Origin of the sequence: Nonomuraea recticatena (assembly GCF_039533245.1) — a bacterium.
GTDB classification, from domain to species: domain Bacteria; phylum Actinomycetota; class Actinomycetes; order Streptosporangiales; family Streptosporangiaceae; genus Nonomuraea; species Nonomuraea roseola.
In genome coordinates, this window is record NZ_BAAATE010000053.1 from 1 (window position 1) to 40,451 (window position 40,451).

A 40,451-nucleotide genomic window follows, 5' to 3' on the forward strand; every position below is an offset into this window, starting at 1 on the left:
GCGCGGGCAGGAGCTGCACATCCGCGCAGTCCTCGCCGCCAACGACGAGCACAACCGCTCAGAGCCAGGTGTCGACAGCAGTGCCCCATGGGGCTCATCAGCGATGCTGACGAGCATGTAGCGCGATGAGGGCGCTGCGCTGGGCCGGGCTCAACGGGGGTGGCCGTTCAGGAGGTGCCGGACCCGAAGATCCGCAACCGCCAGGACGCGGATGACTCCTTAGCGGCCCCCAAGACTTTGCCTGACAGGGGAGAAGGGGGCTGGTGCCGTACACCTGTGCGGGTAGGCGGCAGGCATGGACAGCGAGAAGCCGGAAGGACCTCAGCTATGCGGCTGGTGTGGCATGGCGATCCATGACGGGATGGAGGTCCACGGCATGGCACGGGACTCTTCGGTGACGCACGCCAGCGACCCCGCACGCGACGGCCAGCGCTTCCTGACCAGCTGCAGCCGTGAGCATCTCGCCGCGCTGCAGGAGCACTACCGCCACCGTCCCTTCGTCGACGAGGAACTGTGGGCGGGAAAGATGGCCAGAGCCCTGGACAGGTCTGAAGCGCTCACCGTTGAGCAGTTGGAGGAGGTCACCGGGCTGAGCCGGGAACAGATCGAACGATGCGTGGCCTGGCTCGAAGCGCAGGTCTATCGACTGCACTGAGGGCGGGCGTTGTACCAGGCTCCTCGGCAAGTCGCGGCTGTGTATCCGGCGGGGCCGGAATCCATGACGATCTTGCGCGAAGGGTGACGTCCGGCTTCGGCCTGGAATCGGCGCCGATCACCCAGGCCTCCTTGAGGCCGGGGATTTCGTGTATCGCGGGCGTATCGAAAAACGCATACGTCACGGCAACAGTCTTCCGTCTTCAGTGGAGGCATGGACCACAGCGCATCACTGCCGGAGCCAGCCCGTCGTACGCGCAGGATGTGCTCGTCAGGCTGGCGACCCTACGTCGTGAAGCAGCCTGAGGAGGCAGTCATGCGCACAGCCGTGGTCGCGGCCGTGGCGGCGGGCCGGGTCCGCCGGCGCCAGCACCGCGGGCACCGCGAGCGCGCGTCGTCCACCGTGGACTCTAAGCCGTCTCCGGACAAGCCCGAGATGGACTGCGGCGGCACGGTGACCGTACCGGTCGACTGGTCGAAGCCGAACGGGCCGACCATCCAGGTGGCTGCTGTGACCGTCCGTGGACAGAACGTTCCGGCGAAGGTGATCACGAGAGGAGAAGGTGTTGGTGAATGACGGGGGGTGGGACCGGCGTTCGGTGTTGCGCGGCGCCGCGGTGCTGGCCGGTGCGGCTGCGACGGCGCCGCTGCTGGGCGAGGCGGCCACGGCGCTGGCCGACAGCGCTGACGCGGACGCGCTGTTCAAGGCCGGGAAGTTCGAGCAGGCCGGCCGCGCGTACGAGGAGATCCTCAGAAAGGACCCCAAGAACCTGCACGCGGCTCGCCAGCGCGGCTATGTAGCGCTGCTGGCCAATCGGTTCGCGGTCGCCGAAAAATACCTCAAGCTGGCCCTCCAGCTGGCGCCCGACGACAAGGACGCCAACCACTTCCTGGCCGACTGCTACATCCGGCAGGACAAATTCGGCCTGTCCGCACCCCACTGGAAAGCGGCCGGCGAGGACAGCTACGCCAAGTGGTTCGGGGCAGTCCGCGGCGAGGCGTATCAGGTCCACGGCCAGACCGCGCGGGTGCCATGGAAGCAGACAGACCCGATGCCGCTGGTGGAGGCTTCGGTCAACGGCGGGCCGACGAAGCGCTTCTCGTTCTACACCGGCGCCCCGAATCTGGGCATGCGCGCGTCGGTGGCCAAGGAGGCCGGGCTGAGTCCCGTCGCCAGTCAGAAGATCGATTTCGAGGGCGGTTCCATATGGGCGCACTACGGGATACTGGACTCCTTCAAGCTGGGCGGCATCGAACTGCGCAACGTCCCGGTGGGCTGGTCGGCGACGGAGTCGGGCGGAGATGTCGACACCGACAGCGACGGCCTGATCGGCACGTGGGTCTTCTACCACCTGCTGACCACCTTCGACTACGCGGGCCGGCAACTGATCCTGCGCCGCCGTACCCCCGAAACGGCCGGGAAGGCACGCGCCGCCGCCACACGGGCGGGCGCCGAACCCCTGCCGCTGTGGCTGGCCCGTGAGCAGTACCTGCACAGCACGGGCAGCTTCTCCGGCGTCGCCGGCTCCCGCACAGGGGTGGTGGGTGTGAACTTCGGCGGCGGCAGCGAGATCGCCGCGGGCATGCGCGGGGAGACGGCCGAGCAGTTGGGGATCCGCACCGACTACGACCGCCAGGTCGGAACTTTCGCCCAAAGCCACCCGGCCGTCGTCTACCCCTGCTATCCGAAGGAGATCCGCCTCGGCAACGCCGTCGCCAAGGAGGTCTACTCCTATACGAACCCGAACCAGCCGGTCAACGTGCCCTGGCCCTATGGGACAGGGTTCGACACCATGGGCTGGTTCTCCCACTGCTTCTGGAAGCCCTACAACATCACCGTCGACTTCACCGACATGAACCTCTACATCGCCCGCGGCGTGGCCGCCTGATCACCGCGACTGCACGGGCGTGGTGGGAGCTACCTGGAGCTGCCGGCTGCCACGGTCGAGAAGGTGAGGGCGGACCGGGCGCCCTCACCCGGTCCCATCCTCCTCACGGGCCGGTCAGGTCCGCCGGCCTCGAGCGGTTGCCCGAAAGGCGGGACCTGTACCGCGACGCTTCCTGAGGCTGCGGGGGTGGGCGGGGGTCTGCGGGTCGCGTGCCTTCTTGATGTCGCCGAAGCCGGGTGGGCGTCTCGGCGGAAGGCCGCTGTGGGCGCGCTCGCGTGTACGGGGGCTACCCGCTCGCGGCGAAGGGTGCCGCCGGTCGTTCGCGCTGCCCGACGCGGCCTGGTGGGTGTCCGGGGTTGTGCGACCCGGAGGATGGTCCAGGGCGAGCCCCGATGCTCTACCGATCACACAGGCCGGATTCGCGGATGTCGACGGAGACCGGCTGGTTGCGACAGGGGCGGAGGGGCTCGGGGTGAGGAGCCTCACCCCGAGCGCGGCCCTTGGTGGATGGGCGTTACTTCCTCCACTGCTCCGCCGGCGACAGGCCGGGCAGCGGCTTGCCGATGAGGGCCAGGGGGAGGAAGAAGCAGACCTGGCCGATGGCCATGATGAGCGTGGCGAGCGCCTGGTCGTCGTACTGCTCGGACGCCCGGGCGTACAGCTCGTCGGGGACGCGCTCGCCGGACGGGTTCGGGGTCAGGACCGATTCGACCAGCTCCAGCGCGACCCTTTCGGCGGCGGTGAAGTAGGGCGCGTCCCGCCAGGAGGCCACGGCGGTGATGCTCTCCTCGCTGGCGCCGGCCTTGCGGAGGTTGCCGGTGTGCAGGACGGTCAGGTACGTGCTGCCGGCGATCTGGCCGGCGCGCAGCTGCACCAGGCTGATGGTGGTCTGCGGGATCGTGCCGTTCCCTGTCGCCCTGTACAGGGCGCCGCCGATGTCCTTGAGCTCGGGGACGAGCACGGCGGGGTTGGGGAGACGCGACTGGCGGTTGTGCTGCTCGATGGTGGTCATGGGGGTTCCTTTCTGAACGGTGTTTCGCTGCTCTGACGGGTCGCAGGGCGTGAAGGTGACCGGTGATCTCACCGGGAGGCGCTGCCGAGGGGTTCGGCGTTCCGGCTCGCAGGGCGCGGCCGCAGGAGCAGCACGGCGGTGAGGATGGCGGCCAGGTAGAACGCCCCCGCGCCGAGCATGCCCGCGGTGTAGCCGCTGGTGAGCGCGTCGGGCAGGGGTGTGCCCTGCGGTTGGCCGGTGGTGGCGGCGACGGCGATGCCGGCCAGGACGGCCAGGCCGAGGGCGCCGCCGATCTGCTGGCTGGTGTTGACCAGGCCTGAGGCGATACCGGAATCGCGCGATGCGACGCCGTGGACGCCGCCGATGGTGGCCGCGACGAAGCCGATACCCAGGCCGATACCGCCGGCGAGCTGCGCGGGCAGGAGCACGAACAGGGGGTTCTGGCCCGGGGCGAGGAGACTGAACCAGCCCATCGCCGCGGCCGCCACCGCCATGCCGATCGCCAGGACGGTCCGGGTGGCGGTGCGGGCCTGCAGCCTGGGTCCGACCACGCCGGAGCCGATGCCGATGCCGATGGCGAACGGCAGGTAGGCCAGACCGGTGATCATGGGCGTGTACTGCTCGATCGTCTGCATGTAGAGGGTGAGGAAGTAGAAGGTGGCCAGCTGCCCGGCGCCCATGAGCAGCATCACCAGGTTGGCGCCGAGCCTGCCGCGGTCGGCGAGCACGCCTGAGGGCAGCATCGGGTCGCGTGCGCTGCGCTGGATGAGGACGAAGGCGACCAGGAGTGCGACGGCGGCCGAGCCGAAGGCCAGGGTGAGCCCGTCGCCGACACCGTGCGAGCCGGCCCGGTTGATCGCGTAGACCAGTGAGCCGAGGGCCAGGGTCACGGTGACCGCGCCGGGCAGGTCGAGACCGCCGCGCCCGCGGCTGCCGGGCACCACAGCGAAGGTGCCGGCCAGGACCAGCAGTGCGATGGGGATGTTGACGAACATGATCCATCGCCAGCCCAGGTACTCGGTGAGCGCGCCGCCCAGCAGCAGCCCGACGACCGAGCCCAGGCCGCCCATCGCGCCGTAGACGCCGAGTGCCTTGTTGCGCCGCGGTCCGGCGGGGAAGGTGTCGGCGAGCAGGGACAGCGCGGCCGGCGCGACGATCGCGGCGCCGACGCCCTGCAGGACGCGGGCGGCGATCAGCACGGTCCCGTTGCCTGCCACGCCGCCCAGCAGGGAGGCGGCCAGGAAGACGACCAGCCCGGCGCGGAACATCCTGCGGCGGCCGAACAGGTCGCCCGCGCGGCCTCCGGCCAGCAGCAGGCCGCCGAAGGCCAGGGCATAGGAGGTGAGGACCCAGTCCAGGTCGGCCTCGGCGATGCCGAGCCCGGTTCCGATGACGGGCAGGCCCACGGTCACGATGGTGCCGTCCATCACCATCAGCAGCTGCGCGGCGGCGATCACCAGCAGGGCGAGGCCGCTTCTTTCCGTACGGGGAGAGGTGTGTGTGCTCATGTGAGGCCCTTCAGGAGGTGATGGCTCCGTGCACCGCGGTGGCCAGCAGATCGTGCTCGGGGTAGGACCAGCCGAAGCCGAAGCGGCGCCGGGTGTAGCCGAAGGCGATGCCGCTGACCGGGTCGGCGAAGGCTTCCGAGCCGGCCGAGCCGTCATGGCCGAAGGCGTTCGCGCTGAGGAACGGGTAGCGCAGGCCCTTGGCCTGGAAACCGAGCGCGTAGTTGCCCTGGTCGCCGCGGACCAGGTCGGCACCGACGGAGTGCAGCTGGGCGAACTCGCCGACGGTGTCCGGCTTGAGCAGCGGCGGCTGCCCGTTCACTCCCCAGACGGCCGCCGCGTACAGGCCGGCCAGGCCGCGCGCGCTGCCCACGCCGCCGGCCGAGGCCTGACCGTTCGCGCGTACGGCGCGGGTGTTGGCGAAAGCCACCTGGTCCAGCGGCGGCGTGCTGTTGAGCCCGTACCCGATGCCGAGGATGCTGTGCGGTCCGGGCACTTTCGCCCAGAACGCGGCCTCCTGCTCCGGGGTGGCCGTCCACCCCTCGATCGGCCGGAACCGGCCCTCCTCGGCCTCGGGCAGCCCCAGGTAGAGGTCCAGCCCGTACGGGGTCCGGATGCGCTCGTCGTAGACCTGCTGCAGCGACTGGCCGGTGGCGCGCCGGATCACCTCGTTCACCATGGCGAAGGTGACGAACCCGCCGTAGCCGTAGGAGGAGCCCGGCCGCCAGTACGGCCGCTGCGCGGCCAGGCGGCGCGCGATCACCACGTCGTCGGACAGTTCGGCCGCCGACAGCCCGCCGTCGACCCCGATGACGCCGGAACGGTGAGTCAGCACGTCCCGCAGCGTGATCCCGTCCTTGCCGGCGGCGGCGAACTCCGGCCAGTGCCGGGCCACCGGCTCGTCGAGATCGAGGACACCCTCCTGCACCAGCACCGCCGCCACCAGCGTCGCGGCACCCTTGGTGGAGGAGTACACCCCGGTCAGCGTGTCACCGCTCACCTCGTCCCCGGCCCACAGATCGACCACCCGCCGGCCGTGCGCGTAGGCGGTCAGCTGCGTGCCCACCTGGCCGTCCTGCTCGGCCACCACCGCGGCGAACGCCTCGCGCACCTGCTCGAACCCGTCCGCGACCGTCCCGTGGACGTCCATCCTGCTCATCGTCGGCAACCCTTCCTGAGTGAGTGTTGGTCCCCGGCATGACGGATGGCGCGGGGAAAGGGTGACCGGTGCGTTCGCGGTCACCTTTGTCTGCTGTGCTGCGTCAGCGGTGTGACGTAGTCGAAGGAGAGGAACTGCGACCGTGACGCTGCGGCCGGCACGCCCGGACTCCGGCGACATTGGACCTGGTCAACGCCCTCGCCGGCATCGACGATCTCGAAGGCGCACACCGAGTCGGCGACCCGGCCGGAGCCGTGGCTGAACCACGAGATCCCGCCGCCGCCGATGAAGCCGGCCACAGTCACAGCCGGCCAACCCGCCGGGGACTACCAGGGAAGAGGGCCCTCGTGCTGGACGAAAGCGGCGGTGGGGCCATCAGGGCCGAGCAGTGCCATGGCCACGATCGGCGCGCCACCCTCCGCGGGGCTCTTGGCCCAAGTCCCGTGATTGATGCCGGTTCTGACCCACCCCGGGTCAACGGCGTTGACTGCACGACCTGCGTGCCTACTGGGAGGCCTTCCGCGCCCGTCATCCCAGCTGGAGGCTGCGCATTCAGCATCCGGCCTTCAACGATCCTTTCGGAGCGCTGCGCCGAGGTGACGTCGACGTCCTGGTCGTCTGGCTGCCCGTCGAGGAGTCCGACCTCACCGTCGGCCCGGTCCTCTACGCCGAGCCGCGCGTACTGGCCGTCGGCGCCAACGTCAGCAAGATCCCTCACTCTTCGTAATCGTCGGTGGTGCCGGGTGGAGCTGTACGGCCGGTTGATGGCTTCGAGTTCGCGTAAAGGTGTCCGGGTTCCCGAGCGAACGAGGCTGCGGTCAGTCGGTTCGCAGGTCCAGACATCGGGCTGTTCGCCATCGATCTGTGGTCGGCCGGCTAGTCGCGGGGTTCTTCCAGCAGACGTGCTGCCTGTGCGGTCCGCTGGTACAACACGTAGCGCCCCTCTCTGACCTTGGTGACGAGGCGTGCGCGGTGCAGTGCGTTGAGGTGGTAGGAGACGGTGCCCGGGCTGTAGCCGATCCGGGTGGCGAGTTCTGCGGTCGACCGGGCGGTTTCGAGGTCCGCCAGCAGGGCTGCTCGGGCGTTGCCGACCACTCGCGCGATCCCTCTGGAGCTGCGGTCCCGGCTGGCTCCGACTCGCTGGGCGGGGTAGTAGAGGACGAACTGCCCGGGGACATCGACCTGGATGATGACGTGGGGCCAGTTGAGCACGCTGGGGGCGAGGACCAGGTCCCGGCCGGTGACATCGATTTCGCCATCCCACCACTTGGCGAGGGTAACCGCGTCGCCAGCCCAATCGATGTCGGGGTGGAGTGCTCCGATCGCTCGGCCGACGCCATGGGCGGCGATGGCCGTCGCGCGGTGGGCGATGTCCTGATCCAGGATGGAGCGCAGTTCGGGCCAGCCGTCGGAGAGGGTATCCCGCCAGAACCGGGCGAGCCCGTTGGCGAGACGTCGCTGCATCCGCCCCGACTCCGCGATCCGGCGGGTCGTGGCCCGTAGTGGCCTGCTCCAGTGGGTCCGGGTGTGGGTGAAGATCTGGGTTTCGAGATCGTCCTGCGCTGTGGCCTCGATCTGCGCGATCTGCTCGTCGAGCAGGTCACGACGCTGCGCGTCCGTCCCTGGCTGCGGGGTGAGCAGGTCGGGCGTGTAGGTGTCGCCGTTCTGCGGCAATAGGTCGGCGAGCAGGGCGACGTCCGGGTGGGCGAGAGACGCGCGGGCGAGCGGTCCGGGATCTCCGAACACCGGGTGCCGTCTCGACGCGGCGGTGAGCTTCAGCCACGCCATGGACTCCGACGCCGGAGAGGGCGACAACCGTGTCCTGGACACCGTGTCGGCGTCTACACGCAGCGCGAGCACCGTCCCGACGCTAGCAGTCGTCGCGGTGGATTTGAACTGGATCGAATGCTTTGCGGCACAAGGTCCACGCGGGATTGAGTGGTGTCGCCGAACAACGGCGGCAACGTTCACCGCCCGATCTGAGGCGGTCGCCTCCGCACGCCGGTGATACGTGGCTTGCGCACCCGTTACTCGAAGAAGCTGGGAGTGGTTGTCATGGTGAGGTTGCAGGACACAACGCAGGCGAAGAGCCGCACGAGGAAGGTCGGCGCAGTCGTGGCCGCGGTGGCGTCAGTTACCGGGATGGTCTTCGCGGCGGCGCCCGCCACCGCCGCCGCCTACCCCACCAGCACCTTTTCGATCCAGGTCGGGGCGAGCTACTACAAAGGCACGGTCACCTGGTACAACCGATCGGTCGGCGTCACCGGAGCATTCAAGGCAGTCGGGTGCCGGCGGGTGTACGCGGACACCCGGATAGCCAACTCCGGGCGGCGGCTGGACTGGCAGAGTTCCAGCACCTGGTGCGACGAATCTGGGCCCGCGACCCTAGCCGTCAACGCGGACGTCCCCGGCGGGGCCACCAAGGTCAATGTCTGGATGACCACCGGAAACCCTAACGAAGGCCTCGAACACTTCTCCTGCTATCGCGACTTCAGCACGTGCTTCGGTCCCTATGTGGGACTGCCGCAATAACCGCGACGACCAGGCGGACATGGCTGACCTGGGGTGATGGTCAGTTGCGGCACCGTCCGGCCTGAGCCGGTGACCCGCGCAGGGGCGCCGAACCCGCTTGCCCGCCGCATCGCGTGATCCTTTGGGTGAAGCCGGGCAGCGGTGAAGCCGCGCAGACGCATCGGACGCAGCAGCCCGGTCAGGTCGAGCCGGCCGCTAGGCGGTGGCGCACAGCGCCTGCTGCTGGAAGGCCGACAGCGCCTCGTCGATGGGGTGCGGCTGCGGCTTGCCCGACGCGTCCAGCGCGTTCCACCTTATGAGGTTGATCGCGTAAGACATCTGGCGGGCGCCGTCGGCCCGGGTCAGGGACACCGCCCCGGCCCCCCACATGGTGCCGTTGTGGCCCCAGAAGGTGCCGCAGCCCGGGATCGTGACCTTGTGTAGCCCCAGCCCGTAGTCGATCTTGTCTTCGTAGACCTGGGTGGAGACCGGGACCGTGCGCTGCATCTGCGCCAGCGACGCCCGGGTGACGATCCGGCCGTCGAGCAGCGCGCCGTAGAAGCGGTTGAGGTCCTCCACGGTCGACACCAGCGCCGCCCCCACACCCACCCACGACGGGTCGTAGACGCTGTAGTCGCGTGGCGGGTCGATCTGGCCGTGCATCGCCTCGTACATCCGCGGGTGCGGGCCCTTGATGCGGGGCCCGGTCGGCAGCGTGGTGTGCCGCAGCCCGGCGCGCCGGATGACGTGGTCGGTGATGTAGGCCCTGGCCGTGGTGCCGGTCACCTTCTCCAGGAGCAGGCCGAGGATGAGGTAGTTGGTGTTGGAGTACACCCCGGGAAGGCTGCCCGGCTTCCGGGCGGGCAGCGCCAGCCCCATCGTGATCAGCTCTGCCGGGCTGAAGTGCCTGAACCGGTTGTCGTCCAGGCTCTTGGCTGACATGTCCGCCAGGGACGGGAAGGCCGCCAGGAGGTAGTCGGGGATGCCGCTGGTGTGGTTGAGCAGCATCCGGACCGTGATCTTCTCGCCGCGCTCACCCGGCACCACGTGCGGCAGGTAGCGGCTGATCGGCGCGTCGAGCCGCACGCGGCCCTTCTCGACCTGCTGCATGATCGCGGCGGCGGTGAAAGTCTTGGTGATGCTGCCCACCCGGTGGCGCATGTCCGGCCTGACGGGGCGGCCGGTCGCCAGGTCGGCGACCCCGGAGGCGCCGCGCCACGCCTGACCGCCCGCGCGGACGGCGCCCTGCACCCCCGGCATGCCGGCCCGGTGGACCTCCTCCAGAGCCGACGTCAGCTTCGCGTCATCCACCCCGGAGCGCGCCTCAGCGGCGGGAGCCACCATCACCATGCCCGCGACACTCAGCACGGCCGCACTCGCCCGGGTCACCAGGCTGATCTTCACGACATCCGTCCTCTCATGATCGGTGCCCGTGCACCCAGACCGTGGCGCACGGGCTCTCACGAGCGGCAATTGTTGTCGGGGTGCTGGTCAGGGGCGTCCCCCCAGGGAAGGCAGCTGCGCTACCGCACCGGGATCAACCACCGGCCGCACTACGCCATCGGGAGTAGCGGGCCACTCGGGGCGGATGTCGGGATGGTTTCGTCGGCGTTGGGTGTCCAGGTCCCTCGCTGGGCGTCGAGCCCGTCGAGGCGACGGTGGGTGCCTTCTTCGCTGGGCTTGAGGTAGCGCTGGAGGGTGCGGCGGTCTTCGTGGCCGGAGAGGTTCATCAGGTCGGCTTCGGTGGCGTCGTCCGAGCCGGCGTGGGTGAGTCGGGAATGGCGCAGGTCGTGCAGATTCCAGCCGTCGGTGGCGGCGCCGAGGTGGCGTTCGGCGGTGTGGTAGGTCATGCGTCGGCGGCGGCTGGCCGGGTCGACGTCATGTACGGGCGCGGTGCCGTCGTCAGGGGCGATGCGCGCGGACAGGAAGATCGGCCCGCGGGTTGGGCGGCCGAGGAGCCGGCCGAGCATCCGGGCGGTGCGGATGTCGTAGAGCAGCTCGTCGGGCGGATGGTGCGTGCGCGGCGGTTGGCGCGGTCCAGGTCTTCGACGTTCAGGCGCAGGACTTTCTCAGCGCGGGCGGCGGTGGAGTAGAGCATCGCCCACAGCGTCCGGTCTTCCAGCGGGCGGCAGCCAACACGCACGACAGCCTGGCGTTGGAGCATGTGCCGGTGGACAGCGGCGCTGGGACCCGCGCCACGGACCAGCCGCTCTCGCCGCATCAACCGATCGGTTGATGCCGGAATCCACCATCCCGCTCTCCGGCCGGACGATCCGCCACCCCCGCCGCCGCGCGATTCTCAAGGCATGCCCACACACCGGGAGCCCGCCCTCCGCATCGTCGGACTCCGTAAAGCCTTCGGCGACGACGTGGCCGTCGACGCCCACGCCAGGGAACTGGTCGAGATCTTCCTCAGGGCGGTGCGATGAAGCGCCTGGCCTACGTCGACAACCTGCGCGTGGCCCTCACCGTGCTGGTCGTCCTGCACCACGTCGCCGTCACCTACGGCAACATCCCCGTCTGGTACTACGTCGAGCCCGCCCAGGACCCCTCGGGGCTCGCCCTCGACGTCCTGGTCATGTTCGACCAGGCCTTCTTCATGGGCTTGTTCTTCCTGCTGTCCGGCTTCTTCACCCCCGGCTCCCACGACCGCAAGGGCGGCCGCCCGTTCCTCAGGGACCGGCTGGTACGGCTCGGCATCCCCCTGCTCGTCTTCCTCCTGCTGCTGCGGCCGCTGGTCACCTTCGGCATCTACAGGGAGATGGACCTGCCGTACTGGCAGTTCTACCTCGCCTCCTGGGACCCGGGCCCGATGTGGTTCGTGGAGGTGCTGCTCGTCCTCGTCGCCGTCTACGCGCTCGTCCGCCGCTACGGCAGGACCCCTCGTCCCGTGCCCCAGGGCGCGCCGGGGTTCGCGGCGATCGCCGGGTACACGCTCGCGCTGGCGGCCGTCACGTTCCTGTGGCGGCTGGTCGTGCCCACCGGCCTGTACGTGCCGGTGCTCGGCCTGCCCACGCCCTCGCACCTGCCCCAGTACGTCAGCATGTTCGTCCTGGGCGTGCTGGCCTTCAGGCACGGCTGGTTCGACGCGCTGTCGAGGAGGGCGGGCAGGCTCGGCTTGGCGGCGGCGGCGGCCGGCTCGCTGGTGCTGCTGCCCGTCCGGTTCGCGACCCAGGGCGTGCCGTCGGAGCTGGCGGCGGCGACGTGGGAGGCGGTGTTCGCGGTGGGGATCACCATCGGCCTGCTGGTGACCTTCCGCGAGCGCTGCAACCGGCAGGGGCCGCGCGGCAGGTTCCTGTCCGAGCAGGCCTACACCGTCTACTTCATCCACCCCGTCGTGCTGGTCGGCCTCTCCTACGCCTTCAGCGGGCTGCACGCCGCCGCGATCGTCAAGTTCGCCGTCGTCGCGGTTCTGGCCCTGCCGCTGTGCTGGGGCCTGGCCTACCTGGTGCGGTCCCTGCCGGGAGCCAAACGCGTCCTGTAAACGTCGACGAAGCTGGGCAAGAGATACACATGCGACTCCGATCACGCCTGCACCGGCTCGACAGGCACCTGTACGCCTCCGTCGCGCAGGCCAGGCTGCCCGGCTTCGAGCGCGCGGAGATCGACCCCGAGCCATCCGGCCTGGCGAACGGCCCGGGTGTCAGCGGCTTCACCGATCAGAAATCCTCCGCCACGTCGTCAGTTCTGTTAGCCCTCTCGCACCGGTGGAAGGATTGATGACCATGACCGACGCCAGACTGCAGGGCGCCGACGAGGCCACGTTCATCGCGGCGGTCCGCTCAGGCGACGCAGCACAGTTCGCGCTCATCACGGAGCGCCACCGGCGTGAGCTGCAGGTGCACTGCTACCGGATGCTCGCGAACTACGAGGACGCCCAGGACATGACGCAGGAGACGTTCCTGCGAGCGTGGAACAAGCGGGAGTCGTTCAAGGGCCACGCGGCCCTGCGGACCTGGCTGTACCGGATCGCGACGAACGCCTGCCTCGACTTCCTGGAGAAGCGCAACGACCGCACACCCGTACCGTCCGAGGTGCTGTACCTGCAGCCGTACCCCGACTGGATGCTCCCCGAGGACCCGCAGGAATCGGTGGTGGCGCGGGAAACGATCGAGCTGGCGTTCATCGTCGCCGTCCAGCACCTGCCGACGCGGCAGCGGGCGGCGTTCATCCTGCGCGACGTCCTCGGCTGGCCGGCGTCGAAAGCCGCCGACGCCCTCGAACTGACCGTCGCATCGGTGACCAGCGCGCTGCAGCGGGCGCGCGTGACGATGCGCGAGCAGCTGCCCGACCGCCGCCTCGACTGGCGGAGCCCCGCCACGCACGAGCTGTCGGATGACGAGCGCAGCGTGGTGAGGTCGTACATGGACGCCCATGAGCGCAACGACCTCGACGGGCTGATGGCTCTGCTGCGCGACGACCTGCGTTTCACGATGCTGCCCGATCCGGGTGCCTTGGTCGTCACGGCCAAGGACGCGGTGGACGGCTGGGTCTCCAGTGGGCTCTTCCAACACGGCTACGACGACTGGCGCTGTATCACCACGACGGTCAACCGCATGCCTGCCGCCGTGCTGTACCTCCGCGCCCCCGGCGACCCGGAGTACCGTTTGTTCGCCATCGCTGTCCTGCACATCGTCGACGGGAAGATCGCCGAGCTCACCGGATTCGACGCCACCGACAAACCATGGCTGGGCCTGCCCGCGACGCTGTGATCAGACAAGTCCGCATCGTCGACGAGTCCAGCGCACGGGCCGCCGTCACCGAAGTCACCGCGGAATGAGCACCCCGACCAGCTGAACACCCACGCGGTAACTCGAACACCACCGCCCCGCCGGCGTTGCCGGCGGGGCATCTTCATACCCGAAGATCATCTTCATGATCGACGACGCCGTCGTCCTCATCTCCAGCGAGTCGGTCAACAGCTCACTTGGAACGCAAGGAAGGGGCCGGGGAAGGTTCCCTCATAGCCGAGGGTCACGGTGAGCACGCCAGGAAGGATTTCGACCTGGCCTCACGAGCCGAGCATGTGGCCAGTGCTCATCGCCTCGTCTCGTACCTGGTCAGCACCACGCCGTCGGGAAACGTCCGGGTCTCCACCAGGCTCAGGTTCACCCAGTTGTCCAGGGCTGTGAAGAACGGCGTGCCGCCGCCCACCAGGACCGGATGGGTGACGATCGCGTACTCGTCGATCAGCCCGGCCCCGCATGGCCGCCGCGGCGAGTGTGGCACCGCCGATGTCCATGGGGCCGCCGTCGTCGGCCTTGAGCCTGGTGATCTCGGTGACCGCGTCGCCGGTGACCAGACGGGTGTTCCAGTCGACCGTGCTGGTCGTAGAGGAGAACACCACCTTCGGCATGTCCCGCCAGCGGCCGGCGAACTCGATCGCCGCCGGTGTGGCACCCGGCTGCTTGTCGGCGGTCGGCCAGTGGGAGCTCATTGTCTCCCACAGCTTGCGCCCGTACAGCGCCAGGCCCGTCGCCTCCACCCGGTCGGACCACCACTGGAACAGCTCGTCGCTCGGCACGCTCCAGCCGAGGTCGTCGCCGGGCGCGGCGATGTAGCCGTCCAGGCTCATGTTCATGCCGAAGGTCGGTTTCCGCATCGTGCCAGCCTCCTTTGAGTCGATCTCACACGTACAGACGGGCGCGGCGCGGAAACCTCATCGGTGCGCGATCTGCGTCCGCAGGCAGTCCTCGCGTTCCGGACTCAGCACGGCGTACTCGGCGGGCTCGAGCACCACCGAATCTCGATTTCACCCTCGCGAACGCCAGGTCACACAGTTACAGCGCCGGGCCCTCTCACCGTGCTGGAGATCGCCAACCAGTTCCCGACGCTGGGTATCTCGCTCGGCGACCAGCGGCCGCACGTGCCCGGCAAGATCCGCGAGTACCTACCTCTCCCAGCGGGACCAGCGTGACCCGTGGGTGTCCGTCGCGTGCTCGGTGACGGGAATGTCGGTCGCGTTCCCGAGACGTCGAGGACGTAGTGGGCCTCGCGCTTGGTCGCGACGATGACTTTCGTGCCGTAGGTGGTGTGCTGGTCGGTCACGTGTGTGTGGGCCAGCAGCACCGCGATCAAGTTCCGCTTCAGCTCACCGGCGGGGCCGAAAGCACCTTGTCCGGCACGAACCCCAGCCACGGTAACGTGCATAACGCCACGGCCAAGCCGAGCCGGTCCGCCGGACCACGGCCCCGACCGGGATCGACGAACGCGACATCCGCCGGAGTAAGGGTGAAGAACCTCGCTAGCTCGTCCCTCCCAATCTCCGGGAACCCCGCAGGCGCTCCAGCTCTGCTGGGGGTCCCGGTAGCAACCGCGGAGTCAGCGCGGCCACCGCAACGGGTTCAGGCGGAGCGGGATGAACCGGGTGCCCCGCCACAACGCCGTACGTCGCCCCCGGGCGCGGGCGGGCGCCGATCTTGCCTCCCCTGAGCGGCGACTGGCACGCTGCTGGCATGAGACACGGTGATCAAGGTGGTTGGGCTCGCTGCGCGAGCGTAGGCGGCGGCATGCGGTACATGGGCGGCATGCGACGGCACACGGGCGGCTGGGTCGCCTGACCCCCACGCGGACGCGGCAGGCGCCGCTCTTCACCCGCGCCGACCTCTCTTCGACCTGCTTGGCCACCCCGGGCGCTCCCGGGTCGACCGGGCCGCCTCGATGCACTCATTCACGCGTACGGCACGGCCGCCGAGTTCGGCGGGCAGGAACAGCAGGAGTCCGCCGCCGGGCAGCGGACATTCCTCGAGTACTACGGGAACCCCAGCAGGGCGGTGCCGAGGGTCAGGCGCAGAAGAAGGCGTCGGCGTGACGCAACCCCCTCGGGGGCTTGCGCATGTAGAAGACATGAATTCCGAGACCATCCATGCTCCGCCCGGTTCTCCGGGCGCCGAGGGGCCGGCCGACATAGTCGTGACCGAGTTATTCCGCGCCCACCGGCTTGCTCTTGTGCGGTTGGCGTTCCTGTTGGTGGGTGACCAGGAGACCGCCGAGGACGTGGTCCAGGACGCGTTCGCCGCGGTGTTTCGCAGGTGGAGCAAGCTGTCCGACCGAGGGGAGGTGCTGCCGTACCTGCGCACGGCCGTGGTCAATGGGTGCCGGATGGTGCTGCGGCGCAGGGTGATCATCGGGCGGTTTCGCGGTCACCGCGAGGTTCCTTTCTGGTCGGCGGAGGCGGCGGCGTTGCTGGGGGAGACTCGCCGACAGGTGTTCCTAGCCGTCCGGGCTCTGCCACGACGCCAGCGCGAAGCGCTGGTGCTGCGTTACTACCTGGACCTGTCAGAAGCGGAAATCGCCCAGGCGATGGGGGTCAGCCGCGGAACGGTCAAATCGACGGCATCCCGGGCGCTGAAGGTGCTCGCCACCCAACTGCAGGAGGAGAGATGACCCGAAACGTTGAAGACCGACTCCGCGACGCTTTCACCGCAGGTGCGGAATTGGTGTCGCCGGAAAGCCTGGGGCCTGTCGCGGTCCGCCCGCGTCGGGGCTTTCGAGGGCTGCCGGTGTTGGCGGCCGCGGTGGTCGCCGTCATCCTCGCCGTGGTCGCGCTGGTCTCCAAGGAGATCGCCGTGCCCGCCCCCCCGTCTCCTTCCGTGCTCGCGCCCGCTGACGGGAACGAGGCACTGCGCCGGCTGGCCGCCCAGGTCGCACGGTTGCCGGACGACCGCGGCGCGTACTGGCGCAGGTCGCTGGTGAACGACCATCTGATACGGGTACAAGCCGGTGGACGAACCTTCAACGCGTCGGTGTCGTCGAGGACAGAGCTCTGGCTGCCACGCGACTCCAAGGACCCTGTACAGACACAGAACGGGGAACCGGTCCTGCGCCCTGCGACTCCGGCCGACGAGCGGGCCTGGCAGGCCGCCGGATCGCCCGCCAGGGTTCAGCGTGTGTGCGCACCCGGCACGAAGGCGGCCGACTGCGTGAAGCTGCCGATACGTGCCGAGATCAGGGACTGCCAGTACACCCACGAGGTCACGCCGGATTACGGGCCCGGCGCTCACCCGCTTGGCGGGTACACGCTGGCCGAGATTTCGGCGCTGCCTGCCGATGACAAGGGGCTGCGGGAGTGGCTGCGTGCCCGCTGGGAGTCCCGCCGTGCCGAGACAGGGCAGGCACTGGAGGTAGCCATCGCCGATTCTCATTTCCTGCTGGCGATGCCCATCAGGCCGGCGGCCCGGGCCGCCGTCCTTCGCCTGCTCGCCGACCTGCCGACGACCAGCGTCCGGGGGCCGGCCAAAGACCCGCTGGGACGCGGCGGCCTCGCCGTGGACTTCAAAAAGGGCACAAAGTCCTTCAGGGAGTTCGGCGAGGACGACGAGGTGACCGAGGACCACACGACCATCCTGAACCCATCGACCGGCGAGATCCTGGCCAAGGTCACGAAGGCGGGAGGGAGCACCGTGGGCCTGTCCAAAGGTGAGATCGCGGCGTCCGAGGTCTGGACGTCCGTGACAGGCTGGACCGACGACCGCCCGAAGCGCCCAGGAAACTGTCGCCGCCTGTAGCGGGTCACGCGGGTCAAACGGGCCAGCGCGGGCCCCGCTCGCGCCGAGCGGGTCTTCTGAAGCCGAGTTCGCGGGCCCGTCTGCCCCCCTTTCAGGGCTCTGATGTGTATCCCGCTGGTCCTCAGCATGGCCGCCAGGGGCGAGCTGCCCGCCGAGGCGATCGGCCGCCGGCTCGCGCTGGTGCTGCGCCGCACCTGGCTGGAGACCCGCCGCGCCGTCGCGGCCCTGGCCGAGCTGGCCGACGCCGGCGGACACCAGGAGGTGTGGCGCATCCTGCGCGCCCTCTGCCCGGGATGCTGCCGGGCGAGGGGCAGCGCATCACCGTGACCACACCGAACTCGTCGCCTTCGCCGACCGGCCGCTGGCTGTCGTTACGCCACCGTGCGGATCCACATCGCGGACCGCGCTGAACGCGGCGGTCCGTGCCCAGCTGATCCCGGTCCACCCGGCCAACGGCGCCGAACTACTCATCCGCGACGGCCACACATGGGCCCTTGGCCGCCGTGCTGGTCCCGGTACGTCTCGAGCAGCCGTAGCCACACCTCGCTGATGGTGGGGAAGGATGGTACGGCGTGCCACAGGCGTTCGATGGGGATCTCGCCGGTGATCGCGACGGTGGCGGAGTGGAGGAGCTCGGTGACGCCTGGTCCGGCGAAGTGGCAGCCGACGACGGTGCGGCGATCGGGGTCGATGAGGGCGCGGGCCCAGCCGCGGTAGTCCGGGTCGTGCTGGATGGCGCCGGCGACGTGGGCGAGGTTGTAGTCGACGACGTCAACGCGGCGGCCGGTGCGCCGGGCTTCGATGGTGGTGAGGCCGACACTGGCGATCTCGGGGTCGGTGAAGACGACCTGAGGAACGGCTGCGGTGTCGGCGGTGCCGGCGTGCGGGCTCCAGCGTTCGGTGTCGAGCGGGGCGCCGAAGGCGCGGGCGGCGATGACGGCGCCGGCGATGCGGGCCTGGTACTTGCCCTGGTGGGTGAGCAGGGCCCGCCGGTTGACGTCACCCACGGCGTAGAGCCAGTCGCCGGGGGCGGCGGTGACGGCGAGGGAGTCGTCGGTGGTGAGCCAGTCGCCGGGGTTCAGGCCGACGGTCTCGAGGCCGATGTCTCCGGTGCGGGGTACGCGGCCGGTGGCGAAGAGGATCTCGTCCGCGGTGAGTCGGCCGCCGCCGGAGAGGGTGATGCCGACCTGGCCGTCCGTACGGGCAGCGGTGGCGACGGTCACGCCGAACCGCAGGTCGGTGCCCGCTTCGCGCAGGCGGTCAGCGACGAGTTCGCCGGCGAAGGGTTCCATCTGCGGCAGCAGGCGGGCGCCGCGGGCGAGGAGAGTGACCTCGGTGCCGAGGGCCTGCCAGGCGGTGGCCATCTCGGTGGCCACGACGCCCGCGCCGACGATGACGAGTCGTCCGGGCGGCTGCGGGGCGCTGGTGGCTTCGCGGCTGGTCCAGGGGCGCAGGGCAGCGAGCCCGGGCAGGTCGGGAAGGGCGGCTGTACTGCCGGTGCACACGGCCACGGCGTGCCGGGCCAACAGGTGGATGGTGCCGCCGTCGGGGGTGGTCACGGCCACGCGTCGTGGCCCGTCGAGGCGGCCGTGGCCGCGTTGGAGGTCGATGCCGGCCGCTTTGAGCCATTCGACCTGGCCGTCGTCGTTCCAGTGGGCGGCCATGCGGTCGCGATGCGCCAGTACGGCGGCGGCGTCCAGCGGTCCGGCGGCGGCCGGGCCCAGCCCGGGCACCCGTCCGGCGTCGGCACGCAGGAGCGCGGGGCGCAGCAGGGCTTTGCTCGGTTCGCACGCCCAGTAGGAGCATTCGCCGCCGACGAGTTCGCTTTCCACGATGACGGTGCTCAGGCCGGCGGCGGTGGTCCGGTCGGCGACGTTCTCGCCGACCGGACCGGCCCCGATCACGACCACGTCATAGGTACGGGTGTCTACGTTGGTCACTGGTCCTCCATGGTGTGGCCGTGTCTCGGGGATGCCGCTGGTCAGCGGCCGGGCAGCCGTTCGATGATCTGCTGCAGGAACCAGCGGTTGCCGTCGGGGTCGGCGAACGAGGCGAAGGAGCCGTAGCTGGCACGCTGCGGGTGCAGGCCCATGACGCGGTTGGTCTCGCCGGCCTGGTGGAAAGCGCCGGTGGCATCGTGGAACGGGCCGGCGACGTCGACGCCGCGGCCTGCCAGTTCCCTGTGGGCCTGCTCGATGTCGGACACGATCAGGTGCAGCCCTTCGACCGCGCCGGGTTCGGCGTCGGTGAGGCCGTCGCCGAAGATGATCGAGCAGGCCGAACCGGGGGGAGTGACCTGGATGATCCGGTAACCGTCGTTGATGGGGAAGTCCGCGTCGAGGCGGAAACCCAGCTGCCGGGTGTAGAAGTCCTTGGCGCGGTCGACGTCGGATACGGGCAGGACGACGACTTCGAGCTTCATATCCATGGTTGTGATCCTTCTTTCGGGTCGTGGGGCTATCGGGTGGTGCGGGCGGCCTTCTCAATGACGCCGGCCACGGTCTTGGGCTGGGAGACGGCGACGGAATGGGAGGCGCGTACTTCGACGGCGTGCGCGTGGGCGCGCTTGGCCATGTAGCGCTGCACTTCGGCGGGGATGTTGAGGTCCTGGGTCGTGATGATTGCCCAGGTGGGCTTGTCCTTCCAGGCGGCGGCCTCGGTCTTCTCCTCCAGGGCGGACTGGGCGATGGGCCGCTGGGTGGCGGCCATGAGGGCCGCGGTGCCGGCCGGTACGTCGGCGGCGAACTGGTGGTGGAACTTGCCGGGCTTGATGTACAGGTCGGTTCCGGCAGTGCCGTCGGGGAGGGCGAAGGGGGTGGGGTCGAGGGTGGCGGGGAGGGTGGAGCCGGGGTACTTGTTCGTCAGCTCCAGGGCGGTCTCGCCGGGGGCGGGCAGGAAGGCGGCGACGTACACGAGGGCCTTGATCTGGGGGTCGTTCGCGCCGGCGACGCTGATGACCGAGCCGCCGTAGGAATGCCCGACGAGGATCTTGGGTCCGGCGACGTGATCGAGGACGCTGCGGAGTGCGGCCGCGTCGTGGGCCGGTCCGCGCAGCGGGTTGGCCGCGGCGACGACGGGATAGCCGTCCGCGCGCAGCTCTTCGATCACCGCGTTCCAACTGGAGGCGTCGGCGAAGGCGCCGTGCTCCAGCACGATGGTCGGTTTGGCGGGCTTGTCCGCCGCGAGGGCGGGCGTGGCGACGGCGGTGGTCAGGAGACCGATCGCGACCGTCGACAGGGCGCCCCACTTGAGCCCCCTGCTGCGTACACCCCTGCTGCTGGCCACGGAATTCCCCTTTCAAAGCTTCCGACGAAGGTGATGAATCTGGCGCCATCACTGTCATCCAGGAAGGACCGCGGCCACATCGGTCATTTGACGGTCAGGCACGAGGAGTCGGCCTGACCGACGTTCGGCAGCACAACGGCGCTGGTCGGCGGGCAACCTTGCCTTGCGTGGCGGTCGTGTGCGCGCCTCGGCGCGTTAAGCCATTCAACTCTTCAGTCGGCGACGTGAGCATGGGCGGCACCGCCCGCGCCGTGGGCGGAAGAGCTGCGCGCATGTCTCGTATGCGGCCCGCTGACTGCGGAGCAGCGCGTGTGACGTGCGCCCGGAGCGGCTCGCCGGTGCTGACCGTCAACTGACTGATGTGCCGAGTGTCGGCCGCGAACGACAGTGAGACGCACCCCAACAGCTGACGACCTGAACTTCAGCGAAAGGAACGTCATGAAGCGCTTTCTGATCCTTCTCGCGGCCGGTGTGCCGCTTGTGGCGGCGATGTGCCTGCCGACCGGCGCCGCGGCTGCCGTCGCCACCCCCTTCACCTGCTCGTCCATCGCCGTGACCGCCCCGGCAGGCACCACGGTGGAATCCGTGACGGCGCAGCGCCGGGAGGCGGGCACCGTGAACGTCCCGCCGGTGACGCCGCTGCCCGGTGCCGACATCCCCGGCGTGCCGGCCCACTGCGCGGTCACGGTCACGCTCACTCACCCGGGCGTCGGCGACCACGCCAAGGTGCAGGTCTGGCTCCCTGAGACGGGCTGGACCGGCCGTTTCCAGGCATTGGGCGGCAGCGCCTTCGCCGCCGGCGACTACGGCGCGGGCCTGGCCGGCGCGATCAAGAGCGGCTACGCCGCCGCGACCACCGACGCCGGCGTCGGCGCCTACCTGGACACCACCTGGGCCCTGAACAGCGCGGGCGAGGTGAACACGGCGCTGCTGAAGAACTTCGCCGACCGCTCACAGCACGAGATGACGGTCGTCGCCAAGCAGGTCATCGCCAAGGTGTACGGCAAGCCCGCCTCCTACTCGTACTGGACCGGCTGCTCGACCGGAGGCCGCCAGGGCTACATGGAGGCCCAGCGCCACCCCGGCGACTACGACGGCATCCTGGCCACCGCTCCGGCGATCAACTGGGACGAGTTCGAGGTCGCGACCCTGTGGCCGCAGGTGGTGATGAACGAGGAGAACACCTTCCCCGCCCCCTGCGAGCTCAATCTGTTCAACCAGGCCGCCGTCAAGGCCTGCGACCCGCTCGACGGCGCCCGCGACGGGCTCATCGGCGACCCTTCCACGTGCGACTTCGACCCGCGCCGGCTCATCGGCAAGACGGTCGAGTGCGAGGGCAAGCAGGAGACCATCACCGCGGCCGACGCGGCCGTCGTACGCAAGATCTGGGACGGCCCCCGCACCCCGTCCGGCACGAAGCTGTGGTCCGGCGTACCGATCGGAGCCGGCTTCGACCTCGCCGGCACCCAGCTCGACGCGGACGGCAACCGCATGGGCGCGCCGTTCCCGGTCCCGGCCGCCTGGGTCGCGACATGGCTGAAGCGGCAGCCCTCCTACGACCTCTCGACGATCACTTACGCCGAGTTCGCCAAGCTGTTCAAGCAGTCCCAGGCCGAGTACGACGCGATCATCGGCACCGACGACCCCGACCTGTCAGCGTTCCGCAGGTCCGGCGGCAAGCTCCTCACCTGGCACGGCCAGGCCGACCAGCTGATTCCGGCCCAGGGCACCGTGGACTACCGCCGGCGGGTGGAGCTTGCCATGGGCGGTGCGCGCCGGGTCGACGACTTCTACCGGGTGTTCCTGGCACCGGGCGTCTCCCACTGCGCCGGAGACACGAGCACCGGCCCGAAGCCCACCGACGCCCTTGGTGCCCTGACGGCCTGGGTCGAACAGGGCAAGGCTCCGCAGACGCTGAGCGCCGCCATCACGGACTCCTCCGGCAAGACGGTGAGGCGCGAGTTGTGCCGGTACCCGTTCGTCTCCCGCTACATCGGTCACGGCGACCCGGCCGACGCCGGCAGCTACTCCTGCGCTCCCGTCCGGCGCTGACGACCAGTATTTCCTCAAGGGCGCCGATCTGTCGGTCCGCAGCCCCGAGCACCTCGCCACCATCGCTGCCGGCCTGAACGGCCGACCACGCAAAACGGCCGGCCACGCGAAACGGCCGACCACGCAAAACGCTCGGCTGGGAAACCCCAGCCGAGCGTCTCGCTGAGCTCTTGGCAACCGTCAGTTGATCAGCGTGTTGCTACGAACCCCTTGAATCCGCCGCGCAGTGAGGGGCTTTTCGGCTGGATGTACGGCTGCTTCACGGTCGGCGCTTCGTGCATCGTTGCGGACCAGCGTCTGGACGACTCGGCGGGTCGCGGAGGGCGCGCCACACGAAGCCGAGGCGTGGCTGCGACAAAGCCACAGACGCGCCGAAAGCCTGCCAGATCGCATCCGGCAGGCTTTCGGTGAACCGCAGGTGGTGGGGCCTGCCGTCGCGTTCGTCAGAGGTGGTCCACGTCGACGACGGCCTGGGCGAAGGCCGTGGGCGCCTCCTGCGGCAGGTTGTGGCCGATACCCGCCAGGGTGCGGTGTTCGTAGGGGCCGGTGAACATGTTGCGGTACGACGAGCCGTCGCCCGGCGGCGCCGTGAAGGGGTCGCGCTCGGCGTCAAGGGTGATGGTCGGCACCTTGATGACCGGCCGGTCGGCGAGCCGCTTCTCCAGACCGTCGTAACGGCGCTCCCCGTCGGCCAGGCTCAGCCGCCACCGGTAGTTGTGGATCACGATGGCGGCGTAGTCGGGGTTGTCGAAGGCCGCGGCCGTGCGGTTGAAGGTGGCGTCGTCGAAGTCCCAGGTCGGGGAGACGGTGTCCCAGACGAGCCGGTTCAGGTCGTGACGCTTGCTCTTGTCCTCCATGGCCTTCCGCCCCCGCTCGGTGGCGAAGTAGTACTGGTACCACCAGGCGTACTCCGCCTTCGGCGGCAGCGGCTCGAGGTTGGCCTCGAGGTTCGTGATGACGTAGCCGCTCACCGACACCAGGGCCATGCACCGTTGCGGCCACAGGGCCGCGATGATGTCGGCGGTCCTCGACCCCCAGTCGAAGCCGGCGAGCAAGGCCTTGTCAATCTTGAGGGCGTCCATCAGGGCGATGATGTCGAGCGCGATCGCCGACTGCTGGGCGTTGCGGAACGTCTTCGAGGACAGGAACCGCGTCGTGCCGTGACCGCGCAGGTAGGGAACGATCACCCGGTAACCCTGCGCCGCCAGCAGCGGGGCGACGTCGACGAAGCTGTGGATGTCGTACGGCCAGCCGTGCAGGCAGATGACCACAGGCCCGCGGGCTGGGCCGGCCTCGGCGTAGCCGATGTCCAGCAGCCCGGCCTTGACCTGCTTCAGCGAGGCGAAGGACGTGTGCGTGCCGGGCGTGACCGCCGGCAACCTCGGGGCCGCCCCGCGCGTGGTGGCGGAGGCGGAAGGGAAGGCCTGCCAGCCCGCCAGCGAGGCGACGGTCGCGCCGGTGGCCAAACCGACGGCCTTGCCGAAGGTGCGCCTGTTGATCATGTGGAGTCCTCCGTGTCGTGTCACAAGGAATGCGGCATTTCTTACTGTTTCGGGCAGGGGAACCCGACACATCAGTCAGATGACGGTGAGACACGGCGACCGGCAGCCGTGCCGGCCACACGACAAGCTCCCCGGAGCACGGTGTCCCGGCGGACCAGCCGGACCAGCGACGCGACGCGGACGGGGACATTCGGTCATTCGACTGTTCCCGCCCGGGCGCATCCGGGCAATCCTTGAGCAGACCTGGTCCTGAGCCTTTCCGGAGGATCCGTGAACCCCACTCCCGTCGTCTTCATCCACGGCGCGTGGCTCCACGCGTCGTCGTGGGAGTCATGGAACGAGCGCTTCTCCAGTTTCGGGTTCGCCGTCTGCGCGCCGGGCTGGCCGGGGGAGCCCGCCACGGTGGGCGAGGCCCGCCGGCGTCCCGAGACGCTTCACGAGCTGGGGCTCGACGCGCTCACGGATCACTACGCGCGCATCGTCCGTTCCTTCGACACCCCGCCCGTGATCGTCGGCCACTCGGTGGGCGGCCTCATCGCGCAGCACCTCCTGGGCGCCAACGCGGGCTGTGCCGCGGTCGCCATCGCCCCCGCCCTTCTCGATCACGCGTCCGTCCTGGCGCCTGGGGAGCCGTGGCCGGTGTCGATGGACGCCGGGAGGTTCCGGCGGCTGTTCGCCAACGCGGTCACCGACCAGGAGTCTGCCGAGCTGTTCGAGCGCCACGTCGTTCCCGGGTCACGGCGGCTGCTGACCGAGCTGGGGCATGGCGGCGCCGTACGGCATCCCCGGGCGGTCGTGGACCACGGCAACACCGGCCGCGGCCCGCTGCTGCTGATCTCGGGGCAGGAGGACCGGCTGGTGCCCGATCACGTCACCCGGGCCGTGTACAAGTTGTACGGAGACTCGACAGCCACCAGCAACCTCAAGCAGTTCCCGGACCGGGCACATTCGCTGGTCCTCGACAGCGGCTGGCGGGCGGTCGCCGACTACGTGCTGGTCTGGCTCGCCGAGCAAGGGGTACGCGCCGACCCGTCGAAGTGGTGAAGGGGGCTCACACCTCGCCACCGGCGCCGGTCTTGCCCAAAGCGTCGCGCAGCGCGGCCCGGGAGGTGACGCCCAGTTTCGGGAAGACCCGGTAGAGATGAGAGCTGACGGTACGCGGGGACAGGTGCATGCGTGCGCCGATCTCCTTGTTCGTCAGCCCGCTTGCGGCCAGCTCGGCGATGCGGCGTTCCTGCCAGGTCAGCGCGGTCAGGTACGACAGCGAGGCGCGGGCGGGCGCACCCGAGGAGCGCAGCTCGGCCTGGGCGCGTTCGGCCCAGCCTCTGGCGCCGAGCCGTTCGAAGGATTCGGCGGCGCGGACCAGGACGGGCCGTGCGGCCTTGGGCCCCTGGGTGTGCCTGAGCCGGACGCCGTGGGCCAGTTGGATGCGCGCCAGCTCGAAGGGGAAGCCGGCTCCGGCCGGGTGGGCCTCGGCCCTGGCGTACATGGCCTCGGCCTCCTTCTCGTCGGCGGCCGTCATCGCCAGGGCGCCGTACGTGATGAGCGCCAGCCGGGGGGACACCCCGGGCAGGCCGGCGTCGGAGGCGGCCTGGGCGTGCCGGCGGGCCTGCTCCAGGCGCCCGGTGTGCATGGCGGCCTCGACCAGGTCGAGCAGCGTGCGTGAGGCCTGGTGCGCGTAGCGTTCGAACGATCCGGGCGGCGTGATGCCGATGGCGTACAGGTAGGCGGCTTCGTAGTCACCTTCGCTCAGGGCCGCCGCCGTGCCGATGGCGTCGGCGATCTGGGTCAGGAACCCCACACCGCGCGGGCGGGCCCAGGCGTCCAGGACGGCCTGCGACTCCCGTGCCCGTTCGACCTGTCCACGCATGGCGGCCAGGAGCCCGAGGTAGGCACGGGTGTGGTGGGTGAACAGCGCGTTTCCGTGGGACGTGGTCAGCTCCAGCGCGCGTTGTCCCGTACGTTCGGCGTCGTTCCACTCGCCGGCGGCCAGCTGGTCGAGCATGATCAGGTGCAGCATGGTCATGCCGGTGGCCACGGCGCCGGTCTCCACCTCACGGTCGACGGCCCGCTGCAGGTAGGGGCGGTACTGGCTCAGCGTGTCGACGTGGTAGGCGGCGACGGCCAGGCGCGAGACGTCCCACGGTTCCAGCTCCGAGACGCCGGCGAAGACGCGCTCGACGCGCTCGTGCACGCCTGCGCCGTGCCGGACGACGTCGCTCCACGCGTCGCGGTAGATCGCCGAGCGTGTGTCCACTCGGTCCCCCAGAGAGTCCATGAGCTGCTCGGTGCGGTCCCACAGCACGGCGTCGCCGGCGTACTGGCTGATGGCCAGCAGCACGTTCACCAGCCGGGTCAGTACGTCGGCGGGCTCGTGCGCGCTGTCATTTCGCAGGCTCTCGATCCCCGCAGCGACGTGGCGATGCGCGGCGCGCACGTCGCCGTCTTCGTACAGGGCCACGTAGGCGGAGGTGACGACCGCGGCGGGGGACTCGCTCGCACCCGGCGGCAGGTCCGAGCGGACGAGTTTCCGCGCCTGGTCCAGGAGCGCGGCATGTCCGGCGATGAAGGCTGCGTCGCCGAGCCGCCTGGAGCGGTCGGCGGGGGTCTCGCTCAGCTCCGCCGCGCGGGTCAGCCACGCCACGGCGGCGATCGCGCCGCCGCGCCGGGTCGCGGAGTCGGCCGCGGCTTCCAGCGCGGCTGCCACCTCCTCGTCGGGATCCACGATCGAGGCGGCCAGGTGGCGGGCGCGCCGCTCGACGTCGTGACGATGCACCCCTGCGAGCTCGGCGTGTGCCGCGCGACGCTGGTTGGGGGTGGCCAGCCGAACGACGGTGGTGCGGATCAGCGGGTGCCGGAAGACGAGGTCGCCGGTGGCGGGGTCGGTGTCCAGGAGGCCCGCGGCGACCGCTTCGTCGGCTTCACGCATACGGTAGCGGGCGCCGGGAGCGTGGTTGCCGCCCGGTCCCGCCCCGACGCCGTCCAGGGCGCCGCGCAGCAGTTCCTCGCGTACGGGAGCGGGCAGGCGTTCGATGCGGATGCCGTAGACGTGCTGGAGACGGCGCGACAGCGGGACGTCGCCGAATCCGAGGGGTTCCTCGGCCGTGCGGCCGTGGTGGCCGCCGTTCACGTAGGCGGGTAGCTCCAAGAGCGCCAAGGGGTTGCCCATGGCCTGCTCCATGACGATCCGCCGGGTCTGCGTGTCGAGCCGCGGATGGCGCAGGTCCAGCAGCTGCCCGGCGGCCCTCTCCGGCAGGGCCGCCACGGGGAGCTCTGGAAGCGCGGCCGTGTCGAACCGCGAGCCGACGTCGGACCGGACGGCGATGAGCATCTTCACGGAGCTGCCGGTGAGCCGGCGCCCCACGAACCCGCACACCTCGGCGCTGGAGGCGTCCATCCACTGGCCGTCGTCGAGCAACAGCAGCAGTGGTTGCTGCGACGCCGCCAGAGACAGCAGGTCGAGGACGGCGATGCCGAGGTTCATGACCGACGGTGCCTTGCCCTCGCGCAGCCCGAAGACGACGTCGAAGACGGCACGGTGTCCTTCGTCGAGCCCGGCCGAGCGGGGCAGCAGCGAGTACAGCAGCTGGTGCAGGCCGGCGAAGGGCAGCTCCGCCTCCGCCTCGACGCCGGCGGCGCGGATCACCCGGTGGTTCTCCGAGGCCGCGAGGCAGGCCACATGGTCGAGGAGGGCGCTCTTGCCGACCCCGGTCTCGCCTCTGAGGATGAGAGCCTGCCCCTCGGCGGCCGTCATGAACGTGGACAGCTCCCCTTGGACGTCATCCCGGCCCACCATTGTCGAGACGAGCGACTCCACGCTTTCCTCACTCCTTCAGGTCATCGCCGTCAACCGCGAGGGGCCCGTGGAAACGAGCCGCCTCCGCGAGGTGACGATCAGCGAGCGCCGCCGCCGTAACCGCCGCGAGGCGCCGGCACCCCGCGCGGGCGCGCCGACCGCGCACGGTGGTGGGCGCGCGGAGCCCGCGACAGGCGGTCTTGCTGTATACGAACGGTTGACGACGCGTATACACGCCAGGGCAGGGCCGCTCAGGAGTGGCCACGGGCACTTCCCGCCACGAAGGCCGTCACGGCACGGGCGAAGGTGTCCGGCTCCTCGACGTGACCGAGATGGCCGCTGTTCTCCAACAGGACCAGCTCGGCGCGGGGAATCCCGTCGGCCAGCTCCCCTGCCCAGCGCGGGCCGCAGATGACGTCGTGGCGGCCGGCGATGACCAGCGCCGGTACGGCGAACGAGCCGAGCATCGCCCGATCGTCGATGGCATCGGGGACGAGTCGGTCGTCCAGGCCGGAGATGTAGGTGCCTGTCACCGAGAACAGCGGCGCGTACTCTTCCTGGTGGTCCCAGTAGCCGGCGAGGTAGGCGGGCAGCAGCCCGCGGGCGGCCCGGGTGACCGCCTCGTCGTCCGCGAGCCCGCCCAGCGACTCCCACGCGTCGAGGACGTCCCGCAGCCCTGGCCTGCCCGCGTTGCGCCGCGCGAACACCTCCATGTTGCGCGCCGCCTCGGCGAAGTGCTCGGGGCCTGTCACCGGGGCGCTGTCGTACAGGACGACGCCGGCGAGCCGGTCGGGGCGCGTCAAGGCGTAGTGCTGCGCGACGAAGCCGCCGTGCGAGTGGCCGAGCAGGTGGACGCGGGCGACGCCGAGGTGCCGGATCAGCCCGTCCAGGGCCTGCGCGTAGCGTTCACGCGTGTAGCCGTGCGGATGCGTCGGCAGCCGGCCGGAGGCGCCCGTCCCGATCGGCTCGACGTACACCATGGTCAGGTGCTCCTCAGCCGCCGGGATCCGCAGGTACTCCCACGACAGCCCCGGGCCGCCCGGGTGGGCCAGGCAGACGGGCCCGGTCCCGGCGACGTGGTAGCGCTGGGCGACGCGCCCGAGGTTGACGATGTGCGTGCCCGGCGACAGCGGGGTCGTGACGGCGGTGTTCATATGCCTTCCTTGCTTACGGTGTTACGGGGTGTTCTGCTGCGCCAGTCCGCCGCAGGTGAAGCCCGCCTCACGTTCGGGATCGAGCTCGATCTGACCGAGGTTGGTGGTCTCCATCGGCCTTCGGAGGGTCTCGAGCTTGTCGCAGTCGTACAGGACGTACGTGCCGTCGCTCTCGCCCAGCAGCATCATCCAGCGGCCGTCGTAGAGCGGCTTGTCGTCCTCGGCGCTCTTGACCACCGCCCACTGATCCTGGAAGCCCACGGCGTTCAGCAGTTCGTTGGACTGACCGCTGTCCTGGACGTCGATCGCGCCCTCGACGAGCCCCAGGATGAGCAGGAAGCCCAGGCCGGCTCCGGTCAGGCCGCCGACGAGCACCTTCGTCCCGGCGCGCCCGACCGGCTTGCGACGCAACAGCCGAAACGGGATCAGGAAGGCCAGCACGCCGAGCCCCACCGCGATGACGACCATGATGAACAGGTCCAAATCGCCGAAGAGGTTGAAGAGCCCCCAGTACGTAGCCCCGCACCACAGTGCCGCCAGCGCTGCGGCGATCCAAGGCAACTCCCTGATCCTGCGGACGAGCCTGGCCGCCGCACCCCTGGTCATCCTGTCGGCCAGCCAGCCCAGACCGACGAAGACGCCGAGCAGTGGGATGCCGACCAGCAGGAGCAGGACCAAGGTGCTCGTCATACGGCCGAGCAGCACCGCCTGGTCGACGCCCACCTGCTGCGGGTTGACACCGAAGACGGCATACATCTGCTCGATGCCGATGTAGAGGAGCGCGTAGAGCGCCACCGCTATCGGCACGACGATGGATCCGATGCGTTCGAGCAGTTCCAAGACACCGCCACCGTCCTCCCGCGTCACGGGGGTGTGGGCATCCGGAAGTGCCGGTGTCTCCGGCGGTTCGAGAGATATGGGGTGACTCGACATGGCGCATGACCATAGGGGCCGCCCGCATGCGAAACGTTGACGACGCGTATACGCGGCGGTGCGGGCAGCCGGTGCCGCCGCATGCACGGCGTGCGAAGTCCGTCAGGCGCTGCGTTCGGATGCCCAGTTCCGTACGGCGGGGGCATACCCGGCCGGCTTGTCCCCGACCTTGACGCCCGGACTGACCAGCCAGCTCTGATAGTCCGGCGTGAACATCTGGTAGACCGACCGGCGTGGCACGGCGCTGGCCTGGTCGAGCTCGTCGCGCAGCTCGGCCGGCAGGTCGAAGTCGAGGGCCGCCATGTTGGCGTCGAGCTGGTCCGCGTTGCTCGCCCCGACGATCGCCGAGGCGACACCGGGCCGGGTGGCGACCCAGTTGAGCGCGACCTGGGCCATCGTCACGCCGAGCTTGTCGGCGACGCTCTCGACCGCCGCCAGCAGACCCCAGTCCCGCTCCGTCCACGAGCGCCCGGGCGAGCCCGCGCCGCTGAGCCGGCCGTCTCCGGACAAGCCCTGGTCGGCACTCCGGTACTTGCCGGTGAGGAAGCCACTGCCGAGCGGGCTCCATGCGGTGATCCCGAGTCCCAGGCTCTGCCCCATGGCGACGTGCTCCAGCTCGATCGTCCGGTCGATGAGGGAGTAGGGCAGTTGCAGGCTGACCACCGGTACGAGGGAGTGGACCTCGGCAAGGGTCTGGGCCCTCGCCGCGTACCAGCTGGGCACGTCGGACAGGCCCGCGTAGCGTATCTTTCCGGCCCTGGTGAGGTCGTCGAAGGTCCGCATGACCTCCTCGACGGGGGTGATCCGGTCCCAGGTGTGCAGCAGGAACAGGTCGATGTAGTCGGTGCGCAGGCGGCGCAGTGACGTCTCGACCGCTCTGATCATGTGCTTGCGGCCGTTGCCCCCCGCGTTCGGATCTCCAGGCGCGACGCTGTTGGTGAACTTGGTGGTGAGCACCACCCTGTCGCGCACCTTGGCTTCCGCGATGAGGTCGCCGAGGATGGTCTCGCTCTCGCCGGCGGTGTAGAAATCCGCGGTGTCGATGAAGTTCCCGCCCGCTTCTAGATAGCTGCGGAAGATCGGGCGGGACTCCTTCTCGGTCTTGCCGTACGCGGCATGGAAACCGCCGGTGCCGAAATTCATCGTGCCCAGTGCCAGCCGGCTGACGCGCAACCCGGAACGTCCGAGCAGGTAGTAGTGGTCCAAGGACATGAGGGTGCCACTCCGTTCGCAAGCAGATTCGAGGAGGTCGGGATGGACACTCGTCAGCTTGCGCAGCGAGAAATGGACTGTCAAGTCCAAAAACCCTGAATGAGCCCTCCGTCAAGACGACGCGAGCTTGCTGGCTCGCAGGTGGGCGATGCCCATGTCGAGGGCGGCTTCCAGATGATCGGTCTCGCCGGTGGACATCTGGATCAGTACGCCGCCCTGGATGCCGGCGAGCAGGGCCGCCGCCGCGCGGTCAGGATCGAGGCCCGGGTCGATCTCGCCGGCGTCCTGCATGTGCCGCACGCCGGTGGCGATCTCGGCCTGCCAGCGGTGCATCAGCTCGGTGACCACGGCCTGCGCGCCGGGCGTGCGGCTGCCCAGCTGCGAGGTGACGGAGTTGAGCGGGCACAGGCGGCCCTGCCTGCGGTAGCGGTCGACGACCTTGTCCCGCCACGACTGCCAGGCGGGCCAGGAGGTGAGGTCGCCGAGCTGGGGCCGCTGGTCCTCCAGTACCCGGTCGGCCTCGAAGCGGGCCACGGCCAGCAGCAGTTCCTCCCGGCCGGCCGGGAAGTAGTGGAAGAGCTGGCTCTTGCTCGTCGCCGTCCTGGCCAGCACGTCGTCGAGTGTCATGTCGGCCACGCCGTGCTCGCGGATGTGCGCCGCCGCGCCCTCGAGAATGCGCTGCCGCGTCGCGGCGCCCTTGCGGGTCAGGGTACGCATGACCGCCTCCAGACTGGACTCGCTAGTCCATGCTAGCTGCAGTGCACATTCGAGCGGGGCGGTCATCGCCGGCGGCGGTCAGAAGCAGCCGCACCCTGACTGAAAGGTCACGCCAGGAGGTCCGCCAGCCGGTCGATCTGCTCGATGTCGCCGGACCAGCAGCTGAGCATCACCTCATGCGCTCCGAGGTCCCGATAGGCGGCGACGGTTTCCCTGATCTCCTTGGCTGTCGTCGCCATCGCCCCCAGGGCCTGTGCGGCGAGCTCCGGTGCGAACGCGTAATAGCGCAGGAGTGACTCCCGAGCCTCCGCCACGGTGGACTCCGGCCCCAGCGCGACGTTGATCTGGGCGACGAGCAGCGGTTCGCCCGGCCGGCCCGCGTCCTTCCACTGTCGTCTGACGAGCTCGAACAACGCTCCCGCGTATCCCGGCGGAGCCGGGCATATGTAGCCGGCGCCCCAGCGGGCGATCCGGGCCAGCGCCGGCTGCGCGAAGCCGCCGAAGAGAAGCTCGGGACCTCCCGCGCTCACCAGGGCAGGACCGACCGGCCCGAGGCCAGGGGCGACCGGCTCGCCGGCCCAGACCTTGCGCATGGTCGCCAGCTGCTCGTCCATCCGCCGCCCCCGGGAGGCGTGATCGGTGCCCACGGCCTGGAAGTCGTCCTCCCGCGCGCCGACCCCGAGACCCAGCGTGAACCGGCCACCGGACAACCTGTCGAGTGTCGCGCTCTGCTTGGCCAGCAGCACCGGATCGCGCAGGGGCGCGAGCACCACCTCCGACTGCACCCGGATCCGCTCCGTCACCGCCGTCATCGCAGCCAGCATGATCATGGTCTCGGGATTGTCGTACACGATCCGGTCCGGCACACCGATCCTGCCGTACGGACCGGCGTCCGCGCGCCGCGCCCACGCGACCAGCATGACAGGATCGACGAAGGGGACCGCGAGTCCGAGTGTCATGTGCGCTCAGCCTTCCTTGCTGCCGGACAGGACCGCGAGCGCCGCGTGCGCCTGGTCGCGCATCACGGGCACGAACCGCTGCGCGGGCTCCGGAAGACCAGACAGAACCAGGGCGACCTCCTCCGGCGTGCCGACCTGGTCGAGGAAGCCCACGATCAGGTGCGCCGCCGCGGTCGGCGAGGTAGCGACGACTTCTCGGGAGAACGCGGTCCACTCCTCCGGCGAGATGTGCTCGCGCAGCGCCGGGAACAGGACCGGCTCTTCATGCTCGAGATGCCGGTGAACCAGGGCCCGGACCGCTTCGGCTGCCCGCTGTAGCCCCGGGCGGTCACCGTCCTCGCGGCTCGGCGTGGCCTCGAGGGTGTCGAGTGCGGCGTCGAGTTCGTCGTGCTCCTCACTCAGGACGGCCAACTGTGCCGCCGCCTCCGGCGCCACCGCTGCGATCAGCGGCCACAGCTGGTGGTCCTCGGTCTCGTGATGGTGGCGCAGGTTCTTGACGAGGAACTCGCGCAGCTCGGCCAGGGCCGAGAGGGGGACGGAGGGCCGGAGGGCGGCCTCGGTCAGCAACGTCGTGGCGCGCCGATGGAAGGCGTGAATGAGGCGGGTCTCAACCACGGCATCAGTGTTGGTCGACATGCCGGGGAGCGTAGAAGCAGCGGGGGGAGACGTCGTTGACGAACGGTTGACGTCTGGGGAGGCGTCCATCTCAAACGTATACGTCCGCCTGCCCGACGGCGCAGCAGGATCCGGGCGCGAGCCTTCGGTAGGGTCGCGGCAGAACGTCGCGCACGGCTGGGGGGCGACAGCCCGGGGGCCCCGAGGGTAGGAGTGCCGCACCATGCCGCTTTTCGGACGGGAAGCCGAGCTGAAGGCTCTGGCCAAGCTCGTCGACGACCCCGGAGACGGCAGCGGCGTTCTCATCCGGGGGGAGGCCGGAATCGGGAAGTCCGCGCTCGTGGCGGAGGCCGTCTCCGCGGCGTCGGCCGCGGGCCTGCGCGTGCTGACGACGACCGGCGTGGAGGCCGAGCAGAACCTCGCCTACGCCGGGTTGCACCAACTGCTGTACCCGGTCCGGGCAGGCGTGGACACGCTGCCGGCCCCGCAGCGTGACGCCCTGCGCAGCGCGTTGGGGCTCGCCGAAGCGGCCGAACCCAGCGTCTACCTCGTCGGCCTGGCCACGCTGACCCTGCTGGCAGAGGCGGCCGCCGTCCGGTCGTTGCTGGTCGTCGCCGAGGACGCGCACTGGCTCGATCGCGCCAGCGCCGACGTCCTCGCCTTCGTGGCGCGCCGGATCGAGTCCGAGCCCATCGTGATGGTCGCGACGCTCCGGGAAGGCGAGCGCTCGTCCGTGCAGGACGCCGGCCTGTGCCCGATGCCCGTTGACCAGCTCTCCGCCGAGGTCGCCGCCGAGCTCCTGGACTCGATCGCCCCCGACCTCACCTCAGCGGTGCGGGCGTGGCTGCTGGAGGAGGCCGCGGGGAACCCGCTGGCGCTGACCGAGCTGCCGGCGGCCCTGGGACGCCACGGCGGTCCAGGTCCGGCGCTGCCGCTGAGCGATCGCCTGGGCGGGCTGGGTGCGGTGCTGCCGCTGAGCGAGCGTCTTGAGCGGGCGTTCACCGCCCGGGTAGCTGCCCTGCCGGCGCCGACCCGCACCGCCCTGCTGGTCGCGGCGCTCAACCAGAGCGATTCGGTCTCCGAAACGCTCGCGGCCACGAGCCTGATCCTGGGGTCGACGGCCGAGCCGGAGATCCTCGCACCGGCCGCCGAGGTCCGGTTGATCGAGCTCGCCATCGGCGCGGTGGCGTTCCGTCATCCCCTGATGCGGTCGGCCATCGCGGCGGCTTCGACGCTCGCCGAACGCCGGCGGGCCCACCTGGCTCTCGCCGAGACGCTGCACGAACAGCCGGACCGGCGGGCCTGGCACCGGGCCGCCGCGACGGCGGGGGCCGACGAGGGCGTGGCGGCCGAGCTGGACCGCGCGGCCGACCGGGCCCGGCACCGGGGCGGGGTCGCCGCCGCGATCGCGGCGCTGGAGCAGGCGGCCCGGCTGAGTGAGGGGCAGGATCGGAAGGCGCTCAGGTTGCTGAGAGCGGCCGAGCTCGCGGTCGAATCCGGCAGTCGCGTCACGGCCGAGCGTCTGGTGCGCGACGCACACGCTCTCGAACTCTCACCGCGTCGGCGCGCCACAGCCGCCTGGTTGCTCAGCGGCTTCGAGGACGGGGTGCGCGAGGACGTCTCCCGCGTGTCAGAGCTGGCCGAGCTGGCCGCATCAGTGGCCGCCGACGGGGAGGTGGAGCCGGCTGTCCGGATCCTGTGGGGCGCCGCAATGCGCTGCTTCTGGTCCGAACCGGGTACGGCCGCGCGCCGCTCGCTGCTGGGCGTGGCCGACCGGCTGCCTGTTCCTGCCGACGACCCGCGGATGGTCGCGATCGCCGCTTACGTCGCGCCGTTCGAGCGGGGCGGCATCACGCTCGACCTGCTGCGCAAACTGGCCGGCGTGGCCGGTGCCGCCCCGGAGATCGATCGCTACCTGGGCAGCGCGGCCCTGCAGGTCGGGGCGTTCGGCCTGGCGGCCCGCTTCTCCGCGGCGGCCGCGCCCGGCCTGCGCGCCCAGGGCCGGCTCGGGCTGCTGCCCCGGACGCTGGCCGTTCAGGCGTGGAGCCGGGTCCGGCTCGGCGACCTGGCCGCGGCCGTGCCGGTTGCGGCGGAGGCCGCCAAGCTCGCCCAGGAGACCGGTCAGCCGTTCATGTACGGGCTGGCCACGGCCGTTCAGGCCGAGATCGCCGCGCTGAGGGGCGACCACGGGCGGGCCGGAACACTCGCCGATGAGGCTGAACGCGTCGCACTTCCCGCGGGCGCCCGGCCCGTCCTGGCCACCGTCCAGCTCGCGCGCGGGCTCACGGCCTTGAGCGAGGAGCGCTTCGGCGACGCGTTCGCCGCCCTGAGCCGGATACTCGACCCCTCGGACCCCGCTTACCAGCTGGCCCTGCGCGCTTACTGCCTCGCAGAGCTCACCGAGGCCGCCGTGCGTGCCGGGCGGGTCGACACCATGCGGGACATCCTGCGCGAGGTAGAGCCGCTGGCCGCGTCGACGCCGTCACCGGCGTTGCACATCGGGTTGCGCTACGCGCGCGCCGTGCTGGCCCCGGACGAGGAGGCGGAGAAGCGGTTCACGGCCGCGCTGCGGGCGGACCTGTCCGGGTGGCCCGCCGAACGAGGACGCCTCCATCTGGCGTTCGGCGAATGGTTGCGGCGGCGGCGCCGGGCCGCGGAATCTCGCTCGCACCTGCGCACGGCCAGGGAGACCTTCGACGCGCTCGGTATGGCCGCATGGGGTGAGCGCGCACGACGGGAGCTGCGCGGCGCGGGGGAGTCGAGCCCGAACCGGGACCCGGACGCGCGGGAAAAGCTCACCCCGCACGAGCTGAACATCGCGCAGCTGGTCGCCGAGGGGCTGACGAACCGGGAGATCGGACAACGGCTGTACCTCTCTCACCGGACCGTCAGCACCCATCTGCACCGGATCTTCCCCAAGCTCGGGGTGAGCTCCAGGGCCGATCTCGCGCGGGTGCTCAAGACCCTCGGGGAAGGGTCTTTCTCTCGATAGGGGGCTTTCTGCCGCTGCCTACGGCGCCCTTGGCGGACGGGCGCGGCCCACGGAGTGGCTCAGATGAATGAGGCGTCGGCCGCCGTCCTGATCCGGACGTACATCCTCCGCAGGCCAGGACCGGGCTCAAGCCCCAGGTTATCGTCCAGCAACCGGACGATCCTGTCATAGGCCGACAGAGCCTCCACAGGGCGGCCGTCGCGGTCGAGGGCCCACATCAGCAACTCCCACAACCGCTCGCGATAAGGCGTCGCCGCCGTCGCGAGCAGCAGGTCGGCGATCGCCTCGCCACAGTCTCCCCGCGCGATGTCGAGCGCCCAGCGCTCCTCCATGGCTGACGCGCGCAACTGCTCCAGCCAGGCGCGGCGGCCCTCGAAGAAGGCTCCGCCCAGCCCCTCGAAGGCCGGTCCGCGCCATAGTGCCAGGGCGCCGCGCAACAGCCGGGATGCCTCTGCGACCTCCCCCCGCCTGCGGGCCTCCCGAGCGGCGGCGGTGGTCTGCCTGAACACCATCACGTCGACCGCCCCGGGGTCCACGACCAGCTGGTAGCCGCCGCCCGCCGACCTGATCTCCGCCTCGGTGCCCAGCCCGCCGGCATCGACGGCGGACAGCACCCGGCGCAGACGGGAGACGTAGGTACGGGTGCTCACGACGGCGCTGCGCGGCGCCTCGCGGCCCCACAACGCGCTCACGATCTCGTCGAGCGTGACCTGCCGCCCCTCGCTCAGGAGCAGCAAGGCCAGCACGCCCCGCTGTTGCGGAGACCCGACGTTCAGCTCTTCCCCACCGCTCCAGACCCTGATCGGACCCAGCAACCCAAAGCTCACCCCGGCCATCGAGGTTCCCCCACACTCTCGCGTAGCGCCGCGACCTGTCACCGATACCCCGAAGCAGTGCCCGGGCGTGTCTGACCGACCCTACTGACGCCGCGTCGGGACTGTTGAGGCGTTGTCCGGCTCGGCGGTGGTTCGTACGGTTTCCAGCGCGTCTGTTTCGAGAGGTCGCCATGCCGGTCCCGGAATGACGTACACGCACAGCGTCACGTGACGCTCGCGAAGGCGGTCCGGGCGAACCTACCTTCTTGGAATGTCCCACCGCAGGCCCGTACGACGGGCCGGCCGCCGTGCACTCTGGCAAGGAAAGCGCCCCTGATCGTGATCGGACAGCCGAACGCCGTCTCGGCTCCCTGCAGGTTCACCGTTCTGGGACCGCCTGGTCTCCACTGCGGTGAGACGCGACCGGATCTCGGCGCACCGCAACAGCAGGCCGTCCTGATGTCGCTGCTGGCCAACAGCGGCAGCTTCGTGCGGATCGGTGAGCTGGTCGACGGCCTGTGGGGCGAGCGGGCACCGGCCACAGGGGAAGCCGTCATACGGACCTACATCTCCCGTATCCGGCGGCTGCTGTCCAAGCACGGACTGGGATCGGCGATCATCTCCCAGTCCGGGGGCTACATGCTGGACCCGTCGCTGTTCGCGCTGGACGCCACCGAGTTCGCCGATCTGCTCGAAACCGCCAGGCAGGAGCATGCGAGCGGGCAGATCTCGGTGGCCGCGAAGCGTTTGACGCAGGCGCTCGGCCTCTGGACAGGCACGGCGCTGGCAGGGGTCCCGGGCGAGGCCGCCGAACGCGAGCGGTACCGGCTGGAACGACTGAAGCTGAACGCCACCCAGGAGTTGCTGCAGCTCCGCCTGGAACTGGGCGAGCACAACGAGGTGGCGGCCGAGGCCCCGCTCATCATCGAGCAGAACCGACTCGAAGAGCCGTTGTACGAAATCTATCTCCTCGCCCTGTACCGCAGCGGCAGGCGGGCAGAGGCGCTCGAGATCTATCGGACGGTCTATGACCTGCTGGGCAAGGAATTGGGCGTCAGTCCTGGACCGCGGCTACGGGCGATGCACGACAAGATCCTCCGGGCCGAAGCGGACCACGACGACGAGTTCGCTCCCGACCCATGGGCCGAGCGGCCCGCCGCACGCCCCCCACAGATGTCCGCTGCGCTAGTGGGCACGCAGCCGGACCGGACTTCGGACGGGCAGTTCGTCGGCAGGGGCACGGAGCGCGCCGCCTTCCAGGACCTGCTGAGAAGGAGCCGTGGCGAACGTCTGGGTCTTCTCTTCGTCCGCGGACCCGCCGGCATCGGCAAGTCGACGCTGCTGCGTGAACTCGCCGACGACGCGACCGCCGCCGGCCGGCAGGTACGGCACCTCCACGGCTCGGCGACCGCGGACGCGCGCGAACGCCTCGAGCGATTCGCCGACGAGCTTTCCGGCGTCTTCGGCCCGGTTCTCCTCATCGACTCCTTCGAGGAGCTGGGAGACCTCGAACCGTGGCTGCGCGACGAGTACCTCCGCAAGCTGCCAGGCAACGCGATCATCGTGGTGGCGGGCAGGACCGGGCCGAGCGCCGCCTGGCTCACTGATCCGGCCTGGTCAGGGACGATCGTGATCCGGCACCTCGAAGCCCTCACCGTCCAGGAGTCCACCGCGCTGGTCGAAGCCCGCGGCGTGGACCCCGGCCTCCAGAGGTCCATCGTGGACTTCGCCGCAGGCCACCCCTTTGCCCTGTCGCTCGCCGCGGAGGTCGGCAGGAGCATGTCGGCCACGGGACAGCCGTCGCGCCGTGAGGCCGTACGGTACGTGGTCGACAACGTGCTCGCGCTCCTGGCCGGTAGCGTGCCGACGGATGCGCACCGATGGGCGCGGTACGTGTGCGCGCACGCCCGCCACACCACCGAGGATCTCCTCAGAGCGGTGGTGCCGGGCGGTCAGGCGGCGGAGCTGTTCGACTGGCTCCGAGCGCAACCGTATGTCGAGACCGCCGCCCACGGCCTCGACGTCAACGGAGTGCTGCGCGAAGTCCTCGACTACCACCTGCGGTGGCGGGACCCCGTCGGCTATGAGCGGATGCACCGGCGGATTCGCCATTACGTCATGGGCGAGCTGCTGCGCGACGCCCGCGACCCGCACGCGTGCGTGGCGGTCATGCGGACCATCAGTCATCTGCGCCGGCGCGGCGGGGTCGTGTGCCGGTACGTCTCGAGGCTGGGCGAGGAAGATGTGCGGGCGTCTCGGGCGACCCCCGCAGACCACGACGAACTCGTCACCATGGCGCGCGAGAGCCACGGCGAGTTCACGGCCGCGTCCGTCCGGTTCTGGCTGAGCCGTCAGCCGGGGGCGTTCTCCCTGCTCCGGTGCCGCAAGAGCAACCGCCTACGTGCTTTCATGAGCCGGTTGACCCTGCGGACGCCGGAGAAGGAGGAACTGGAGGGCGACCCTGTCGTGGGGGAGATCTGGCACGACGTGAGCCGGCGCGTGCCTGTGCCTCCCAGGGCGCACATCGCGATCACGCGGCATCTGGTCTGCCCGGACTTCGAAGCCGAGCCGTCTCCCGTCACGGACGTGTTCCAGGCGTGGGTGATCCGCGGCTGGCTGCACGAACCGGGGTTGGCGGCCTCGTACCTGGTCGTGGCGAACGGACGGTTGTGGCGGCCGTTGATGGACTACCTGGGCCAGTACGAGTTGGAGCGCGTGCGCGCGGACCGTCCGTACGCGATCTTCGGCCACGACTGGCTGGCCGACCCCCCGGAACATTGGCGAGACCACCATTTGGAGGAGGAGCTGTGGGCGGAGCGGGACCTGAACCTGTTCGTCCGCCAGGACGTTTCCGGCATGGACGACTGACGAAAGCGCGGGGACGCGCTGATCCATACGGCTGCTAAGGTGAAAGACGCTTGAAAGGTAGGAGAGCAGACATGGCAGGTGACGACGACATCTCCGGGTGATACCGGAGGTTGACCGGCCCCGGCAGGCGCACATGACCGCCGCCGACGTGGCCGCGGTCGTCGTTCCCCGAATCCCTGTCCTTTCGCCGGGCGGCTTCGGCGCGCCCGTGTTCTCCTACGAGGTCTTCCGCATGTCCGATGCGTTCATCATCTGCTCCAACCTGTCCTTCTCCTGGCCTGACGACACCCCGGTCTTCAGTGACCTGTCCTTCA

General features: G+C 70.2%; 37 protein-coding genes and 1 pseudogene. 17 read left to right on the forward strand and 21 right to left on the reverse strand.

Going from position 1 to position 40,451, the window contains the following annotated elements:
- Positions 1–295: 295 nt before the first annotated feature.
- From ABFX50_RS47240 to ABFX50_RS47250, 3 genes are all read left to right on the forward strand, one after another.
- A complete protein-coding gene (locus ABFX50_RS47240; RefSeq protein WP_346157022.1) occupies positions 296–655 on the forward strand; it encodes a hypothetical protein in 360 nt (119 codons plus the stop codon).
- A gap of 315 nt (positions 656–970) precedes the next feature.
- The gene (locus tag ABFX50_RS47245; protein ID WP_346157025.1) at positions 971–1,231 is read left to right on the forward strand and encodes a hypothetical protein; all 261 of its coding nucleotides are present in this window, start codon (positions 971–973) and stop codon (positions 1,229–1,231) included.
- Complete coding sequence (locus ABFX50_RS47250; protein WP_346157026.1) at positions 1,224–2,543, forward strand: aspartyl protease family protein; 1,320 nt, start codon at positions 1,224–1,226, stop codon at positions 2,541–2,543. The genes ABFX50_RS47245 and ABFX50_RS47250 overlap by 8 nt, the downstream gene beginning before the upstream one ends.
- Positions 2,544–3,057: 514 nt before the next feature.
- Here ABFX50_RS47250 and ABFX50_RS47255 read toward each other — a convergent pair.
- The 4 genes from ABFX50_RS47255 to ABFX50_RS47270 all read right to left on the reverse strand — a co-directional run bounded on the left by ABFX50_RS47255 (position 3,058) and on the right by ABFX50_RS47270 (position 6,518).
- Positions 3,058–3,555, reverse strand: coding sequence for a carboxymuconolactone decarboxylase family protein (locus ABFX50_RS47255; RefSeq protein WP_346157029.1), 498 nt, complete (start codon positions 3,553–3,555; stop codon positions 3,058–3,060).
- Between the two features lie 68 nt (positions 3,556–3,623).
- Positions 3,624–5,063, reverse strand: a complete 1,440-nt coding sequence (locus ABFX50_RS47260) for an MFS transporter (RefSeq protein WP_346157032.1) — start codon at positions 5,061–5,063, stop codon at positions 3,624–3,626.
- 10 nt (positions 5,064–5,073) lie between these two features.
- Complete coding sequence (locus ABFX50_RS47265; RefSeq protein ID WP_346157035.1) at positions 5,074–6,219, reverse strand: serine hydrolase domain-containing protein; 1,146 nt, start codon at positions 6,217–6,219, stop codon at positions 5,074–5,076.
- An 80-nt stretch (positions 6,220–6,299) separates the two neighbouring features.
- Entirely contained in the window at positions 6,300–6,518 is a 219-nt protein-coding gene (locus tag ABFX50_RS47270) for a hypothetical protein (RefSeq protein WP_346157037.1), read from the reverse strand.
- 197 nt (positions 6,519–6,715) lie between these two features.
- Between ABFX50_RS47270 and ABFX50_RS47275 the strand changes: the two genes are divergently transcribed.
- On the forward strand, positions 6,716–6,946 hold the full coding sequence (locus ABFX50_RS47275; RefSeq protein ID WP_346157096.1) for a LysR substrate-binding domain-containing protein: 231 nt from the start codon (positions 6,716–6,718) through the stop codon (positions 6,944–6,946).
- A gap of 149 nt (positions 6,947–7,095) precedes the next feature.
- Here the strand turns inward: ABFX50_RS47275 and ABFX50_RS47280 are convergent, their stop codons facing one another.
- Positions 7,096–8,079, reverse strand: coding sequence for a DUF5937 family protein (locus tag ABFX50_RS47280; protein ID WP_346157038.1), 984 nt, complete (start codon positions 8,077–8,079; stop codon positions 7,096–7,098).
- A gap of 156 nt (positions 8,080–8,235) precedes the next feature.
- Here ABFX50_RS47280 and ABFX50_RS47285 point away from each other — a divergent pair, with 156 nt between their 5' ends.
- On the forward strand, positions 8,236–8,751 hold the full coding sequence (locus tag ABFX50_RS47285) for a hypothetical protein (protein WP_346157041.1): 516 nt from the start codon (positions 8,236–8,238) through the stop codon (positions 8,749–8,751).
- Positions 8,752–8,946: 195 nt separating this feature from the next.
- Here the strand turns inward: ABFX50_RS47285 and ABFX50_RS47290 are convergent, their stop codons facing one another.
- The gene (locus tag ABFX50_RS47290) at positions 8,947–10,134 is read right to left on the reverse strand and encodes a serine hydrolase domain-containing protein (protein WP_346157042.1); all 1,188 of its coding nucleotides are present in this window, start codon (positions 10,132–10,134) and stop codon (positions 8,947–8,949) included.
- Between the two features lie 149 nt (positions 10,135–10,283).
- The gene (locus ABFX50_RS47295; protein ID WP_346157044.1) at positions 10,284–10,700 is read right to left on the reverse strand and encodes a hypothetical protein; all 417 of its coding nucleotides are present in this window, start codon (positions 10,698–10,700) and stop codon (positions 10,284–10,286) included.
- Positions 10,701–11,036: 336 nt separating this feature from the next.
- Here ABFX50_RS47295 and ABFX50_RS47300 point away from each other — a divergent pair, with 336 nt between their 5' ends.
- Genes ABFX50_RS47300 through ABFX50_RS47315 form a run of 4 tightly spaced genes read left to right on the forward strand, consistent with a single transcriptional unit; the run spans position 11,037 to position 13,442 of the window.
- Positions 11,037–11,159, forward strand: coding sequence for a hypothetical protein (locus ABFX50_RS47300; protein WP_346157047.1), 123 nt, complete (start codon positions 11,037–11,039; stop codon positions 11,157–11,159).
- Positions 11,156–12,214 carry an acyltransferase family protein gene (locus tag ABFX50_RS47305; RefSeq protein WP_346157050.1) on the forward strand — a complete coding sequence of 353 codons (1,059 nt, stop codon included), beginning with the start codon at positions 11,156–11,158 and terminating at the stop codon, positions 12,212–12,214. The genes ABFX50_RS47300 and ABFX50_RS47305 overlap by 4 nt, the downstream gene beginning before the upstream one ends.
- A gap of 29 nt (positions 12,215–12,243) precedes the next feature.
- Positions 12,244–12,450: a hypothetical protein gene (locus ABFX50_RS47310; RefSeq protein ID WP_346157052.1), complete on the forward strand. Its 207-nt coding sequence runs from the start codon at positions 12,244–12,246 to the stop codon at positions 12,448–12,450.
- Between the two features lie 5 nt (positions 12,451–12,455).
- Positions 12,456–13,442 (forward strand): RNA polymerase subunit sigma-70, encoded by a 987-nt coding sequence (locus ABFX50_RS47315; RefSeq protein ID WP_346157054.1) that lies wholly within the window; start codon positions 12,456–12,458, stop codon positions 13,440–13,442.
- A 325-nt stretch (positions 13,443–13,767) separates the two neighbouring features.
- On the opposite strand, the pseudogene ABFX50_RS47320 reads toward ABFX50_RS47315, so the two are convergent.
- Together ABFX50_RS47320 and ABFX50_RS51610 are read right to left on the reverse strand one after the other, a co-directional pair.
- Positions 13,768–14,332 (reverse strand): annotated as a pseudogene (locus ABFX50_RS47320) (dihydrofolate reductase family protein).
- 484 nt (positions 14,333–14,816) lie between these two features.
- Entirely contained in the window at positions 14,817–14,993 is a 177-nt protein-coding gene (locus ABFX50_RS51610; protein ID WP_379506784.1) for a DUF4158 domain-containing protein, read from the reverse strand.
- Positions 14,994–15,576: 583 nt separating this feature from the next.
- Here ABFX50_RS51610 and ABFX50_RS47325 point away from each other — a divergent pair.
- From ABFX50_RS47325 to ABFX50_RS47335, 3 genes are all read left to right on the forward strand, one after another.
- Positions 15,577–16,116: a SigE family RNA polymerase sigma factor gene (locus ABFX50_RS47325; protein WP_346157057.1), complete on the forward strand. Its 540-nt coding sequence runs from the start codon at positions 15,577–15,579 to the stop codon at positions 16,114–16,116.
- Entirely contained in the window at positions 16,113–17,237 is a 1,125-nt protein-coding gene (locus ABFX50_RS47330) for a hypothetical protein (protein ID WP_346157058.1), read from the forward strand. The genes ABFX50_RS47325 and ABFX50_RS47330 overlap by 4 nt, the downstream gene beginning before the upstream one ends.
- Before the next feature lie 102 nt (positions 17,238–17,339).
- A complete protein-coding gene (locus ABFX50_RS47335) occupies positions 17,340–17,564 on the forward strand; it encodes a hypothetical protein (RefSeq protein WP_346157059.1) in 225 nt (74 codons plus the stop codon).
- Positions 17,565–17,704: 140 nt separating this feature from the next.
- Here ABFX50_RS47335 and ABFX50_RS47340 read toward each other — a convergent pair whose 3' ends face one another.
- Genes ABFX50_RS47340 through ABFX50_RS47350 form a run of 3 tightly spaced genes read right to left on the reverse strand, consistent with a single transcriptional unit; the run spans position 17,705 to position 20,522 of the window.
- Positions 17,705–19,177 carry a dihydrolipoyl dehydrogenase family protein gene (locus ABFX50_RS47340; protein ID WP_346157060.1) on the reverse strand — a complete coding sequence of 491 codons (1,473 nt, stop codon included), beginning with the start codon at positions 19,175–19,177 and terminating at the stop codon, positions 17,705–17,707.
- Positions 19,178–19,218: 41 nt separating this feature from the next.
- Complete coding sequence (locus tag ABFX50_RS47345; protein WP_346157063.1) at positions 19,219–19,665, reverse strand: VOC family protein; 447 nt, start codon at positions 19,663–19,665, stop codon at positions 19,219–19,221.
- Between the two features lie 29 nt (positions 19,666–19,694).
- On the reverse strand, positions 19,695–20,522 hold the full coding sequence (locus ABFX50_RS47350) for an alpha/beta fold hydrolase (RefSeq protein ID WP_346157065.1): 828 nt from the start codon (positions 20,520–20,522) through the stop codon (positions 19,695–19,697).
- Positions 20,523–20,960: 438 nt separating this feature from the next.
- On the opposite strand from ABFX50_RS47350, the gene ABFX50_RS47355 reads away from it, so the two are divergent.
- Entirely contained in the window at positions 20,961–22,574 is a 1,614-nt protein-coding gene (locus ABFX50_RS47355; RefSeq protein WP_346157067.1) for a tannase/feruloyl esterase family alpha/beta hydrolase, read from the forward strand.
- A gap of 443 nt (positions 22,575–23,017) precedes the next feature.
- Here ABFX50_RS47355 and ABFX50_RS47365 read toward each other — a convergent pair whose 3' ends face one another.
- The gene (locus ABFX50_RS47365) at positions 23,018–24,076 is read right to left on the reverse strand and encodes an alpha/beta fold hydrolase (RefSeq protein WP_346157069.1); all 1,059 of its coding nucleotides are present in this window, start codon (positions 24,074–24,076) and stop codon (positions 23,018–23,020) included.
- Positions 24,077–24,346: 270 nt separating this feature from the next.
- Between ABFX50_RS47365 and ABFX50_RS47370 the strand changes: the two genes are divergently transcribed.
- The gene (locus ABFX50_RS47370) at positions 24,347–25,120 is read left to right on the forward strand and encodes an alpha/beta hydrolase (protein WP_346157070.1); all 774 of its coding nucleotides are present in this window, start codon (positions 24,347–24,349) and stop codon (positions 25,118–25,120) included.
- 7 nt (positions 25,121–25,127) lie between these two features.
- On the opposite strand, the gene ABFX50_RS47375 is transcribed toward ABFX50_RS47370, so the two are convergent.
- The 7 genes from ABFX50_RS47375 to ABFX50_RS47405 form a co-directional block, all read right to left on the reverse strand.
- Entirely contained in the window at positions 25,128–27,893 is a 2,766-nt protein-coding gene (locus tag ABFX50_RS47375) for a helix-turn-helix transcriptional regulator (RefSeq protein WP_346157071.1), read from the reverse strand.
- 230 nt (positions 27,894–28,123) lie between these two features.
- Entirely contained in the window at positions 28,124–29,026 is a 903-nt protein-coding gene (locus tag ABFX50_RS47380) for an alpha/beta fold hydrolase (protein WP_346157073.1), read from the reverse strand.
- Between the two features lie 21 nt (positions 29,027–29,047).
- Complete coding sequence (locus ABFX50_RS47385) at positions 29,048–29,866, reverse strand: hypothetical protein (protein WP_346157075.1); 819 nt, start codon at positions 29,864–29,866, stop codon at positions 29,048–29,050.
- 195 nt (positions 29,867–30,061) lie between these two features.
- A complete protein-coding gene (locus ABFX50_RS47390; protein WP_346157077.1) occupies positions 30,062–31,165 on the reverse strand; it encodes an aldo/keto reductase in 1,104 nt (367 codons plus the stop codon).
- Between the two features lie 117 nt (positions 31,166–31,282).
- Positions 31,283–31,888, reverse strand: coding sequence for a TetR/AcrR family transcriptional regulator (locus ABFX50_RS47395; protein WP_346157078.1), 606 nt, complete (start codon positions 31,886–31,888; stop codon positions 31,283–31,285).
- Between the two features lie 107 nt (positions 31,889–31,995).
- Positions 31,996–32,847, reverse strand: a complete 852-nt coding sequence (locus ABFX50_RS47400; protein WP_346157080.1) for an LLM class flavin-dependent oxidoreductase — start codon at positions 32,845–32,847, stop codon at positions 31,996–31,998.
- Between the two features lie 6 nt (positions 32,848–32,853).
- On the reverse strand, positions 32,854–33,483 hold the full coding sequence (locus ABFX50_RS47405; protein ID WP_346157083.1) for a hemerythrin domain-containing protein: 630 nt from the start codon (positions 33,481–33,483) through the stop codon (positions 32,854–32,856).
- Between the two features lie 202 nt (positions 33,484–33,685).
- Here ABFX50_RS47405 and ABFX50_RS47410 point away from each other — a divergent pair, with 202 nt between their 5' ends.
- Positions 33,686–36,454, forward strand: coding sequence for an ATP-binding protein (locus ABFX50_RS47410; RefSeq protein WP_346157085.1), 2,769 nt, complete (start codon positions 33,686–33,688; stop codon positions 36,452–36,454).
- Between the two features lie 59 nt (positions 36,455–36,513).
- Here the strand turns inward: ABFX50_RS47410 and ABFX50_RS47415 are convergent, their stop codons facing one another.
- A complete protein-coding gene (locus tag ABFX50_RS47415; RefSeq protein ID WP_346157087.1) occupies positions 36,514–37,290 on the reverse strand; it encodes an AfsR/SARP family transcriptional regulator in 777 nt (258 codons plus the stop codon).
- Positions 37,291–37,608: 318 nt separating this feature from the next.
- On the opposite strand from ABFX50_RS47415, the gene ABFX50_RS47420 reads away from it, so the two are divergent.
- Together ABFX50_RS47420 and ABFX50_RS47425 are read left to right on the forward strand one after the other, a co-directional pair.
- Positions 37,609–40,137 (forward strand): BTAD domain-containing putative transcriptional regulator, encoded by a 2,529-nt coding sequence (locus tag ABFX50_RS47420; RefSeq protein WP_346157090.1) that lies wholly within the window; start codon positions 37,609–37,611, stop codon positions 40,135–40,137.
- Between the two features lie 133 nt (positions 40,138–40,270).
- Positions 40,271–40,451 (forward strand): hypothetical protein (locus tag ABFX50_RS47425; protein ID WP_346157093.1); only part of this gene is annotated, 181 nt, incomplete at its 3' end.

Excerpts from the sequence above, each read along its gene's own strand:
- ABFX50_RS47265 (WP_346157035.1), bottom strand. The coding sequence starts at position 6,219 with ATGAGCAGGATGGACGTCCACGGGACGGTCGCGGACGGGTTCGAGCAG.
- ABFX50_RS47345 (WP_346157063.1), bottom strand. The coding sequence starts at position 19,665 with ATGGATATGAAGCTCGAAGTCGTCGTCCTGCCCGTATCCGACGTCGAC.
- ABFX50_RS47305 (WP_346157050.1), top strand. The coding sequence starts at position 11,156 with ATGAAGCGCCTGGCCTACGTCGACAACCTGCGCGTGGCCCTCACCGTG.
- ABFX50_RS47295 (WP_346157044.1), bottom strand. The coding sequence starts at position 10,700 with ATGCTCGGCCGGCTCCTCGGCCGCCCAACCCGCGGGCCGATCTTCCTG.
- ABFX50_RS47325 (WP_346157057.1), top strand. The coding sequence starts at position 15,577 with ATGAATTCCGAGACCATCCATGCTCCGCCCGGTTCTCCGGGCGCCGAG.
- ABFX50_RS47365 (WP_346157069.1), bottom strand. The coding sequence starts at position 24,076 with ATGATCAACAGGCGCACCTTCGGCAAGGCCGTCGGTTTGGCCACCGGC.
- ABFX50_RS47380 (WP_346157073.1), bottom strand. The coding sequence starts at position 29,026 with ATGAACACCGCCGTCACGACCCCGCTGTCGCCGGGCACGCACATCGTC.
- ABFX50_RS47405 (WP_346157083.1), bottom strand. The coding sequence starts at position 33,483 with ATGTCGACCAACACTGATGCCGTGGTTGAGACCCGCCTCATTCACGCC.
- ABFX50_RS47355 (WP_346157067.1), top strand. The coding sequence starts at position 20,961 with ATGAAGCGCTTTCTGATCCTTCTCGCGGCCGGTGTGCCGCTTGTGGCG.
- ABFX50_RS47395 (WP_346157078.1), bottom strand. The coding sequence starts at position 31,888 with ATGCGTACCCTGACCCGCAAGGGCGCCGCGACGCGGCAGCGCATTCTC.
- ABFX50_RS47310 (WP_346157052.1), top strand. The coding sequence starts at position 12,244 with ATGCGACTCCGATCACGCCTGCACCGGCTCGACAGGCACCTGTACGCC.
- ABFX50_RS47255 (WP_346157029.1), bottom strand. The coding sequence starts at position 3,555 with ATGACCACCATCGAGCAGCACAACCGCCAGTCGCGTCTCCCCAACCCC.
- ABFX50_RS47240 (WP_346157022.1), top strand. The coding sequence starts at position 296 with ATGGACAGCGAGAAGCCGGAAGGACCTCAGCTATGCGGCTGGTGTGGC.
- ABFX50_RS47335 (WP_346157059.1), top strand. The coding sequence starts at position 17,340 with ATGTGTATCCCGCTGGTCCTCAGCATGGCCGCCAGGGGCGAGCTGCCC.
- ABFX50_RS47245 (WP_346157025.1), top strand. The coding sequence starts at position 971 with ATGCGCACAGCCGTGGTCGCGGCCGTGGCGGCGGGCCGGGTCCGCCGG.
- ABFX50_RS47410 (WP_346157085.1), top strand. The coding sequence starts at position 33,686 with ATGCCGCTTTTCGGACGGGAAGCCGAGCTGAAGGCTCTGGCCAAGCTC.
- ABFX50_RS47315 (WP_346157054.1), top strand. The coding sequence starts at position 12,456 with ATGACCGACGCCAGACTGCAGGGCGCCGACGAGGCCACGTTCATCGCG.
- ABFX50_RS47330 (WP_346157058.1), top strand. The coding sequence starts at position 16,113 with ATGACCCGAAACGTTGAAGACCGACTCCGCGACGCTTTCACCGCAGGT.
- ABFX50_RS47415 (WP_346157087.1), bottom strand. The coding sequence starts at position 37,290 with ATGGCCGGGGTGAGCTTTGGGTTGCTGGGTCCGATCAGGGTCTGGAGC.
- ABFX50_RS47300 (WP_346157047.1), top strand. The coding sequence starts at position 11,037 with ATGCCCACACACCGGGAGCCCGCCCTCCGCATCGTCGGACTCCGTAAA.
- ABFX50_RS47400 (WP_346157080.1), bottom strand. The coding sequence starts at position 32,847 with ATGACACTCGGACTCGCGGTCCCCTTCGTCGATCCTGTCATGCTGGTC.
- ABFX50_RS47260 (WP_346157032.1), bottom strand. The coding sequence starts at position 5,063 with ATGAGCACACACACCTCTCCCCGTACGGAAAGAAGCGGCCTCGCCCTG.